Annotated in this window: 57 protein-coding genes and 2 tRNA genes (2 of these 59 cut by a window edge); 30 read left to right on the top strand and 29 right to left on the bottom strand. The window is 67.0% G+C overall.

Annotated elements, in window-relative coordinates; translation table 11 throughout:
- The 3 genes from U1839_RS07870 to U1839_RS07860 form a co-directional block, all read left to right on the top strand.
- Nucleotides 1–33, top strand: a tRNA-Thr gene (locus U1839_RS07870); it begins 42 nt to the left of the window's first position.
- 180 nt (nt 34–213) lie between these two features.
- Nucleotides 214–1,032, top strand: a complete 819-nt coding sequence (locus U1839_RS07865) for a glycoside hydrolase family 16 protein (RefSeq protein ID WP_332803099.1) — start codon at nt 214–216, stop codon at nt 1,030–1,032.
- A gap of 232 nt (nt 1,033–1,264) precedes the next feature.
- Nucleotides 1,265–2,086, top strand: coding sequence for an alpha/beta fold hydrolase (locus tag U1839_RS07860; protein WP_332803098.1), 822 nt, complete (start codon nt 1,265–1,267; stop codon nt 2,084–2,086).
- 24 nt (nt 2,087–2,110) lie between these two features.
- On the opposite strand, the gene U1839_RS07855 is transcribed toward U1839_RS07860, so the two are convergent.
- The 4 genes from U1839_RS07855 to U1839_RS07840 all read right to left on the bottom strand — a co-directional run bounded on the left by U1839_RS07855 (nt 2,111) and on the right by U1839_RS07840 (nt 5,223).
- The gene (locus U1839_RS07855; RefSeq protein WP_332803097.1) at nt 2,111–2,914 is read right to left on the bottom strand and encodes a universal stress protein; all 804 of its coding nucleotides are present in this window, start codon (nt 2,912–2,914) and stop codon (nt 2,111–2,113) included.
- 37 nt (nt 2,915–2,951) lie between these two features.
- Entirely contained in the window at nt 2,952–3,761 is an 810-nt protein-coding gene (locus U1839_RS07850) for a universal stress protein (protein ID WP_332803151.1), read from the bottom strand.
- A gap of 45 nt (nt 3,762–3,806) precedes the next feature.
- Nucleotides 3,807–4,457 (bottom strand): BON domain-containing protein, encoded by a 651-nt coding sequence (locus U1839_RS07845; RefSeq protein ID WP_332803096.1) that lies wholly within the window; start codon nt 4,455–4,457, stop codon nt 3,807–3,809.
- Nucleotides 4,458–4,551: 94 nt separating this feature from the next.
- A complete protein-coding gene (locus U1839_RS07840) occupies nt 4,552–5,223 on the bottom strand; it encodes an NAD(P)H-dependent oxidoreductase (protein ID WP_332803095.1) in 672 nt (223 codons plus the stop codon).
- A gap of 172 nt (nt 5,224–5,395) precedes the next feature.
- Here U1839_RS07840 and hemN point away from each other — a divergent pair, with 172 nt between their 5' ends.
- Nucleotides 5,396–6,739, top strand: coding sequence for an oxygen-independent coproporphyrinogen III oxidase (gene hemN, locus U1839_RS07835; RefSeq protein ID WP_332803094.1), 1,344 nt, complete (start codon nt 5,396–5,398; stop codon nt 6,737–6,739).
- Between the two features lie 184 nt (nt 6,740–6,923).
- Here the strand turns inward: hemN and U1839_RS07830 are convergent, their stop codons facing one another.
- Nucleotides 6,924–7,583 (bottom strand): OmpW/AlkL family protein, encoded by a 660-nt coding sequence (locus U1839_RS07830; protein ID WP_332803150.1) that lies wholly within the window; start codon nt 7,581–7,583, stop codon nt 6,924–6,926.
- Nucleotides 7,584–7,747: 164 nt separating this feature from the next.
- Between U1839_RS07830 and U1839_RS07825 the strand changes: the two genes are divergently transcribed.
- From U1839_RS07825 to U1839_RS07800, 6 genes are all read left to right on the top strand, one after another.
- A complete protein-coding gene (locus tag U1839_RS07825) occupies nt 7,748–9,214 on the top strand; it encodes a PAS domain S-box protein (RefSeq protein ID WP_332803149.1) in 1,467 nt (488 codons plus the stop codon).
- Nucleotides 9,214–9,837, top strand: coding sequence for a response regulator FixJ (gene fixJ / locus U1839_RS07820; protein WP_332803093.1), 624 nt, complete (start codon nt 9,214–9,216; stop codon nt 9,835–9,837). The genes U1839_RS07825 and fixJ overlap by 1 nt, the downstream gene beginning before the upstream one ends.
- 61 nt (nt 9,838–9,898) lie before the next feature.
- Complete coding sequence (locus U1839_RS07815; RefSeq protein WP_332803092.1) at nt 9,899–10,285, top strand: response regulator; 387 nt, start codon at nt 9,899–9,901, stop codon at nt 10,283–10,285.
- A 95-nt stretch (nt 10,286–10,380) separates the two neighbouring features.
- Complete coding sequence (gene polA / locus U1839_RS07810; RefSeq protein WP_332803091.1) at nt 10,381–13,164, top strand: DNA polymerase I; 2,784 nt, start codon at nt 10,381–10,383, stop codon at nt 13,162–13,164.
- Entirely contained in the window at nt 13,161–14,006 is an 846-nt protein-coding gene (locus U1839_RS07805; protein ID WP_332803090.1) for a hypothetical protein, read from the top strand. The genes polA and U1839_RS07805 overlap by 4 nt, the downstream gene beginning before the upstream one ends.
- Before the next feature lie 13 nt (nt 14,007–14,019).
- Nucleotides 14,020–15,540, top strand: coding sequence for a lipopolysaccharide biosynthesis protein (locus U1839_RS07800; protein WP_332803089.1), 1,521 nt, complete (start codon nt 14,020–14,022; stop codon nt 15,538–15,540).
- A gap of 173 nt (nt 15,541–15,713) precedes the next feature.
- Here U1839_RS07800 and purH read toward each other — a convergent pair whose 3' ends face one another.
- The 4 genes from purH to U1839_RS07780 all read right to left on the bottom strand — a co-directional run bounded on the left by purH (nt 15,714) and on the right by U1839_RS07780 (nt 21,134).
- Entirely contained in the window at nt 15,714–17,279 is a 1,566-nt protein-coding gene (gene purH / locus U1839_RS07795; RefSeq protein WP_332803088.1) for a bifunctional phosphoribosylaminoimidazolecarboxamide formyltransferase/IMP cyclohydrolase, read from the bottom strand.
- Between the two features lie 99 nt (nt 17,280–17,378).
- Nucleotides 17,379–19,058 carry a heparinase II/III family protein gene (locus tag U1839_RS07790; protein ID WP_332803148.1) on the bottom strand — a complete coding sequence of 560 codons (1,680 nt, stop codon included), beginning with the start codon at nt 19,056–19,058 and terminating at the stop codon, nt 17,379–17,381.
- Nucleotides 19,059–19,111: 53 nt separating this feature from the next.
- Nucleotides 19,112–19,774, bottom strand: a complete 663-nt coding sequence (gene rpe, locus U1839_RS07785) for a ribulose-phosphate 3-epimerase (protein WP_332803087.1) — start codon at nt 19,772–19,774, stop codon at nt 19,112–19,114.
- Between the two features lie 40 nt (nt 19,775–19,814).
- Nucleotides 19,815–21,134 (bottom strand): RsmB/NOP family class I SAM-dependent RNA methyltransferase, encoded by a 1,320-nt coding sequence (locus U1839_RS07780; protein WP_332803086.1) that lies wholly within the window; start codon nt 21,132–21,134, stop codon nt 19,815–19,817.
- Here U1839_RS07780 and U1839_RS07775 point away from each other — a divergent pair.
- On the top strand, nt 21,133–21,294 hold the full coding sequence (locus U1839_RS07775; protein ID WP_332803085.1) for a DUF1674 domain-containing protein: 162 nt from the start codon (nt 21,133–21,135) through the stop codon (nt 21,292–21,294). The two genes, U1839_RS07780 and U1839_RS07775, sit on opposite strands and share 2 nt — an antisense overlap.
- A 5-nt stretch (nt 21,295–21,299) precedes the next feature.
- Here U1839_RS07775 and U1839_RS07770 read toward each other — a convergent pair whose 3' ends face one another.
- From U1839_RS07770 to tsaD, 3 genes are read right to left on the bottom strand one after another with little or no spacing between them, the layout of a single operon-like run.
- A complete protein-coding gene (locus tag U1839_RS07770) occupies nt 21,300–21,830 on the bottom strand; it encodes a DUF1697 domain-containing protein (RefSeq protein ID WP_332803084.1) in 531 nt (176 codons plus the stop codon).
- On the bottom strand, nt 21,830–22,807 hold the full coding sequence (locus U1839_RS07765; protein WP_332803083.1) for an NAD(P)H-dependent glycerol-3-phosphate dehydrogenase: 978 nt from the start codon (nt 22,805–22,807) through the stop codon (nt 21,830–21,832). Before U1839_RS07765 ends, U1839_RS07770 begins: the two co-directional genes overlap by 1 nt.
- Nucleotides 22,804–23,838 (bottom strand): tRNA (adenosine(37)-N6)-threonylcarbamoyltransferase complex transferase subunit TsaD, encoded by a 1,035-nt coding sequence (tsaD, locus tag U1839_RS07760; protein WP_332803082.1) that lies wholly within the window; start codon nt 23,836–23,838, stop codon nt 22,804–22,806. Before tsaD ends, U1839_RS07765 begins: the two co-directional genes overlap by 4 nt.
- 84 nt (nt 23,839–23,922) lie before the next feature.
- Here tsaD and hemC point away from each other — a divergent pair, with 84 nt between their 5' ends.
- From hemC to U1839_RS07745, 3 genes are read left to right on the top strand one after another with little or no spacing between them, the layout of a single operon-like run.
- Nucleotides 23,923–24,831: a hydroxymethylbilane synthase gene (hemC, locus tag U1839_RS07755; RefSeq protein ID WP_332803081.1), complete on the top strand. Its 909-nt coding sequence runs from the start codon at nt 23,923–23,925 to the stop codon at nt 24,829–24,831.
- Nucleotides 24,828–25,502 carry a uroporphyrinogen-III synthase gene (locus U1839_RS07750; protein WP_332803080.1) on the top strand — a complete coding sequence of 225 codons (675 nt, stop codon included), beginning with the start codon at nt 24,828–24,830 and terminating at the stop codon, nt 25,500–25,502. Before hemC ends, U1839_RS07750 begins: the two co-directional genes overlap by 4 nt.
- A 31-nt stretch (nt 25,503–25,533) precedes the next feature.
- Nucleotides 25,534–26,421, top strand: a complete 888-nt coding sequence (locus tag U1839_RS07745; RefSeq protein WP_332803079.1) for a hypothetical protein — start codon at nt 25,534–25,536, stop codon at nt 26,419–26,421.
- On the opposite strand, the gene U1839_RS07740 is transcribed toward U1839_RS07745, so the two are convergent.
- Nucleotides 26,418–27,218, bottom strand: coding sequence for a DUF72 domain-containing protein (locus tag U1839_RS07740; protein WP_332803078.1), 801 nt, complete (start codon nt 27,216–27,218; stop codon nt 26,418–26,420). The genes U1839_RS07745 and U1839_RS07740 overlap by 4 nt on opposite strands.
- Nucleotides 27,219–27,317: 99 nt before the next feature.
- A tRNA-Gly gene (locus U1839_RS07735) sits at nt 27,318–27,392 on the bottom strand.
- A 186-nt stretch (nt 27,393–27,578) separates the two neighbouring features.
- Here U1839_RS07735 and U1839_RS07730 point away from each other — a divergent pair.
- Genes U1839_RS07730 through U1839_RS07715 form a run of 4 tightly spaced genes read left to right on the top strand, consistent with a single transcriptional unit; the run spans nt 27,579 to nt 29,681 of the window.
- Nucleotides 27,579–28,475 (top strand): tetratricopeptide repeat protein, encoded by an 897-nt coding sequence (locus tag U1839_RS07730; protein WP_332803147.1) that lies wholly within the window; start codon nt 27,579–27,581, stop codon nt 28,473–28,475.
- Nucleotides 28,472–29,101 (top strand): LON peptidase substrate-binding domain-containing protein, encoded by a 630-nt coding sequence (locus U1839_RS07725; RefSeq protein ID WP_332803077.1) that lies wholly within the window; start codon nt 28,472–28,474, stop codon nt 29,099–29,101. Before U1839_RS07730 ends, U1839_RS07725 begins: the two co-directional genes overlap by 4 nt.
- On the top strand, nt 29,098–29,298 hold the full coding sequence (locus U1839_RS07720; RefSeq protein WP_332803076.1) for a hypothetical protein: 201 nt from the start codon (nt 29,098–29,100) through the stop codon (nt 29,296–29,298). Before U1839_RS07725 ends, U1839_RS07720 begins: the two co-directional genes overlap by 4 nt.
- Entirely contained in the window at nt 29,295–29,681 is a 387-nt protein-coding gene (locus U1839_RS07715) for a hypothetical protein (RefSeq protein ID WP_332803075.1), read from the top strand. The genes U1839_RS07720 and U1839_RS07715 overlap by 4 nt, the downstream gene beginning before the upstream one ends.
- Here the strand turns inward: U1839_RS07715 and U1839_RS07710 are convergent.
- A complete protein-coding gene (locus tag U1839_RS07710) occupies nt 29,678–30,895 on the bottom strand; it encodes a UbiH/UbiF/VisC/COQ6 family ubiquinone biosynthesis hydroxylase (protein WP_332803074.1) in 1,218 nt (405 codons plus the stop codon). The two genes, U1839_RS07715 and U1839_RS07710, sit on opposite strands and share 4 nt — an antisense overlap.
- Before the next feature lie 168 nt (nt 30,896–31,063).
- Here U1839_RS07710 and U1839_RS07705 point away from each other — a divergent pair, with 168 nt between their 5' ends.
- The 4 genes from U1839_RS07705 to ribA all read left to right on the top strand — a co-directional run bounded on the left by U1839_RS07705 (nt 31,064) and on the right by ribA (nt 36,137).
- Complete coding sequence (locus U1839_RS07705) at nt 31,064–33,364, top strand: DNA translocase FtsK (protein WP_332803073.1); 2,301 nt, start codon at nt 31,064–31,066, stop codon at nt 33,362–33,364.
- A 68-nt stretch (nt 33,365–33,432) separates the two neighbouring features.
- Nucleotides 33,433–34,050, top strand: a complete 618-nt coding sequence (locus tag U1839_RS07700) for a LolA family protein (protein WP_332803072.1) — start codon at nt 33,433–33,435, stop codon at nt 34,048–34,050.
- A 213-nt stretch (nt 34,051–34,263) separates the two neighbouring features.
- Nucleotides 34,264–35,070 carry an exodeoxyribonuclease III gene (locus U1839_RS07695; protein ID WP_332803071.1) on the top strand — a complete coding sequence of 269 codons (807 nt, stop codon included), beginning with the start codon at nt 34,264–34,266 and terminating at the stop codon, nt 35,068–35,070.
- Nucleotides 35,067–36,137, top strand: coding sequence for a GTP cyclohydrolase II (gene ribA / locus U1839_RS07690; RefSeq protein ID WP_332803070.1), 1,071 nt, complete (start codon nt 35,067–35,069; stop codon nt 36,135–36,137). The genes U1839_RS07695 and ribA overlap by 4 nt, the downstream gene beginning before the upstream one ends.
- A 275-nt stretch (nt 36,138–36,412) precedes the next feature.
- On the opposite strand, the gene U1839_RS07685 is transcribed toward ribA, so the two are convergent.
- Both U1839_RS07685 and U1839_RS07680 read right to left on the bottom strand, forming a co-directional pair.
- Nucleotides 36,413–37,084 carry an HAD family hydrolase gene (locus tag U1839_RS07685; protein ID WP_332803069.1) on the bottom strand — a complete coding sequence of 224 codons (672 nt, stop codon included), beginning with the start codon at nt 37,082–37,084 and terminating at the stop codon, nt 36,413–36,415.
- Complete coding sequence (locus tag U1839_RS07680) at nt 37,081–37,749, bottom strand: YggS family pyridoxal phosphate-dependent enzyme (RefSeq protein WP_332803068.1); 669 nt, start codon at nt 37,747–37,749, stop codon at nt 37,081–37,083. Before U1839_RS07680 ends, U1839_RS07685 begins: the two co-directional genes overlap by 4 nt.
- Before the next feature lie 40 nt (nt 37,750–37,789).
- On the opposite strand from U1839_RS07680, the gene U1839_RS07675 reads away from it, so the two are divergent.
- Nucleotides 37,790–38,344: a thiamine phosphate synthase gene (locus tag U1839_RS07675; protein WP_332803067.1), complete on the top strand. Its 555-nt coding sequence runs from the start codon at nt 37,790–37,792 to the stop codon at nt 38,342–38,344.
- Here U1839_RS07675 and U1839_RS07670 read toward each other — a convergent pair.
- Nucleotides 38,317–39,075, bottom strand: coding sequence for a hypothetical protein (locus U1839_RS07670; RefSeq protein WP_332803066.1), 759 nt, complete (start codon nt 39,073–39,075; stop codon nt 38,317–38,319). The genes U1839_RS07675 and U1839_RS07670 overlap by 28 nt on opposite strands.
- Nucleotides 39,076–39,249: 174 nt before the next feature.
- Between U1839_RS07670 and U1839_RS07665 the strand changes: the two genes are divergently transcribed.
- The 4 genes from U1839_RS07665 to holA are packed head-to-tail and all read left to right on the top strand — an operon-like array spanning nt 39,250 to nt 43,706.
- Nucleotides 39,250–39,681, top strand: a complete 432-nt coding sequence (locus tag U1839_RS07665; RefSeq protein ID WP_332803065.1) for a DUF3576 domain-containing protein — start codon at nt 39,250–39,252, stop codon at nt 39,679–39,681.
- A 13-nt stretch (nt 39,682–39,694) separates the two neighbouring features.
- Nucleotides 39,695–42,190, top strand: coding sequence for a leucine--tRNA ligase (leuS, locus tag U1839_RS07660; RefSeq protein WP_332803064.1), 2,496 nt, complete (start codon nt 39,695–39,697; stop codon nt 42,188–42,190).
- Nucleotides 42,187–42,696, top strand: coding sequence for an LPS assembly lipoprotein LptE (gene lptE / locus U1839_RS07655; RefSeq protein ID WP_332803063.1), 510 nt, complete (start codon nt 42,187–42,189; stop codon nt 42,694–42,696). The genes leuS and lptE overlap by 4 nt, the downstream gene beginning before the upstream one ends.
- Nucleotides 42,693–43,706: a DNA polymerase III subunit delta gene (gene holA / locus U1839_RS07650; protein WP_332803062.1), complete on the top strand. Its 1,014-nt coding sequence runs from the start codon at nt 42,693–42,695 to the stop codon at nt 43,704–43,706. The genes lptE and holA overlap by 4 nt, the downstream gene beginning before the upstream one ends.
- A 144-nt stretch (nt 43,707–43,850) precedes the next feature.
- On the opposite strand, the gene U1839_RS07645 is transcribed toward holA, so the two are convergent.
- From U1839_RS07645 to U1839_RS07620, 6 genes are all read right to left on the bottom strand, one after another.
- On the bottom strand, nt 43,851–44,672 hold the full coding sequence (locus U1839_RS07645; RefSeq protein ID WP_332803146.1) for a ParB/RepB/Spo0J family partition protein: 822 nt from the start codon (nt 44,670–44,672) through the stop codon (nt 43,851–43,853).
- An 80-nt stretch (nt 44,673–44,752) separates the two neighbouring features.
- Nucleotides 44,753–45,541, bottom strand: a complete 789-nt coding sequence (locus tag U1839_RS07640; protein WP_281127847.1) for a ParA family protein — start codon at nt 45,539–45,541, stop codon at nt 44,753–44,755.
- Nucleotides 45,538–46,152, bottom strand: a complete 615-nt coding sequence (locus U1839_RS07635) for a 16S rRNA (guanine(527)-N(7))-methyltransferase RsmG (RefSeq protein ID WP_332803061.1) — start codon at nt 46,150–46,152, stop codon at nt 45,538–45,540. The genes U1839_RS07640 and U1839_RS07635 overlap by 4 nt, the downstream gene beginning before the upstream one ends.
- Complete coding sequence (mnmG, locus tag U1839_RS07630; RefSeq protein WP_332803060.1) at nt 46,149–47,984, bottom strand: tRNA uridine-5-carboxymethylaminomethyl(34) synthesis enzyme MnmG; 1,836 nt, start codon at nt 47,982–47,984, stop codon at nt 46,149–46,151. Before mnmG ends, U1839_RS07635 begins: the two co-directional genes overlap by 4 nt.
- A gap of 57 nt (nt 47,985–48,041) precedes the next feature.
- Nucleotides 48,042–49,319, bottom strand: coding sequence for a tRNA uridine-5-carboxymethylaminomethyl(34) synthesis GTPase MnmE (gene mnmE / locus U1839_RS07625; protein ID WP_332803059.1), 1,278 nt, complete (start codon nt 49,317–49,319; stop codon nt 48,042–48,044).
- 2 nt (nt 49,320–49,321) lie between these two features.
- Nucleotides 49,322–49,546, bottom strand: a complete 225-nt coding sequence (locus U1839_RS07620; RefSeq protein ID WP_281127851.1) for a DUF6489 family protein — start codon at nt 49,544–49,546, stop codon at nt 49,322–49,324.
- 49 nt (nt 49,547–49,595) lie between these two features.
- Between U1839_RS07620 and U1839_RS07615 the strand changes: the two genes are divergently transcribed.
- Nucleotides 49,596–50,078 carry a methylated-DNA--[protein]-cysteine S-methyltransferase gene (locus tag U1839_RS07615; RefSeq protein ID WP_443030584.1) on the top strand — a complete coding sequence of 161 codons (483 nt, stop codon included), beginning with the start codon at nt 49,596–49,598 and terminating at the stop codon, nt 50,076–50,078.
- Nucleotides 50,075–50,776 (top strand): dienelactone hydrolase family protein, encoded by a 702-nt coding sequence (locus U1839_RS07610; protein WP_332803057.1) that lies wholly within the window; start codon nt 50,075–50,077, stop codon nt 50,774–50,776. Before U1839_RS07615 ends, U1839_RS07610 begins: the two co-directional genes overlap by 4 nt.
- Nucleotides 50,777–50,792: 16 nt before the next feature.
- On the opposite strand, the gene U1839_RS07605 is transcribed toward U1839_RS07610, so the two are convergent.
- The 5 genes from U1839_RS07605 to hemE form a co-directional block, all read right to left on the bottom strand.
- The gene (locus U1839_RS07605; protein WP_332803056.1) at nt 50,793–51,437 is read right to left on the bottom strand and encodes a YjbE family putative metal transport protein; all 645 of its coding nucleotides are present in this window, start codon (nt 51,435–51,437) and stop codon (nt 50,793–50,795) included.
- Nucleotides 51,425–51,727 carry an antibiotic biosynthesis monooxygenase family protein gene (locus tag U1839_RS07600; RefSeq protein WP_332803055.1) on the bottom strand — a complete coding sequence of 101 codons (303 nt, stop codon included), beginning with the start codon at nt 51,725–51,727 and terminating at the stop codon, nt 51,425–51,427. Before U1839_RS07600 ends, U1839_RS07605 begins: the two co-directional genes overlap by 13 nt.
- A 3-nt stretch (nt 51,728–51,730) precedes the next feature.
- The gene (gene rho / locus U1839_RS07595; protein WP_332803054.1) at nt 51,731–52,987 is read right to left on the bottom strand and encodes a transcription termination factor Rho; all 1,257 of its coding nucleotides are present in this window, start codon (nt 52,985–52,987) and stop codon (nt 51,731–51,733) included.
- Nucleotides 52,988–53,140: 153 nt separating this feature from the next.
- A complete protein-coding gene (locus U1839_RS07590) occupies nt 53,141–53,596 on the bottom strand; it encodes a CopD family protein (protein ID WP_332803053.1) in 456 nt (151 codons plus the stop codon).
- Nucleotides 53,596–54,621, bottom strand: coding sequence for a uroporphyrinogen decarboxylase (hemE, locus tag U1839_RS07585; RefSeq protein ID WP_332803052.1), 1,026 nt, complete (start codon nt 54,619–54,621; stop codon nt 53,596–53,598). The genes U1839_RS07590 and hemE overlap by 1 nt, the downstream gene beginning before the upstream one ends.
- A gap of 291 nt (nt 54,622–54,912) precedes the next feature.
- Here hemE and U1839_RS07580 point away from each other — a divergent pair, with 291 nt between their 5' ends.
- Nucleotides 54,913–55,393 carry the 5' portion of a pyruvate, water dikinase regulatory protein gene (locus U1839_RS07580; RefSeq protein WP_443030583.1) on the top strand. 332 nt of this gene lie beyond the right edge of the window, so the window shows 481 of its 813 coding nt (coding positions 1–481); it begins with the start codon at nt 54,913–54,915; its stop codon lies beyond the right edge, outside the window.

The raw sequence follows: 55,393 nt of genomic DNA, 5'->3' as shown, positions 1-55,393 counted from the left end.
AGGTCGTGAGTTCAATCCTCACCGGCAGCACCATTTTTTCAATTTGTTGCCGGGCGTGGCTGGCGTCCGCCAGCCCGCTTTCGCCACGGGCGGGACGAACGCGCCGGCCCCTGGCAAGATCACGATCGCCCAACGGGTTGACGATGCGGGCGCCGCTGCCCGATCGGACCCTGCGCTTGTTCGCTCGAAGATTGCCATGAAGGGGAATCCCGCATGATCCTGCTGCTGCTCGCCGCGCAGGCCGTGACGCTCGGTGCGACCAATTACGGAGTCGATGTGCCGATGCCCGCTCCGCAGGGCGCGCCCAGCTTCGCCGACGAGTTTGATGGCAAGACGGTCGACCACGACAAGTGGCGATTCGATGTCGGGCGCAACGCCGAAGGCTGGTATAATAACGAGCGGCAATATTATGCGAACGACCGCGCGGAGAACACACGGATCGAGGACGGGGTGCTGGTCATCGAGGCACGACGCGAGCAACTCTCCAGGGCGCGCTTCCCGGATTGGGGCGGCCAGTCCTATTCCTCCGCCAAGCTCGTTTCGACGCAAACGCTCGGCTACGGCTATTATGAGGTCCGCGCGAAGCTGCCCTGCGGGCGTGGCAGCTGGCCGGCGATCTGGTTGCTGCCGTCGGACGGCCCCTGGCCGGACGCGGGCGAGATCGACATCATGGAGATGGTCGGCTGGGATCCCAATGTCGTGCACGCGACGCTGCACAGCGCCGCGTTCAACCACGTCAAGGGCACCCAGCGCGGTGCCCAGACGCAGGTTCCGACGGCGTGCGCCGCCTATCACCGCTATCAGCTCGACTGGCGCCCCGAAGCGATCATGATCGGCGTGGACGGCCGCGCGTTCATGCGCGTTGCCAACGATCAGCCGGGCGGCAAGGCAGCGTGGCCCTTCACCAAACCCTATGCGTTGATCCTCAATCTGGCGGTGGGCGGTGACTGGGGCGGGCAGAAGGGCATTGACGACACGGCATTCCCGCAGCGCATGGCGGTCGATTACGTACGCTACTGGCGCGCGCGTTGACACCGGCTCCACTCGGGCGGCAGGTCCGGCTGCGGCTCGCTGCCCGACGGCGATATCGCGTTTGCGCTGGATATCATCCCCGACATTCCTCGTTGGCCCGCAATCTTTGACCCGAAGTCGATCGGCCGCACGACGACATTCACCTGGGCGCAGCGCCGCAAGCAAGGTCGCGCGAACCGCTCACCCGTAAATTCGGGGATGACGCCGCGAAATCGCTGTCGCATGGGGCGCCATGATCTGCGTCGGCGACATCAACCTCCATTGTTACGATGACGGCCCGCGCGACGGGCCGCTCACCATCCTGATCCACGGCTTCCCCGAATCGGGGCGGGCGTGGCGCAAGATCATGCGGCAGCTTGGCGAGCGCGGGCACCGCGTGGTCGCACCCGACATGCGCGGTTATGGCGACAGCGACGCCCCGCTCGGCATCGCCGCCTATGCGCTCGACATACTGGTGGGCGACGTCGTCGGGCTGGCGGATGCGCTCGGCGCCGAAACCTTCATGCTGGTCGGGCATGACTGGGGCGGGATCATCGCCTGGGCGGTCGCCGCGCGGCACCCGGAACGCCTCAAGCGGCTCGTCATTCTCAACGCGCCGCATCTCGACACCGTGGCAAGCGAGCTTCGCCGGCATCCGCGCCAGATCCTGCGCAGCCTCTATGTCGGGTTCTTCCAGCTGCCGCGGCTGCCCGAGCGCTTGCTGGCGCAGTTCCGCTTCCGCGCGCTACGCCGTTCCCTGTCGCGCACGTCGCGGCCGGGGACCTTTGCCGCTGCGGACCTCGACGCCTATGTCGCGGAATGGCGCCAGCCCGGCCGCCTGACGGCGATGATCAACTATTACCGGGCATTGCGGATTCCGCATGCGCCGCTCGGGCGGATCACGGTGCCGACGCTGATCCTGTGGGGCATGAAGGACGGGTTCCTCGGCGCTCACCTCGCCGACGCCGCCGCCGCGATGTGCGACGATGCCCGCATCGTGCCCTTTGCCGCGTGCACCCATTGGGTGGCGCATGAGGAACCGCGCCGCATCGTCGCCGAGATCGCGCGCGCCTGACAACAGCCGGGCGAAGGGCAGCGGTCAGTGCGCCATCAGGACCGGGATCGGGCAATCGCCCAGCATCGTCCGCGTCACGCCACCGAACAGCGCCTCGACGAAGCGCTGGTGGCTGAAGCCGCCCATCACGAGATAGTCGAACGAGCCGCTCGCGACCTGCGTCGCGATCGCCGCCGACGCGCCGGACGGCCCCGGCTTGAGGCGCAGGATCTCGGGATGGACGTCGTGCCGCGCGAGGTAGCTTGCGGCCTCCTCCGCCGGCGCGGCGATGCTCCCGTCATCGACCTCGAGCACCGTCACCTGGTCGGCCAGCTGGAGCAGTGGCACCGCGGCGTGCAACGCGGCGGCCGCGGCGGGCGAGCCATCCCAAGCGACCAGCGCGCGCCCGAAGACGAAGCGCTGCGCGTCGGGCGGGACCGCCAGGACCGGCTTGCCCGACGCGACGATCAGTTCGCCGGCAATGCCGCGCATATCAGGCAGCGGAAAATCGTCGAGTCGGCGGCTGACGACGATGACATCGGCCAGCGCCGCGACGTCGCCGATACAGGCGGCGAGGTCACCCGTCGCGTCGATCCAGTCCCATGGCACGTCGTCACGCGACAGCCGGGCGGTGAGCCGCGTGCGATTGTCGCGCTCCAGCGCGATGGCGTCCGCCGTCATCTCGGCGACCACGCTGATGCCGACATAATCATTGGCCATCGCAACGGGTGGCACGACGACGTCGAGGCAGGTCAGATGCCCTTCCAAGGCGCGGGCCAGGTCGAGCGCGACCTGAAAGCGGGCCTCCTGCCCGCTGTCTTCGTGGCATAACAGCAGCACGTTTTTCATCGCAGGTCTCCGAATGAGCGGTGGATGGCACGAAGCGTCATCGTGGATGGGCGAGCAGCAGCGGCACCGGGCTATGGCGCAGCATGTCGCGCGTGGTGCCGCCGAACAGCGCCTCGCGGACCGGATGCCGGCCGTAACCGCCCATCACGACATAGTCCGCAGCGAGCGATCGTGCGGCGTCGATCAGCGCCGCGCCGACGCCCTTGCGGTCGCCCGGCTGGTGACGAATGACCGGGTGAACACCGTGACGCCCGCAATAGCTCGCCGCGCGCGCCGCTGGCAGATCCGACTGGCACGCCGCGATCGTCAACAGGGTAACCTGGCGCGCCAGACGGAGCAGCGGCATCGCGGCGCGCAGCGCCGCCGCTGCGCCGGGCGAGCCGTCCCACGCGACCAGCGCATGGCCCGCCGCGGTGAAACCGGGGCTTCGCTCGTCGACCGCCAGAACGGGACAGCGCGCGCGCAGCAACAGATCACCGGTCAGGTGATACATGTCGGGGAAGGTCTCGTTGCCGAGATCGCGATTGACGATGATGAGATCGGCAAGCCGCGCGGCGACGACCACCTGGTCGGCGAGATCGCCGGTGACGTCGACCCAGTCGAACGCGATATCGGCGTCGCGCAGGCGCGGCAGCATCGTGGCGCGATTATGCTGCTCGGTCCGCTCCTCGTCGGCGAGCAGCAGCGCGCTGCCGCCGGACGAGACATAGTCGGTCACCAGTTCGGGCACGATCGCGACGTCGAGACAGGTGAGATGCGCGTCGAGCGCCCGCGTCACGTCGAGCGCCGCAGCGAGCCGCGCCGCCTGACCGCGATCATGATGCATGACTACCAGAAGATCCTTCATCACCGTCACGCCTCCATCACCGGCATCAGTGGTCCGCGCCGCCCGTCACGCGACGACGAGGTTGTCCTTTACCGCCGTCACGCCGGGGGCATTCCACGTCGCCCCTTCGGCGACCTGCCGTTCGCGCCACGAGTTGACATGGCCATCAAGCGTGACCGTCCCGTCCCGCGTCGTGACGATGATCTGGTTGGCATCGAAATCGGCATGGCGCTTGAACGCGGTGACGATGCGATCACGCACATCGGCGGCGGCGGGGACGTGATGAATTTCGATCAGGTTGGTCAGCCCCTGCACGCCGTGAATCCGCGTCGCCGCCTTGCGCGCCGCCTCGCGCTGGAAATTCCATTCGACCGTCCCGCTGAGCGTCACCCAGCCGCGCTCGACCTTGATCTGGATCCGTTCGGTCGGCACGCTGACGTCCCAGGCGATGATATCCTGGACGCGTCGCGCAATCTCGCTGTCGGCGACCTTGGCATCGCCGGGATAATGGACCTGCAATTCCTGCGCGATGGCGATGACGCCTGCGACGCGGCGCGCGGCCTTTTCCGCCTCGATCTTCTGCAGGAAGCTGGGCACGATGCCGGACAGTTCGACGACGCCTTCCTTGACGGCGACACCGATGCGGCTGGAATCGACGCGCGGATCCCATTCGAGTTCGGCTATCACGTCGTGCTGAATCTGCAGGTCGGTCTTCATGGCGCTCTTCCCATCCCGATGACGCGAAGCGTGACACCCCGCGCTGCCCCGAACATCGCCCCGACACCGCCCGGCGGCCTATCCGCAATGATCCCTAGGTAGACATGCGTAGCGGTGCCTTGGCGGCGTGGCGTGCGACCGCGCCGGCCGCCTCGAGGCGCCGCGAAGCGTCGAGCAGCCGGGCACATGTCGCCCGCGCGGTTTCGCGGACGCGCTCGAGCTGCGCCTCGGCATAGGCCGCGCTCAGCCCCTCGACGATCGAGTCGATATGAACATGCTCGGTGCCGGCGAGACCGAAGACCGTCGCCAGATAACGGTCGAACGCCTCGCGCAGCGCGATCGACTGGCCGACCTCCGCCAGCCACGTCTCGCTCGACGCCGAGGTCGAGAAGCTCAGCATGTGCCGCCCGGCGAGGAAGCGATCATCGGCGCGCAGATGCTCGCGATTGGGTTTGAAGCCAGCGCCGAGCACGCGATCGACATAGCCCTTGATCATCGCCGGCGGCAGCCCGAACCAGATCGGATAGACGAACACCAGCGCGTCGCAGTGCCGGATCTCGGTCAGGTCGTAGAGCACGGCGAGCTCGGGCGGCTCGGGAATGGTTTCGAGGATCGGATCGAAGCGCAGCGCATAGAGGTCGCGCAGCACCGGCACCTGGCCGCAGGCGTGGACCGTGTCGCAATAGGCCTTGGCAATCTGGTGGTTGAAGCTGCCGGCATGCGGGTGCGCGAGCACCACGAGATGGCGGATCGGGTCGATCGACATGAGCGTTCTCCAGAACGCGGCGGGCGGTCCGAGCCAGGCGGCGCCGCGCCGCTGCTTATGGGCTAGGCGGGCGCCGCGGAGCGGGGAATGCGGGAAAACCCGTATTCCGTCGCGGCGTCGCAGACGGCAGATTCGATCGACGGCGCCGCGCATAAGGCGGCGGGAGGATGCGATGCACGTCTATCATGCCGATCTCGCGACGCAGGCGGTGCCGCGCTACACCAGCTATCCGACGGCGGCGGCGTTCGACGACCGCGTCGGCGCGCTTGCCCAGGCCGGGGCGCTGGCGGCGATCCCGCTCGACATGCCGGTCTCGCTTTACGTCCACATTCCCTATTGCCGCGAAATCTGCTGGTATTGCGGCTGCAACACCGGCGCGATCGGCAAGGCGGAAAGACTGCAACAATATCTCGCCGCGCTGCGCGCCGAGATCGCCACCGTCGCGCAGCGCATGCGCGGCAAGGTGGTCGCGCTGCATTTCGGCGGCGGCAGCCCCAATGCGCTGTCACCCGACGACTTCGTCGCGCTGGTCGCCGAGTTGCGCCGTGCCTTCGCGATCGACGACGACGCCGAATGTGCGGTCGAGCTCGACCCACGCCATGTCGATGCCGATTATGCCGCTGCACTGGCGCGTGCCGGCGTCACCCGCGCAAGCCTGGGCGTGCAGACGCTGGCGATCCGGGTGCAGGCGGCGATCGGGCGAATCCAGCCGCGGCGGATGATCGCCAATGCCTTCGCCGCGTTGCGTGACGCCGGGATCGCGCGGGTCAATGCCGACCTGATGTATGGCCTGCCGGGCCAGACGCTCGACGACATCGCCGCGACGATCGCAACGATCACGCCGCTCCAGCCCGACCGCGTCGCGATGTTCGGCTATGCCCATGCGCCGCAGATGTTCCCGCGCCAGCGTCGCATCGCGCAGGACGATCTGCCCGATGCCGAGGCACGTTTCTGGCAAAGCGCGCTGGCCTATGACCTGCTGTGCGAAGCGGGTTATGCCGCGATCGGCTTCGACCATTTCGCCAGGCCCGACGATTCGCTGGCGATCGCGGCTGCCACAGGGCGGCTGCGGCGCAACTTCCAGGGCTTTACCGACGAACCGGCCGACGCGATCATCGGCCTCGGCGCCTCGGCGATCAGCCAGTTCGACGGGCTGCTGGTGCAGAATGAGAAGCATGTCGGCAGTTGGCGGTTGCGCGTGTCGAACGGTCTGCTCGCCGGGAGTCGCGGCGTCGTGCGCAATCACGATGACCGGCTGCGCGGCGAGATCATCGAACGCTTGCTGTGCGATGGACAGGTCGATGTCGCGGCGATCGCCGCGCGGCACGGCCTAAGCGCCGCGCCGTTGGGCGAGGCGCGACCTGCCTTGCTGGCGCTGGCGGCACGCGGGCTGATCGAACTGCGTGACTGGACGGTGCGGATACTGCCCGAGGGCCGGCCCTATGCCCGGTTGGCGGCGGCCGCCTTCGATACGCGCCGGGCCAGTGCCAGGGGACAGTTCAGCCAGGCGGTATAGAAACGCAAAAGAACCGCGCACCGGATAGCGGGTGCGCGGTTCTGCGAGATATTGGTGGCCACATCGCTTCTAGCCGAAGATCGCCCGCCATCTTCGATGACGCCTACGTATTTACCCGTAGCGCGACCGGACTCCCCGCCCCCTATGACGCGGGCGGGGAGTGCCGATGCATCGACGCCTTGCGTTACAGTCTGATACCGAGACCGATACCCGCGACGATCGGGTTGAGGCGCACACGCACGGTGTTGACGGCAGCGCCCGTGTTCAGCCGCGCGGTCGTCCGGATCGAGATGTATTTGACATCGAGATTGACGAACACCTTCTTCGAAATATCGACATCGATGCCGGTCTGCAGCGCATAACCGAAGCTGTCGTTGAGATGGACGTTGGTCGCGCCGATCGCGGTGACAAGTTCCGAGCTCGCCTTGGACGAATAGAAGATGGTGTAATTCGCGCCCGCGCCGACATAGGGACGGACATGCGATTGCGGCGCGAAATGATATTGCAGCGTCAGCGTCGGCGGCAGCACCCAGGTGCTGGCCAGCTTGCCGACCCCGGCGAGCGTGCTGCGTCCCGTGACGTTGTGCTTGGTCGTCGCCAGAATCAGCTCGGCACCGATATGGTCGGTCGCCATCCAGGTGAAATCGACCTCGGGCGCGAAGCTGTTGTCGACGCCGACCGAACTGCCGGGAAAGCTCGGGGTCACCGCGCCGGAACTCTCGTTCGGCGCGACGATGATCGCCCGCGCACGGACCAGCACGTCGCCAGCCTTGATCTGGGCTGCCGCCGGGGTCGCCGCAACCACGGCCATTGCCGCGCCGGCCAACATCACTTCGAAACGCATCATCTTTTCCTCCTGCTGTTGGCGCAGCGAGTAGGCGGGTCGAGTCCAGGCTACTTTGATGATGCGCAAAGCAGGCGCTACGTAGATGCGCGTATCGGCCATGGCGCCGGCGGGGAGACGATGACGGCGTGACGGAAATCCAGGACACGACGCGAGATGCCGCGATGGCGCTGCTCGACCGGACATTCGCTGATCGCGCGATGTGCCTGCTCGACGATGCCGGGGTTATCACCCACTGGAGCCAGGGAGCCGCGACGATGACCGGCTGGAGCGCGCCCGAGATGGTCGGCGCGCGGATCGACCAGCTCTACCCGGCGGGTGACAGGCGCGACGGTGCCCCCGCGCGCGATCTGGCTGCGGCGCGCGCCACGGGAACGTGGCGGCAGGAGGTGTGGCGTGTACGCCGCGACGGCACCGAGTTCTGCGCCGATGCCACGCTGACCGCGCTGACCGAAAGCGACGGCACCGCGCGTGGTTTCGGGCATCTGCTGCACGACATCACCGACCGCATGGCAACGGAAAAGGCGCTGGAGCGGAGCGAACGGCATTTGCGCTCGATCCTCGCCACCGTGCCCGATGCGATGATCGTGGTCGACGAAAGTGGCGTGATCATCTCGTTCAGCGCGGCGGCGGAGCGCCTGTTCGGCCTCACCGAAGCCGATGTGGCGGGGCGCAATGTCAGTATCCTGATGCCGGTTTCGGACAGTGCGCGGCACAATGACTATATCAGTCGGTACCTCGCGACCGGCGAACGGCGCATCATCGGCATCGGCCGGATCGTCGTCGGGCGACGCGGCGACGGCAGCGAATTCCCGATGGAATTGTCGATCGGCGAGGCGATGAGCGACGGGCAGCGCATCTTCACCGGCTTCATCCGCGACCTGACCGAGCAGCAGCACGCCGAATTCCAGCTCAAGGAACTTCAGTCGGAGCTGATTCACGTCTCCCGCCTCAGCGCGATGGGCACGATGGCCTCGACGCTGGCGCATGAGCTCAACCAGCCGCTGACGGCGATCGCCAATTATCTCGAGGCCGGGCGCGACATGATCGACGACGGCGATGCCGAGATGCTGCCGACGGTGCGCGAGGCGATCGACCTCGCCGCTACCGAGGCGCTGCGTGCCGGCGCGATCGTCCGGCGATTGCGCTCCTTTGTGGCGCGCGGCGATGTCGACAAGCGCGTCGAAGGCCTTGCACCGCTGGTCGAGGATGCAAGCCGGCTCGCGCTGATCGGCGCGCGCGAGCGCGGCGTGCGCGCCTTTTACGCGCTCGACCCGGCAGCACGCACGGTGCTCGCCGATCGCGTCCAGATCCAGCAGGTCATCGTCAACCTCGTGCGCAACGCGATCGAGGCGATGAGCGACAGCCCCGCGCGCGACGTGACCATCGCGACCGAAGTGCTGCCCGACGACATGGTCCGGATCGCGGTGAGCGACACGGGACCGGGAATAAGCCCCGATGTCGCGGTGCATCTTTTCGAGGCCTTCGCAACGACTAAGGATAGTGGTATGGGTCTGGGACTCTCGATCTGTCGAACGATCGTCGAGGCACATGGCGGCCGCATCTGGGCCGAGGCGAGCGCTACAGGGGGGACGATCATGCAATTCACCTTGCCGTCGGGAGAAGCATGATGAGTGCGGAACGCCGGGTCATTCATCTGGTCGACGATGACGAGTCGGTGCGCCGTTCGGCCGGCTTCCTGTTGCGGACCTCGGGCTTCGTGGTGCGACCGCATGCCTCGGGCGTCGCCTTCCTGAAAGAGGCGAAGGCCGCCCCGACCGGGTGCATTCTGCTCGACGTGCGCATGCCCGAAATGGATGGGCTGGAGGTGCAGCGCGAGCTCAACGCGCGCGGGATCGCCATGCCGGTGATCGTGCTGACCGGGCATGGCGATGTCGGCATTGCGGTGCAGGCGATGAAGGCGGGCGCAGTCGATTTCATCGAAAAGCCGTTCGACAAGGCCACGCTGATGGCGGCGATCGACGCGGCCTTTGCGCGGATCGAGAATGCCGACGCGCAGGCCGCGTCGGAACATGCCGCGAGCGTGCGCATCGCCGGGCTGACGCCGCGCGAACGCGACGTGCTGCAGGGGCTGGTACGCGGCCATCCCAACAAGACGATCGCCTTCGACCTCGGCATCTCGCCGCGCACGGTCGAGGTCCACCGCGCCAATCTGATGGAAAAGCTCGGCGTCCACAGCCTTTCCGAAGCGCTGCGCATCGCCTTTGCCGCCGGCCTGGAACAGCGGGATTGAGGGTTTTTACGTAACGACGAGGGCCTCCGGCCGGCACTAGCGTGCGCGCGGGAGACAATGAATGACGCAGGCCGAGACGAAAGAAGAGATAGCGCCGGTCAAGCGGACGATCCTGTTGGTCGATGACGACGACGCGGTACGGCGTTCGTTGCAATTGCTGCTGCACTGGCGCGGTTATGAGGTGCGCTCGTTCGCTGCGGCCGGGACGATCATCGCCGACACCAAGCTCGACGATGCCGATGTGTTGATCGCCGACTACCGCTTGCCCGACGGCGACGGCTTCGGCGTGCTGCGCGCGCTCCGGCGCAATGGCTGGCGCGGCAAGGCGATCATGATCACCGCGCACGCCAGCGACGTTTGCCGCGATGCCGCGGCGTCCGCCGGCTTCGACGCGGTACTCGCCAAGCCGCTACGCCAGCACGAACTCGTCGCCGCGCTCGACCAATAAGCCAACCGGACCGATAACCCCGGTCTAGAGAGGAATTTTTGGTCGGGGACGACCAAGGCTTGGGGCAAAGGCTCCACGCTGCTATCCCCCGCGCGATGCCCCATCTCTATCTCGTCGACGGCTCCGGCTATATCTTCCGCGCCTATCATCAGCTCCCCCCGCTGACGAATCGGCACGGCACGCCGGCGGGCGCAGTCTATGGCTATACCGCGATGCTGTGGAAGCTCGCCGACGCGCTCGACAAGGCGGAGGGGCCGACCCACCTCGCCGTGGTGCTCGACAAGGGGTCGCACACTTTTCGCAACGATCTCTATGACAAGTACAAGGCGCAGCGGCCGCCGCCGCCAGAGGATCTGATCCCGCAATTCCCGCTGATTCGCGAGGCGACGCGCGCTTTCTCGCTGCCGTGCATCGAGGAAGAGGGATTCGAGGCCGACGACATCATCGCCACCTATACCTGCCGCGCGGTCGCGGCCGGGTGGGACGTGACCATCGTCAGTTCCGACAAGGACCTGATGCAGCTCATCCAGCCGGGCGTCGACATGCTCGACACGATGAAGAACGAGCGGCGCGGCCCGGAATATGTCGAGACGAAGTTCGGCGTGCGCCCCGACCAGTTGGGCGACGTGCTCGCGCTGATGGGCGATGCGGTCGACAACATACCCGGCGTGCCCGGTATCGGCGCCAAGACGGCGGCCAAGCTGATCGTCGAATATGACAATCTCGACGCCGTGCTGGCCGCCGCGCCGGGCATGAAGCCGAGCAAGATGCGCGACAATCTGATCGAGCATGAGGAAATGGCGCGACTCTCGCGCAAGCTCGTCGCGCTGCACACCGACACCGCGGTGCCGCACACGCTCGACGAGCTCAAGCTCGACGGCATCCCGGTCGAGCCGCTGCGCGCCTTTCTCGAGGATCAGGGGTTCAAGACGTTGCTGTCGCGCATGGCGGCGCATGCGCCGGGCCGCGACCAGGCCGATCCGGTCGCCGCCGCGGCGGCGACGGCGGCGCCCGCGACGCCGGATTTCGTGTCGCTGCCCGCGATCGACTGCAACGCCTATGAGACCGTGACCTCGATCGAGCGGCTGGAGGCGTGGATAGCCGAAAGCCATGCCAGCGGCACGATCGCCATCGACACCGAGACCGACTCGCTCGACAGCATGGCGGCCAATCTGGTCGGCATCTGCCTCGCCACCGCGCCGGGCCGGGCCTGCTACATCCCGATCGCGCACAAGAGCAGCGACGACATGTTCGGCGAGGTGCCGCCGCAACTGCCGCGCGCCGAGGTGGTACGACTGCTCAAGCCGTTGCTGATCGATCCGAGCGTGCTCAAGATCGGCCACAACATCAAATATGACATCAACGTGCTGATCCGCCACGGCCTGTCCGTCGCGCCGATCGACGACACGATGGTGATGAGCTTCGATCTCGACGCCGGCCAGTCGCTCAGCGGTCACGGCATGGACGAGGTGGCGCACGCCACGCTCGAACACAGCTGCATCAGCTTCAAGGACGTGACCGGCACCGGCAAGAAGGCGATCAGTTTCGCGCAGGTGCCGCTCGACCAGGCGACGCGCTATGGCGGCGAGGACGCCGACGTCACCTGGCGGCTGTGGACACGCTTCAAGCCGCGGCTCGCTTATGAAGGCGCGACGCGGGTGTACGAAATGGTCGACCGCCCGATCATCCCGGTCGTCGCCGCCATGGAGCGCGCCGGCATCAAGGTCGATCGCGACCAGCTCTCGCGTCTTTCGGGCCAGTTCGCGCAGGAAATGGCGCGGCTCGAAGCGGATATCCAGGCCGAAGCAGGCCAGCCTTTCCAGATCGGGTCGACCCAGCAACTCGGCGCGATCCTGTTCGACAAGATGGGGCTGAAGGGCGGCAAGAAGGGCAAGTCCGGCGCGTATTCGACCGACGTCACCGTGCTCGAGAAGATGAAGGCGGAAGGCGTGGCGATCGCCGGGCTGGTGCTCGAATGGCGGCAATTGTCGAAGCTCAAATCGACCTATACCGATGCGCTGCAACAGCAGATCGATCGCGACACCGGCCGCGTCCACACCAGCTATTCGCTGACCGGCGCGCAGACCGGACGGCTGTCCTCGACCGATCCCAACCTGCAGAACATTCCGATCCGCACCGAGATCGGGCGGCAGATCCGCGACGCCTTCATCGCGGAACCCGGCAACGTCATCCTCGCCGCCGACTATTCGCAGATCGAGCTGCGGCTGGCGGCGCACATGGCCGACGTGCCCGCCCTGCGCGACGCCTTTCTGCGCGGCGAGGACATTCATGCCGCGACCGCCAAGGAATTGTTCGGCGAGGTCAATCGCGACACGCGCGGGCGCGCCAAGACGATCAACTTCGCGATTCTCTACGGCATCTCACGCTGGGGCCTCGCCGCGCGGCTGGAGATCGACGCCGACGAGGCGCAGGCGATGATCTCGCGCTATTTCGACCGTTTCCCCGGCATCTCGGCCTATATCAACGAGACGCTCGAGGGTGTGCGGCAAAAGGGTTATACCCAGACGCTGTTCGGCCGGAAGACGTGGTTTCCGCAGATCCGGGCGTCGGTGCAGCACATCCGCCAGGGCGCCGAGCGCGCCGCGATCAACGCACCGATCCAGGGCACCAGCGCCGACATCATCAAGCGCGCGATGGCGCGGATGGGGCCGGCGCTCGTCGAGGCCGGGCTGCCCAACGTGCGGATGCTGTTGCAGGTGCATGACGAACTGGTGTTCGAACTGCCCGAGGGCGATGTTGCGGCGGCGAAACCGGTGATCGAACGCGTCATGGCGCAAGCGGCCGCGCCGGCGGTGACGCTGAGCGTGCCGCTGGCGATCGAGATCGGCACCGGCGCGAGCTGGGGCGCCGCGCATTGACCCGCTGGTTCGCGGCCGCGCTGGCGCTTGTGCCACTCGCGGCATCCGCATCGCCTGCCGACCGAAACAGCATGACGCTCGCTGTAGCGCGTAGGCTGTCGCCACAGCAGCTGGCCGAACGACTATTGGGTGCGGTCGGAACTGCTGGAAACTATAGCGAAGCAACGGTGTCCGGCGACGGCGGTATAATGATCCACATGCCGGGGCTCAACCACATCGACCTCTATAAGCCTCCGACATCGGCTGGCTTTAGGGGGCTGTGTCAGGTCGATAGCGTTCATGTCAGTTTCTCGACGTCGCGCTATAATGCCCCCGGTGATCCACCTCATCATGTCACCGATTTCTGGAAGTCTACGGCTTTCGCAATGTTGGCACCGACCGATAAGCGCATCGATGCCGCGGACTGGGATCGCGAGGAACGAGATTGCGCGCAATTGGCGCCCGTCGTCGGTCGAACCGACCCGATGTTTTTCGCGGTCGCGGGTGACAAAGCGGTGGATGCCTATTTTGCGATGCGCGCCCTGGCGAAAGCAAAGATCGCCGCAGGCGCGGCAAATCGGCAGCCCGGCTGTCGGATTTCGGGCCCCGATTGGGGCGCGTGCAAGGATGCCGCCGCGACGCTTCGCGGAATTCCGATTGACCGGATCCACTATGTCGCGGTCAGCCGTTGCGTCGATGGCGCGGGCTGGTGTGTCACGGCTCACTGGATGAAATCGTTTAGCGAGAACGAAAGGCAGGAAGTCGAATTCACCATTCGCACCGATGCCACGAAGGTTGATCCGCCAACAGACTTCACCGTGACTTCCGTCGACATCAACGCGGGGACGACAGTTGACAATTGATTCGTCGGCTTCGTTGCCGAGAAGCCCTTCCAGCGATGCTGCCGAGCAGGACATTGCCGCGCTGGCCAAGGGCGGGCGGACCAATGTCAGCGGGTTCGCGCTGCGGTTGATCGCGCGCCTGCCCTTCCTGTTCATCGCCGGGCGGATCTACGGCCCGGATCTCGTTGGGCGTTTCGCGTTGGCGGTGGTGGTGGTCGAGCTGGCCGCGCTGCTGGCGACGCTGGGGCTCAAGCGCGGGCTGGCGCAGGCGCTTTCGGCGGACGACCGCCCGGCAGCACATGTCGTATGGGATGCGCTGATCGTCACGTTGCTGGCCGCGCTGGTCGCCAGCGGCGTACTGCTGCTGTTGCCGCAGATCATGTATCCCAACAGCAGTATCTCGGGCGCCGAGCCGTGGCTCGCGACGATCGTGTTCGCGGGCGCGATGTCCGATGTCAGCCTCGCCGCGCTCGCCTATCGCCGCAACGTCAAGGCGACGGTGACCGCACGCGCGGTGATCGAGCCATGGACGATCAGCATCGGCGCGTGGGTGTTCTCCTACTTCTCGCTGCATGACGGCCTGATCCTGGCGTACATGGCGTCGATGTTCGCCGCGCTGGTTGCGTCGATCGTGCCGTTCGTGCGGAGTTTCGGTCTGCCGCACGGGTGGCGACCGCATCCCGGTCGTCTTGCCGCGCTGGCCCGGCGCAACGTGCCGCTGGCCGGCGCCGACGCGATCGAATGGGCGACGCGCAATGTTGATCGCTTCATCCTCGGCGTGATGTTCGAGCCCAAGGTCGTCGGCATCTATTATATGGCGCAGCAAGTCGCTTCGTTGCCGGGCAAGCTCAAGACCAGCTTCGACCCGATCCTCGGTCCGGTCATCACCGAAAGCCTGGCGCGGGGCGACAAGGTGGCGATCGCGCAACAGGTGCGGCAGGTCGCCTTCTGGATCATCGCGGCGCAGGCTTGCCTAGCGCTGATGGGATCGATTCCGGGTGAAGCGGTGATGGGGCTGGTCGGCCCGCAATTCGTCGCCGGCACCGCCGCGCTGGGCTTCTTGTTGACCGCCGAAGTGCTCGCCTCGACCGGGGCGGTGTGCGAATCGGCGCTGGTCTATATCGCGCGACACCTCAACCTGACGATCTCGGTCGTGATGCTGATCATCCAGGTCGCGCTGAGCTTTGCCCTGATCCTGGTGATGCGGATGATCAGCTGGCCGACCAATTACCAGGCGGCGGGCCCCGCGCTGGCGTTGCTGTTGTCGGTGGCGCTGTCGTCGCTGGTCAAGGGCAGCCTGTTGTCGCGGCTGCTCAAGGCGCGCGTCTCACCGCTGCGCTGGCAGCTGTTATGGGCAGTGCTGATCACCATCTTGGTGGGGTCCGCCTTCACCCTGCTGCCGCACCGCTTCGAATGGGTGCAACTGGTGATCGGGCTGCCGACGATTTTCGCGGTCTACTGGTTCGTGCTGTGGCGCTGGGCGTTCGGCCCCGAGGACCGGGCGCTGTTCTCCACCTTCCCCAAGGCGTCGGAAGCGACCCTTCCGGCGGAATAGATTGGGTTCGCGCGGAGGCGCGGAGACGCGGAGGTGTCGCGCCCGGGGCACCCGTCTCCCATGAGCGAAACCTTCCCGCTTCGCTGCAGCCGACGATGATATGCGCTTTCGCGGGCAACCTCACGGCAGACGCAACACCTCCGCGTCTCCGCGCCTCCGCGTGAACCAAAAAATCAGTGGCGGAAGTGCCGCATCCCGGTGAAGACCATCGCCAGCCCCGCATCGTCCGCCGCCGCAATGACATCGTCGTCGCGAATCGAGCCGCCCGGCTGGATCACAGCCGTGGCACCGGCCTCGACCGCCGCCAGCAAGCCATCGGCGAAGGGGAAGAAGGCATCCGAAGCGACCGCCGAGCCGATCGTGCGCGGTGTCGTCCAGCCGGCCTTGTCGGCGGCGTCACGTGCCTTCCACGCTGCGATGCGCGCGGATTCGAGCCGGTTCATCTGCCCCGCGCCGATGCCCGCCGTGGCACCATCCTTGGCATAGACGATGGCGTTCGACTTGACGTGCTTGGCGACCGTCCAGGCGAAGCGGCAATCCGCCAGCTCCTGCGCGGTCGGCTGGCGCTTGGTCACGACCTTGAGCTCAGGATTGCTCCCATTGTCGCGCGTCTGCACCAGCCAGCCGCCGGCAATCGTCTTGGCCGTGAGGCCGGGTCGCGCCGGATCGGGCAGTGCGCCCGTCAGCAACAGCCGGAGATTCTTCTTGGCGGCGAACAGCGCGATCGCCTCCTCGTCGGCGTCGGGCGCGACCACCACTTCGGTGAAGATACCGGTAATCGCCCGCGCGGTCGCCGCGTCGAGCCGGCGGTTGAGCGCGATGATGCCGCCGAACGCCGACACGGTGTCGCAGGCGAACGCCTCGGCATAGGCCTCCTCCAGCGTCGTCGCGGTGGCGACGCCGCACGGATTGGCATGCTTGACGATGACGCAGCTCGGCGCGGCGTCGCGGAACTCGGCGACCAGCTCGAGCGCGGCGTCGGCATCGTTGTAATTATTGTAGCTGAGTTCCTTGCCCTGCACCTGGCGCGCCTGGCCGATGCCGCGGACGTGCGGGCCGGCCGGCGTGTAGAAGGCGGCGGCCTGATGCGGATTTTCGCCATAGCGCAATGTCGTGCCGAGCTTGAGCGTCAGCGGAAGCGTCTCGGGGAAGCGCTCGCCCTGGTCGGCAAAGGCGAACCAGCTGGCGATCATCGAATCATAGGCAGCGGTGGCGGCAAAGGCCTTGGCGGCGAGCAGCTTGCGGTCGGCGAGCGTGGTGCTGCCATCGGCGACCAGCGCATAATCGGCCGGGTCGGTGACGATCGCGACGAAAGCGTGGTTCTTGGCGGCCGAGCGGACCATCGACGGGCCGCCGATATCGATATTCTCGATCACCTCGTCGCGCGCGGCACCCTTCGCGACGGTCGCCTCGAACGGGTAGAGGTTGACCACCACCAGATCGATCGCGCCGATCTCATGCTCGGCCATCGATGCGACATGGGCGGGGTCGTCACGCACCGCGAGCAGGCCGCCATGGACCTTGGGGTGAAGCGTCTTGACGCGCCCATCCATCATTTCGGGAAAGCCGGTCAGCTCGCTGATGTCCTTCACCGCGAGGCCGGCGTCGCGCAGCGCCCTGGCAGTGCCGCCGGTCGAGACGAGTTCGACGCCGTTGCCGGCAAGCGCGCGACCGAGGTCGACGATGCCAGTCTTGTCGGACACCGACAGGAGGGCGCGGCGGATCGTGATGTCGGTCATTGGGGGCTCCCGGGATGGCGCTTGTTGTCGCATCGTGAAAAGCTGAAAACCGGTTCCCACTCTTCAGCACGATGCTTTATTCGGCGCCCCCTTGGCCTGTCAGGTCGCGCGCTTCAAGGCCCAGCTGACGCTCGCACCACCCGCTGGCGATTCACCGGTCACGACGAGCTGGCTGGTGGATATCGGGCGACCCTCGCCGTCGATCCACAGACTCTCCTCGATCGCCAGCGCACCGCCGCGACAGCGAAACTGCCACACCATGTTGCCTGGCAGGCGCAGCAGCGCCGCCTGCCCATCGGCGGTCGGCGTGACGCCGACGCCCGCACCGAGGTGAAAGCGGATGGCAAAGGGCGTGGCGCCGAGCTTGCGCCGCTTCGAGGCGGGCAAAAGCGAATCCTCGCCACGCAGTTCGCGCCCATCACTGGCCATGACGAGCTGGCGGCGATGGAGAAAGCCGTAACGCCGGGCATAGCCGTCATGGCTCGCCTCGAGCCGACTCGAGGTCTCGCTTTCCTGGCGGGTCAGCTCGACCTCGCCGACGCCACGCCCGAGCGTGCCGTCGGCATGGATCGCGGTTGAGTTCGAATCGCCGACGATCAGCGTCGAATGCGCGGCGGTCGTGCGCAGCCCGTCGGCGAGCGTCGTCGGGATCTGCGCGAACGCCGCGCGGGCGCCACCGCAATTGACCACCAGCCGGTGCGGGCCGTCGGACATTTCGAACGCCAGGGTGGAGGCGCATCCGCCCTCGACCAGTCGTGCGACCGGCGGCGGCGCGGCATCGACGATGACCACGGCCTCACCGGCGGCGAGGCGTTGATAGCCCCAGTCGCGCGCCTGGCGCAGCGGGCGGGTCCGGACGCCGGTCGCATCGACGACCTGCGCGACGAAGGCTGCGGTCAGCGGGCCACCGCCCTGCCAGCTCGACAAGGCACCATCGCCGAGCGTGACGCCGAGCAGCGCCGGGACCAGGCGCGCCAGCGTTTCGCCGATGATCGCGGGGGGCTCGAGCCGCCGCGCGACATAGGTTTCGCGCAGCATCGTCAGGAGCATGATGATGTCGAGCTGGGCGACGGGCGAGCGCGCGACGCTGCCGCCATCCTCGAACACCGAGGCGGCGACCGCCTTGGCAAGCGCGGCCTCGGTCGCACCGCGGCGCGCGTCGCCGCCCGGGATCAGCAGCCCGGCGGCAACGACGCCGCATATTGCGGCAATGCGCGGCACGCCGGGCGCCATCTTGTCGGCACCGCGATCGATGTGCCGCGCGCCGCGCGCCAGCGTGTTGAGCACGCGCGAACGATAGACCAGGTCGGTGCTCGACAGGATCAGCGGCGCATGCGCGGTCCACAACAGGATGCGCCGCCCCCACAAATCGGCCCGCCACGCCGGTTCGCTGACGGTATCGGCATGCGCATCGAGCCAGCGGCGCATGAGCTGCTCGGCGATCGGCGTCGCCTGCGCGCGCGTCGTGACCGTCGACAGGTCGCGCAGCCACGAAAAGCCCTGCACATAATCGGAAAAGGCGCGGTTGGTCTCGCGCTTGCCGAGGTCGAGCGCCTCGATCGGGCGCTGCTCGCCGCGAAAGCTGAGCATCCCGTCGAGCATGGCGCGACCACGCGCGACATCGCCGGCGAAGGGATCGTCGGGCACGGCGATGAGCTTGAGCGGATGCCGCCCCTTGAGACGCAAACCGTGGATCGGGGTACGCCAGGTCAGGCGGTGGAAGCGCTCGGCAATGCGCTCGGCGAGGGACAAGCCCTTGTCCCCGCCGAGCCGTACCATCCGCTTGCCTTCGTCGATGCCGTCGGGACCGGCATTGTCGTCATCTGGCCCCGTCACGCGCCGCGCAGGGCCGCGATGTTGCGCGCATAACCCGCCGGTCCGTCACGGAACACGGCCGTGCCCGCGACGAGCGCATCGGCACCGGCATTGAGGGCAAGGCGCGACGTGACGGGATCGATGCCGCCATCGACCTCAAGATCGACCGTCAGACCGGCCTTGTCGATCATCTTGCGGATGCTCTCGATCTTGCGGGCCGAACTGGGGATGAAGCCCTGGCCGCCAAAGCCGGGATTGACGCTCATCACCAGCACGAGATCGACCTCTTCGAGCAGATAGTCGAGCGCCTTGGCCGGCGTCTGCGGGGTGAGCACGACGCCGGCGCGCTTGCCGAGCTTGCGGATGAACTGCAGGCTGCGGTGGGTGTGCGGGCCGGCCTCGACATGGATGCTGATGATGTCGGCGCCCGCTTCGGCGAAGGATTCGAGATACGGGTCGACCGGCGCGATCATCAGATGGACGTCGAGCGGCTTGCTGGTGTGCGGGCGGATTGCCTTCACCACGGCCGGGCCGATCGTGATGTTGGGGACGAAATGGCCATCCATGACGTCGACATGTATCCAGTCGGCGGCGGCGGCGTCGATCGCGCGGACTTCCTCGCCCAGTTTGGCGAAATCGGCCGACAGGATCGAAGGTGCGATACGGACAGGGTGCTGCATGCCGCCCTGTAGCACGGCCACCCCGGCTATCAAGCCGGTGCTAGCCGCGCCGGCGCAGCCGCGCGATGAAGAATCCGTCGCAATCGTCGGGCACGATCATGCCCGGCAGCGTACGGACCTGTCCCTGCGCATCCGGGACGATACCGGCAGGAAGCTCGTCGGCGCGCACCGGGTCGATCGCATAGTCGCTGCGCGCGGCGAGCAGCGCGGCGACCTGCGCTTCGCCCTCGGCCGGCTCCAGCGAACATGTGGCATAGACGAGCAGGCCGCCAGGTTTCACCCAATCGGCTGCCCGGGCGAGCAGCTTTGCCTGCAGCGCGGCCATCTCGGCGATCCGCGACGGGAGGACACAGTGGATGACGTCGGGATGGCGGCGGAAGATGCCCGTCGCGGTGCACGGCGCGTCGAGCAACACGGCATCGGCCGGCGCCTTCGGTTTCCACGTCAGCAGGTCGGCGGCGATCACCTCGGCCGAAAGACCGGTGCGTTCGAGATTTTCGGAAAGTCGCGCCAGACGACTTTCCGAGGCGTCGATCGCGGTCACCGACCAGCCGGCGCTGGCGAGCTGCATCGTCTTGCCGCCGGGTGCGGCGCACAGGTCGAGCGCCGTACCCGTGCCGCGACCGAGCAGCCGCGCGGGAAGCGACGCGGCGATATCCTGCACCCACCAGCGTCCTTCGCCGAAGCCGGGCAGTTCGGTCACGCCGCCGGCGTCGCGACGGACATGGCCGGGGAGCAGCGAGACGCCGTCGAGTTCGGCGACCATCGCGTCGGTTTCGGCCGGATCGAGCAAGGTCAAGTCGAGCGGCGGCGGGTTGGTGATGGCCTCGGCAGCCGCAGCGACCATCGCATCACCCCAGGCGGCGCGCCAGCGTTCGGCGACCATCACCGGCAGCGTGGCCACTGCGGGCAGCTTGGCCTCGCCGCGCATCAGCGTGCCGAACACGCCATGGACGAGCTTGCGCGGGCCGCCATCGACCAGCGGCAGCGCGGTGGTGATCGCGGCATGCGGCGGCGTCGCCAGCACCAGCACCTGGGCCAGCGCGATGCGCAGCGCGAAACGCGCCTTGGCATCGTCGGGCAGGTTCTGCTTCGTGGCAGAATCGATCAATGCGTCGAGATCGGGCAGGCGGCGCAGCGTCGCGGCGGCGATGGCATGGGCGAGCGCGCGATCATCGGGGCGATCGATCCCGGCGGTCGCGCGGTTGAGCGCGGCTTCGAGCGGCAGCCCCTGGCGCAGCACGGCGTCGAGCAGTTTGAGCGCGGCACGGCGCGCGGCAAGGCCCGGCGCATCGTCGCGGGATTGATCGCGCCGCCGCTGAAGCGCAGAGAGCGCCTGACCATATCGGAGATCAGCCATGGGTCGTCGTCCCGCACATGTTAAGCCGCCCGCCTATCTCTCGAAAAATCCGCCACTGCCCAGGCCCGCGCCCGTGAAGAACGCAGACGGCGATCCGCTCGGCGAGGATCCGACGCGCTATGGCGACTGGACGCTGAAAGGCATCGCCGTCGATTTCTGATGAACTCATGCGGTCAGTTCGACAAGCTTGAGCACCGTATTCCAGTTGCGCGCCGTGGCGAGCTTGGGGAACTTCGCCCGCGCCATCGCCTGGGGCAGCTTCGAATGGCCGATATCCTCGGGATAATCGACGAACAATTCGCGACCCAGCACGCTGAGTCGCTCGGGGCCATCATGGACCAGCGCGTCGAGCAGCGCGGCGGGCACGGGGTCGCGGTGAAAATGGACCAGCAGGTGGTTTGGGTGTGCGGCGGCGGCATCGGCGAACGGGTTCGCCTGCACGATCGCGGCGAGTTCGGCATGGCTGCGCAACAACCAGGCGGTGTCGAGTCCAAGCTTAGCCTTCGCGGCCCGCTCGAGCTCCGCCTCGAGCGTCGCGGCGTCGGTTTCGTCCGCATCGAACACCGCATTGCCCGACGCCAGCAGCGTCTTGACGTCGCCATGACCGAGATCGGCGAGAAAGGTCCGCAGATCGGCCATCGGCAGCTTGCGGTTGCCGCCGACATTGACGCCCTTGAGCAAAGCGGCCCAGCGCATCAGCCGTGCTCGCGGGCGAGCGGGCGCGACAACAATGCGCCGACCACGTCGCGCACATCGGCACCGTCGAGCAACGCACACACCGCCTCGGTCACCGGCATGTCGATGCCCGCCGCCTGCGCCGCCTCGCGCAACACCGGCGCGGTGAACGCACCCTCGGCGACGGTGCGGCGATCGGCGAGCAGGTCGCGTGCGGCGCCGCCCTGGCCCAGCCCGACGCCGAGCGAGAAGTTGCGCGAACTGGTCGACGAGCAGGTCAGCACGAGATCGCCCAGCCCCGACAGGCCCGCCAGCGTCTCGGCGCGGGCGCCGCGCGCCAGGCCGAAGCGCGTCATCTCGGCAAAGCCCCGCGCGATCAACGCGGCGCGGGCATTCTGGCCGAGCCCGGCGCCCTCGACCACGCCGCAGGCGATGGCGAGCACATTCTTAACCGCGCCGCCGATCTCGGCGCCGATCACATCGGTCGAGAAATAGGGCCGGAAAGCGGGAAAGGCGAGCCGATCCGCCAGTGCCGTACCGATCGCCTCGTCGGCACAGGCGAGCGTGATCGCGGTCGGCAGGCCGGCGGCGACCTCATGCGCGAAGGTCGGGCCGGACAGCACGGCAATCGGCGCGGCCGGCTGGACCGCTGCGGCAACCTCGCTGACCAAAAGGCGCGTCCCGGCCTCGATACCCTTGGCGCACAGCACCAATGGTGTGTCGCCGACCAGCGTATCGCCCAGCACCGCACGGACATGCTGGGCAGGCACCACGACCAGCAGCGCGTCACATGACGCCAGGTCGCCCAGCGCCCCCGTCGCCTCCACTGCTGGCGACAGGGCGACTCCGGCGAGAAACAGCGGATTCTCATGGTCCGCGTTGATCGCCGCGACGACCTCGGGCTCGCGCGCCCATAGCATGACAGGATCGCCACGCTGCGCCGCGACCTGCGCCAGTGCGGTGCCCCAGGCGCCGCCGCCGATGACGCCGATCCTCATGCCTTCACCCCGGCGCCGCGCACCGCCTCGGCACCCGGATCGAGCGGCCATCGCGGCCGCGCCGGGAAATCGAGCGGATCGGTCAGACCGGCGGCAAAACGCTCGGCACCGGCCCAGCCGATCATCGCGGCATTGTCGGTGCACAGCCATAAGGGTGGGGCGACGAAGCGCAGGTCATGGGCTCGGGCAAGCTCCTGCAGCGCCGCGCGCACCGCCGTGTTCGCGGCGACCCCACCGGCAACGACCAGCGCGGTGATGCCGGACGCCGAGGCGAGCTGGCGTTTGGTGCGATCGAGCAGGCAATCAACCACTGCCTGCTGGAACGACGCGGCAATGTCCTCGGCGCGGTAGCGACCGGTGTCGCGCGCGCGCAGCACCGCGCTCTTCAGCCCGGCAAAGGAGAAATGCGGTTCGGCCGTACCGAGCAACGGACGCGGCAGCGGGACGGCGCACGAATCGCCGAGCATGGCAGCGCGCTCGACCGCCGGACCGCCGGGAAAGCCCAGACCGAGCAGCTTGGCGGTCTTGTCGAACGCTTCGCCCGCGGCGTCGTCGATCGTCGTGGCGAGCCGGCGATAATCGTCGACGCCGCGCACTTCGAGCAGCTGGCAGTGCCCGCCCGAGACGAGCAGCAGCAGATAGGGAAAGGCAAGGTCGGGATCGGCGAGCCGCGGGCTGAGCGCATGGCCTTCGAGATGATTGACCGCAATCAGCGGCTTGCCGGCGGCGTGCGCCAGCGCCTTGCCGGTGACCAGACCGACCATGACTCCACCGATCAGCCCCGGCCCGGCGGTCGCCGCAATGGCATCGACATCGGCGAGCGTAACGCCGGCATCGGCCAGCGCGCACTCGACCAGCGGGATCAGCGCATCGACATGCGCGCGCGCAGCGATTTCGGGCACGACGCCGCCGAACGGGCGATGCGCCGCCTCCTGGCCCGCGAGGCGGTGGGCCAGCACCTGTCGATCCGAGGTGACCAGTGCCGCCGCAGTTTCATCACAGGAGGATTCGATGCCGAGGATCAATGCCATTGCGTGGCATCTAGGGATTCGCGCGCCGCTTGTCGAAGGGCGGTTCTCGGTTACTAATGGCACCAAGCAACACGGAGAGCAGGCTTGAGCGCAAATATCCGCATCGGCACGCGGGGTTCACCGCTGGCGCTGGTCCAGGCGAACATGGTCAAGGACCTGCTTGCCACGGCGCATGGCCTGACCGGCGAGATCGTCATCATCAAAACGACGGGCGACAAGGTGCAGGATCGCGCGCTCGCCGAGATCGGCGGCAAGGCGCTGTGGACCAAGGAACTCGACCGGGCGCTGCTCGATGGCGAGATCGATTGCGCGGTCCATTCGATGAAGGATGTCGAGACGGTGCGCCCGGCGGCGATCGTCATCGCGGCGATGCTGCCGCGCGCCGATGTGCGCGACCGGTTGATCGGTGCCGAGAGTATCGCCACGCTGCCGCAGGACGCGGTGGTCGGCACCAGTTCGCCGCGCCGCGCCGCGCAGCTGCGCCGGCTTCGCCCCGACGTGAAGCCGGTACTGTTCCGCGGCAATGTCGACACCAGGCTGGCCAAGCTGGCGGCGGGCGACGTCGATGCGACCCTGCTGGCCGCAGCCGGCCTCGACCGACTCGGTCGCGCGGAGATCGGGGTGGCGATCGCCAGCGACGTCATGTTGCCGGCCCCCGCACAGGGCGCGGTCGGCATCGAGGCGCGCGCCGACGACAGCCGGATGCGCGACTGGCTCGGCGCCATCGACGATGGTCCGACGCATCGCTGCGTGCTGCTCGAACGCGCGCTGCTCGCCGCGCTGGTGGCGGATTGCCACTCGCCGGTCGCGGCGCTGGCGCGCGAGGAGGGCGACCGGGTGACGATCCGCGCCGAATTGCTCGCCGAGGATGGCAGCGACCATGTCGCGGGAGAGCGCGGCGGCGCGATCGGCGACCCCGGCATCGCCGAAGCGCTCGCGGCCGATCTGCTGGCGCGCGCCGCGCCCGACATCCGGCGACTGTTCGCGGCGTGACCCGACGAATCGCGGTGCTGCGGCCCGAGCCGGGCAATGCGGCCACCGTGGCACGCGTCGAGGCGAGCGGGGCGCAGGCGATCAGGCTGCCGCTGTTCGTCGTGCGTCCGCTCGACTGGACCGTGCCCGATACCGACGATTTCGATGCCATTTTGCTGACCAGCGCCAACGCCCTGCGCCATGGCGGGTCGGGTCTCGCCCATCTGACGCGACTGCCGGCCTTCACCGTGGGCGACAAAACCGCGGCGGCGGCGCGCACGACCGGCTTTGACGTCAGGGCGTCGGGCGCGGCGGACGCCTCGGCGATCGTCGCGGCGGCCCATGCCCAGGGCTATCGACGACTGCTCCATCTTGGTGGGCGCGACCGCGCCAGCGCGGTTGGCGGGCCGATCGATACCGCCATCGCTGTCTATGCCAGCGAAGCGCGCGAGATCGATCATACCGAACTTGCCCCGCTGGCGGGTACGATTGCGCTGCTTCATTCCGCCCGCGCGGCGCGGCGCCTCGGTGCGTTGATCGATTCGGCGGGGATGGCGCGCGGCGATATCGCGCTCGCCGCGATCAGTGCCGCGGTCGCCGAGGCAGCCGGGTTCGGCTGGTCTGCCGTCACGACCGCCGCACTGCCGCGCGACGAGGCACTCATCGCGGCCGCGCGTGCGCTGATCGATTGACCGGCTCGCCGGGCGCGGGGATAAGGCGAGCATGGATCTCGACCAACCGAGCCCACCGCTCGCCGCAACGCCAGCGCCCAAAGCAGCGCAACCGAGCTTTTCGATGCCGGTCGCGGCGCCAGGGCGTCGCATGCCGTGGCTGCTGGTCAGCATTGCCTTTGCCGCCGGTCTTTTGGCGATGGCGGTGGCGTTTCATTATTACGATCGCTGGGCGCATCCGGTCGAACCGAACGTGGTGACTGGCGCCACCCAGCCCGGCGCCGCGGCGTCGACAACGGTCAATCCGCTCGCCGCGGCCCCTACCGGCGCGACGATCGACGCGCTGACCCTGCGCGAGACTCAGTTGGCGGAGCGACTGGCCGTGATCGAAGCGCGCACGGCGGCAGTCGATGGCGTGTCGCGCGCCGCCGCGGGCAATGCCGCGCGCGCCGAGGCGCTGCTGCTGACCCTCAGCACCCGCCGGACGCTCGATCGCGGCCAGCCGCTCGGCTACCTGGAGGAGCAGTTGCGCGTGCGCTTCGGCGCCCGTCAACCGGCCGCCATTGGCGCGATCCTTCAGGCGGCGAAATCACCGGTAACGCTCGAGGACTTGCGCGCGAGCCTGGATGGCGTCGCGCCGCTGCTGACCAGCGCCGCCGCGAGCGAGGGCTGGCTCGCCAGCTTTCGCCGTGAAATGGGCGGCCTGATCGTCATTCGCCACGCCGGAACGCCGACGACGATGCCCAATGACCGACTCGCGCGCGCGCGCCGGGCGCTCGATGCCGGGCAAGTCGAGGCGGCGCTGGCCGAGGTGACGCAGATGCCGGGCGCGACGAGCGCAGACGCATGGGTCACGGCCGCACGCCGTTACGTCGGCGCGCGCCAGGCGCTCGATCTACTCGAGAGCGTTGCCCTGCAAGGCGATGCGTCGCGCAGCTAGCGCCCGACGCGGTCGATCAGCACCATCGCGCCGGCCGGCGCGCGGACCTTGGCGCCATTGATGAAGAAGACAAAGGTCTCGCGCTGACGGTTCGCCGGCGAGGCGCCATCCACATAAGGCAGACCTTCGGGCGCGCCGCCGCCCGCCCAAAGCTTCGCCGCCGCCGCCCAGCGATCGAGGTCGGCAGGGGTGTAGCCGGCGGGCTCGCCCTCGACGGCATTTTCGAGTCGCGCATAGACGAAGTCGCCGGTGACATCCGCGATCGCCGGATAGTCGGCCGAATCGGCATAGACGATCGCCACCCCCGCGGCGCGGCAGAGCGCGACGAATTCCGGCACGGCGAAGCTCTCGTGCCGGACCTGGACGGCATGGCGCAGCACAACGCCGTCATGGCTGGTCGGGAGCAGTTTGAGAAAGGCGCCGAAATCGGCGGCGTCGAATTTCTTGGTCGCCATGAATTGCCACAGGATCGGCCCCAGCCGATCGCCAAGCTCAACGATCCCTTGGCCGACGAACCGCGCCACCGATTCGCCCGCCTCGGCCAGCACCTTGCGATTGGTGCAGAAGCGCGATGCCTTCAGCGTAAAGACGAAGCCGTCAGGCACCGCCGCAGCCCAGCGGGCAAAGGTCGCCGGTTTGAAGCCGGAATAATATGTGCCGTTGACCTCGATCGCGGTCAGTTTCGAGGCGGCATATTCCAGCTCGCGCTTCTGCGGCCATTTCTCGGGAAAGAAGGTCCCGCGCCAGGGCTCATAGGTCCAGCCGCCAATGCCGATGCGAATCGCTGATGTCGTCATGAGGAGAGAATAGCGCGCGCCGGAAGCTTCGTCTCCAACGGCCGTCGGCCGGGCCGCCATCCCTTCATGTTTTAGCATCGCTAAATACCGGATGGCGGCTGGAGCGGGCGAAGGGATTCGAACCCTCGACCCCAACCTTGGCAAGGTTGTGCTCTACCCCTGAGCTACGCCCGCTCTGGCGCCGTGGCCCGGAAACGTACCGGGCGGGGTAAGGGGGCGGCCTCTAGCATCGCCCCCCGGGGGCTGCAAGCCGTTATCGTGCGCTTTGTCGCCGATGCCAAAAAGCCTTGGCTTGGCGGCCCGAGCGACCACATAAGGCGATATACACGCGCAAAGGAATGACTGTTGGCTACCCTGGGAATGACCACCGCCGAACGCGAAGCCGTCGAGACCTTCCGTCGCGACGTGGTCGAGCCGTCGATGACCAGCCTCGTGCTGATCGATTTCTGGGCGGAATGGTGCGGGCCGTGCAAGGCGCTGACCCCGGTGCTGGAAAAGGTCGCGGCCGATTATGCCGACAAGGGCGTGGTCCTGGCGAAGGTCGATACCGACAAGAACCAGTTCATCGCCGCGCAGTTCCAGATCAAGTCGATCCCGACGGTCTACGCGATGTTCCAGGGCCAGCTCGTCGCCGACCTGACGACCGCGCGGACCGAGACGCAGCTCAAGACGATGCTCGACCAGATCCTGCGTCAGCTGCCGATCGAGAGCGAGGCGGCTAACGCCGAGGCCGAGCTCGAGCCGCTGATCGCGATGGGCGAACAGGTGCTCGGCGAAGGCGATGCCGAACGCGCGCTGGGTATCTTCCAGCAGCTCGCCGAAATGGCGCCGACGCACCCGGCGGTCGAATCAGGGTTGGTGCGCGCGCTGGTCGCGACCGGGCGACTCGACGAAGCCGACGCGGCGCTCGCCGCGCTGCCCGAGGAATCTGCCAAGGCACCCGCGATCGAGCGGGCCCGCGCCGCGCTGGCGCTGGCGCGCGATGCAAAGCCGGTCGACGACCTGTCGGGCCTCGCCGCCGAGGTCGCCGCACATCCCGACGATCACGCCAGGCGTTTCGAACTGGCCGGCGGCCAGATGGCGGCCGGCGACCGCGATGCCGCGGCCGATTCGCTACTCGCGATCATCGCCGCCGACCGCGACTGGAACGAGGGTGCCGCGCGCACCCAGTTGCTCAAGCTGTTCGAGGTGGTCGGGCTGGAGGATCCGTGGGTTTCGGCACAGCGCCGCAAGCTCTCGGCGATCCTGTTCGGATGACGACCATCGCGAAGACCACGCGCCTGTCGGTCTTCCCGCTGGCCGGCGCGCTGCTCTTCCCCGGCATGCACCTGCCGCTGCACATCTTCGAGCCGCGCTATCGCGCGCTGGTCAGCGATGCGATGGCGCGCGACCGCCGAATCGGCATGATCCAGCCGCGCCCCGGCCCGGCCAGCGACCGGCCGGCGCTGTTCGACATCGGCTGCGTTGGCAAGATCGCCGAGGTCGAGGCGCTCGACGACGGACGCTACAATCTGATCCTGCAGGGCCTGTCACTGTTCCGCGTCGTGCGCGAGCTCGATGTCACCACGACCTTCCGCCAGGTCGAAGCCGAACTGCTCGCGCAGGACGCCGATCCGACGCTGTCGCTGTCGCGCCGTGCCGCGCTGGAGATGGAATCACGCCGCTTCGCCGATGCCCAGGGCTATGCCGTCGACTGGGAGGCCGTCACGCGACTCGACGACGAGGCGCTGGTCAACGGCATCGCCCAGATCGCGCCATTCGACGTCGCCGCCAAGCAGGCTTTGCTCGAAGCCGGCGAGATCGAGGAGCGCGCCGAGCTGATCATCCAGCTGATGCAGTTCTTCGGCCGCCACGACGGCGACGATTCGGTGACGTTGCAGTGAGCAAGGGTGCCGCGGCGAAGCGCAAAGGTCGCGCTGGTGGCGCAGCGATGATGGTCTGGATGTTCTTCGCCAACCTGTTCGACCCGAAAAAGGTCGCGGCGATCGAGCATATCGACACGCAGCGACGCATCGGACCGGACGCGCTGCGCATTGCCGCGACCCCGGCCGCGCCGCCGGCGGAGAAGCCGTTCCGGTGAGTGCAGCTGACGATCTCAGCGGCGGCTGGGACGGTATCTACAATTACCCGCGCGTGATGCGTCCCACGCCGTTCACCGCAACATTGCGCGATTCTGCGGGATTGCTCGTCGGCGAAACAAGCGAACCGGGTGATCACGGGAGCATGCGGCATGCGCTTCTCGACGGATCACGCGAGGGCAACGCCATACGCTTCATCAAGACATATGATGACACGGCGGGCGGCTATAGGTCGGTATCCTATAGCGGCACGGTCAACGGCGAAGGGACCGAGATCAGCGGACGATGGGACATTCCGGGCGTGTGGTCCGGCACCTTCATCATGGTGCGCCACGTCGGCGAGGAGGAGGTCGCCGAGACCCGCGTCGTAGAGACCGTCCGCTAGATCGTCAGCCCCTGCAGCAGCCGCGGCACGTCGCCGCTTTCGCCGCGCGCTTCGGCGATGAAGCGCTGCTTGAGCGGCGGGAGCTTCTCGACCGCTGACAGCCCGAAGCGGCGCACTGCGTTGGCTGTGCGGCCGGGGATGCCGAACAGGCGGGTCAGGCCATCGGTCGCCGCGGCGACCATGAAGGTGTCGAGGCTGCGCCAGCGCTCGTAGCGCGCCAGCAGCTGCGCATCGCCAAGGTCGAGGCCGAGCCGTTTGCCATCGACCAGCACCTCGACCAACGTCGCCACGTCGCGGAAACCGACATTGACCCCCTGCCCGGCGATCGGGTGGATGCCGTGCGCCGCGTCGCCGACCAGCGCGAGGCGTTCGGCGGTGATAGTCGCGGCATGGTGGAAACCGAGCGGATAGCTCGAGCGTGGGCCCAATGGCCCGAGTTCGCCGAGAAAGCCGCCCATGCGCTTGCTCGCCTCGGCAAGCAGCCCGCGTTCTGACAGCTTGAGCATGCCGTCGGCCTGGTTGCGCCTGACCGACCAGACGATCGCCGAGCGATGGCCCTGCTCGTCGTCGTTGAGCGGCAGGATCGCGAACGGACCCTGCGGGTAGAAGATCTCGAACGCGACGTTCTCATGGGCATGTTCATGGTGCAGCGAGGTGACGATCGCGGCATGATCATAAGTCCAGCGCGCGACGCGCAAGCCGGCCGCGTCGCGCGTCGGCGAGTTGCGTCCTTCCGCCGCGATGAGCAGCGAGGCGCGCACCACCGCCCCGCTATCGAGCGTCGCGACGACACCGTGCGGTCCGCGATCGACCGCAACGGCGCGAGTCTTCATGCGCAGGTCCACATGCGGCGCGGCATGCGCGGCGGCGTGGAGCGCGCCACGCAGATAGCGGTTCTCGAACATGTGCCCGAGTGCGCCCTCGCCCGCCTCGGGCACGAAATCGAGCTTGCCGGGCTCCAACCCGTCGCTGACGCGGATGCCCTGGATCGGGCAGCCGCGATCGCGAATCCGGTCGATCACCCCGATCGCATCGAGCATGCGCCACGGCGCACTGGCGATTGCCGAGGCACGCCCGTCGAAACCGGCCGCGAGAATCACCTCGGGGTCGGCGATATCGATGACGATCGACGTCAGGCCATGGGCGTCGAGCGCCACGGCGAGCGCGCTCCCGACCAAACCGCCACCGAGAATGAGCACATCTGCCTGATCCATGCTGTCGTCCTAAGGGCTTTTGGCGCGTGGCGGAAGCTGCACCTTTCGACCGCACTTCCCGACCGCGCTCGCTCGGCGATTGCGTGCGACAAGCGGCGGCTGCTTGACGTCGGACTCGCGAAGGACGATGATTCCACGGTACAGACAGCGAACATCGAAGGACAGGATATGGCGAGCCGCGCGCGGCCGGCATTGTGGCGCGAGACGGTGAAAGCCGGAGCAGCGCGCAGCGGAGCGTTGATCATCGCGGTAGCGATGCTGACGGCCTGCGCGCTGATGGCGATCGCGCTCGCAACCTATCATTCCGGCGACCCCTCGTTCGACACCGCGGCGGGCGGCCCGGCGCTCAACTGGCTGGGCACGCCCGGCGCGTGGTTTGCCGATTTCGCCTTCATGGCGCTCGGCCTGCCGGTCGCGCTGCTGCTGCCGATCGTCGCGATCGTCGCGACGCGCATCTGGCGCGGCGTGTACGTCGGGCGGTGGCAGCTGATGCTGTTCCTCGCCCTTATCGGCGCAGCCTTGATGGCGACGACCTTCGCCTTGTTTTCGAGCGGCACCGTCCTCGCGCTGCCGGCGGGTTGGGGCGGACTGGTCGGCATGGCCGGCGCCTGGGCACTGCATGCCGCAATCTACCTGATCGGCAACCCGCAGGCGATCCTGTGGACCGCGCGCGGCGTGGCGTTGCTGACCGGCATCGCCGGCGTCGCGATCTGGGCGTGGAGCGTGACGATCGACGGCGGGCTGCCGCGCTGGCGCCCGGCGCTGCCGCGTCCGTCGCGCGCCAACCGGCCCGAGGCGGAGCAGGACGTGCTGCCGCCCGAGCCGCAGCGCAAGGCGCAGCCCGTGCCGCGCGCCGTCGCGATGCCCGATGCGCGGCCCGGCCCGGTGATCGCCGAGCGCAACCTGTCGCCCTCGGTGGCCAAGCCCAAGGCCACGCAGACCTCTTTCGACCTTGGCGACAACAGCCAGCTGCCACCGCTCAACCTGCTCAAGCCAGGCCCGCCCTCGACCGGCGCGAGCATCGACAAGGCCGCGCTGGAACGCAATGCGCGGCTGCTCGAATCGGTGCTCGACGACTTCCACGTCAAGGGATCGATCATCAACGTGCGGCCCGGCCCGGTGGTGACGATGTACGAACTGGAACCCGCCGCCGGCATCAAGGCGAGTCGCGTCGTGTCGCTGTCCGACGACATCGCGCGCAACATGTCGGCGGTGTCGGCGCGCGTCGCGACGATCCCCGGGCGGACGGTGATCGGCATCGAGCTGCCCAATGCGCGGCGCGAGATGGTCAATTTGCACGAGTTGATCGGATCGCAATCCTTCGATGACCAGAGCGCCTCGCTGCCGCTGGTGCTGGGCAAGAACATCGCCGGCGACCCGGTCATCTCCGATCTCGCGCCGATGCCGCATCTGCTGATCGCGGGCACGACCGGCTCGGGCAAGTCGGTCGGCCTTAACTGCATGATCCTGTCGCTGCTCTACCGGCTCAAGCCCGATCAGTGCAAAATGATCATGATCGACCCGAAAATGCTCGAGCTGAGCATGTACGAGGACATCCCGCATCTGCTCGCGCCGGTCGTCACCGACCCGGCCAAGGCGGTGCGCGCGCTCAAATGGGCGGTCGAGCAGATGGAGGATCGCTACCGCCAGATGTCGTCGGTCGGTGTGCGCAGCCTCGCGAGCTTCAACGAGAAGGTCCGCGCGGCGCGCGCCAAGGGCCAGCCGATGGGCCGCAAGGTCCAGACCGGCTACCACCCCAGCAGCGGGCAGCCGGTCTATGAGGAGGAGCAGCTCGACTATCAGCCGCTGCCGCAGATCGTCATCGTCGTCGACGAGCTGGCCGACCTGATGATGACCGCCGGCAAGGAGGTCGAGTTCCTCATCCAGCGCCTCGCGCAGAAAGCGCGCGCGGCGGGCATCCACCTCATCCTGGCGACGCAGCGACCGTCGGTCGACGTCATCACCGGCGTGATCAAGGCCAATCTGCCGACGCGGATCAGCTTCCACGTCACCTCGAAGATCGATTCGCGCACCATCCTCGGCGAGCAGGGTGCCGAACAGCTGCTCGGCAAGGGCGACATGCTCTACATGCCCGGCGGCAAGGGCGTGGTGCGCGTCCACGGCCCGTTCGTCAGCGACGACGAGGTGCGCGCGGTCGCCGATCACTGGCGGGCGCAGGGCCAGCCCGACTATATCCAATCGGTCACCGAGGAGCCCGAGGACAGTTTCGCGCTCGACGGCGCGCCGACCGGTGAGGATTCGGCCGAGGACCAGCAATATCGCGCCGCGATCCAGCTCGTCGTCGAGAGCCAGAAGGCCTCGACCTCGTGGCTGCAGCGCCAGCTGCGCGTCGGCTACAACAGCGCGGCGCGGCTGATCGAGCGCATGGAGAAGGACGGGATCGTCGGTCGACCCGATCATGTGGGCCGTCGCGAAGTACTGCGCGATCGCGACGGGAACCCGCTATAGCGCAGGCGGTTCAGGGCGGGTTCAATCCCCGACCGGCAGGGCCGGCGTTCTGAATTCGGGAGAATATCGTGTTTCCTCGCTTCCTTTCTGCGCTGGCGTTGCTCGCCGCGCCGGCCGCCATCGCCGCGCCGGCGCCGGTGTCGGGCGACCTCGCGCTTGTCCAGCAGCACCTCCAGTCGGTCGAGACGATGACCGCCGCGTTCAGCCAGACCGATCGCGCCGGCAAGGTGCTGACCGGTACGCTGACGCTGAAAAAGCCCGGCAAGATCCGCTTCCAGTATCAGCAGGGCGTGCCGATCCTGATCGTCGGCGACGGCAAGGCCCTGACCTTCATCGATTACTCGGTGAAGCAGGTGCAGCGCTGGCCGATCGGCAATTCGCCGCTCGGCATCCTGCTCGATCCGTCGCGCGACATCAGCAAGGTGGCGCGCGTCGTGCCCGGCGGTGACGCGCGGATCGTGTCGATCGATGCCGCCGACCCGCGCCATCCCGAATATGGCCGCATCAACATGATCTTCGTGCGCGACGCATCCGCGCCGTCGGGCCTGATGCTGCAAGGCTGGATCACGCTCGATTCGCAGAACAACCGCACGACCGTCCGGTTGTCGAACCAGCGCTTCAACGGGCCGGTGAGCGACGGAGCGTTCCGCTTCAACGATCCACGGCCCAATTCGCACAAGAATTGATTCCCCGTTCATACAGGCGACAGGTTCGCCCGCGTAAAAGCGGAACTGCGGATGGAGCCCGCCGGGATTTTCCCCCTGTTGCCCGGCAAAGCTCCTTCCCGCCTGCGTGACGAACGCTAGGTCGGCCCTCGCTCCATGCCCCCGGAGCGAGGGCCTTTCCATGTCCGAAGCGCCGGGCTGGCATATGACGACCGGCGTGGCTACATCGCCGCCATGCCGGCATTGGGAACCAAGACGCTGAAGATCGTTTCGTGGAACATCAACTCGGTGCGCTTCCGGATCGAGATCGTCGCGCGCTTCCTGCGCGAGGTGCAGCCCGACATCCTGTGCCTGCAGGAAACCAAGGTGATCGACGGCGATTTCCCGGCCGAACCGTTCCGCGCGCTCGGCTATCCGCACATCGTGCTGCACGGCCAGCGCATGCATCACGGCGTGGCGATCATCAGCCGCGTGCCGATCGTCGAGGACGATCGCTTCGATTGGCAAGCCAATCGCGAGGCGCGCCATGTCGGCGTACGACTCCCCAACGGAATGCGGCTCGAGAATGTCTATGTGCCCGCCGGCGGCGACGTACCCGACCGCGAGGTGAACCCGAAATTCGGCCAGAAGCTCGATTTCGTCGAACGCATGACGCGTTGGTCCGAATCGCTCGACGTGCCGACGATGCTGGTCGGCGACTTCAACATCGCGCCGCTCGAATCCGACGTTTGGAGCCACAAGCAGTTGCTCGGGGTGGTCAGCCACACGCCGATCGAGGTGGCGGCGCTCGACGGCCTGAAGGCATCGAACAGCTGGGTCGATCTCGGCCGTCACTTCGTTCCCGCGCCGCAGCGGCTGTTCACCTGGTGGAGCTACCGCGCGACGGATCGACTCGCCTCGGATCGGGGACGGCGCCTCGATCATATGTGGGCGACCGCCGATGTCGCGGCCACGGCCGTGGGGCACACGGTGTTCGAGGATTGCCGCGACTGGCTCAAGCCGTCGGACCATGTCCCGATCATGACCGAGCTCGCGCTGTGACCATAGCCGGCGACGCGCACAAGACCGCGCTGGCGATCGACGCACTGCGCCGCGGCTGGCCAGTCGCGATCGCCGGCGGCGATGGCACGCTGGCGCTGTTGCCGATCGAGACCGCCGATCCGGTGCGACTCGCGGCGTTCGACGCGACCTGCGACGCGCCGGTGCTGATCTCCGCCGGGCGCGCCGCGACCTTGAAGCTCGCCAATCAGCGCGACGCCACGACACCCGATGCGCCGGTGCTGATCGAGCGCACCGACTGGCTCGATTTCGCCACGGCGACGGCGCTGTCCGATCCGCAATTCGATCTCGGGACGCCGATGAAGGGGCCGTTCCACGCCATCCACCTCGACGCGTGCGAGGCGGGCACCGCCGCGCTGCGGCTGGCGCGACTCGCCGGGATGCTGCCGGCTTTCTTTGCCCAACCGGGCAGCGACGCCGCGCTGGTGCTGACCCCGGCAGATATCGACGAGCATGAGGATGCCGTAAGGCTGAGCATCGCGACGCGCGCGCATCTGCCGGTCGATGGCGCCGAGGATGCCGAGATCGTCGCCTTCCGCACGCCGGAGATGCCCGGCGAGCATGTCGCGCTGCTGATCGGAGCGCCCAATGGCCAGCCGCCGCTGGTCCGGCTGCATAGCGAGTGCCTGACGGGCGATGTGCTCGGCAGCCTGAAATGCGATTGCGGGCCGCAGCTCCACGCCGCGATCCACGCGATCGAGGCGAGCGGCTGGGGCATCCTTCTCTACCTGCGCCAGGAGGGGCGCGGCATCGGGCTGGTCAACAAACTGCGCGCCTATGCGCTGCAGGACCAGGGCTTCGACACCGTCGACGCCAATACGCGACTCGGTTTCGCGGTCGATTCGCGCAATTTCGCGGTGGCGGCGCGGATGCTGAGCCTGCTCGGCCAGCACAAGGTACGCCTGCTGACCAACAATCCGCAAAAGGTCGCGCAGCTCGAAGCCGCGGGCATCAGCGTGGTCGAGCGGGTACCGCACATCCTGCCGGCCAACCCGCATAATGAGCGCTATCTCGCGACCAAGCGCGACCGCACCGGTCACCAGTTCTAACGGATATCGGCTGTCGCGTGACCGGGATGCTGGATCATGGCGTCGGGACGGCGGGACACTCCCTGTTAGCTCGCTGTTTTCTCCCTGATCGCGCGCCACGGGGCGCTTCAGGCTCCCTGATGTCGCGCGGTAACAGCGAAGGGCGCTCCCTGTTATTCGATTGACCACTCGCTGTTACCTCCCTGTTTCTCCCTGTTACGGGCAGAAATTTCGTCACGCGCGGCGGGACGGTGCCGGCGTCGGGAGGATGATGGCAGGCGCCGGGGTCGGTTGAATCACGCGGTGCGAGAAAGCAACGCGGCGACCTCGTCGAAGCTGGTCGCGATATCGTGCACGCCGATGGCGCGCAGGCGATCGGCATGGTCGGGCGCGCAATGGCTGCCGCCGACGAAGCCGATGACGTGGCCGCCCGAAGCGACGGCGCCCGTCGCACCGACGGGCGAATCCTCGATGATCGCGGCGCGCCTGATATCGACACCGATCGCCTGCGCGGCATGGATATAAAGGTCGGGCGCCGGCTTGCCGCGTTCGACATGCTCGCGGCCGGAGAAGATCATGTCGCCGAACGCCTCACGAATCCCGAGATGCTCGAGGTGGCGTTCGATCCATTCGGTCGAACTCGACGAAGCGATCGCGCGCGGCAGCGACGGTGGCAACGCCAGCACAAACGCCACCGCGCCGGCAACCGGATCCAGCCCCTCGGCGAGCGCGCGGCGATCCTCGGCATGGCGTTCGGCATGGAAATCGTCGGGGATGGCGCGGCCGATCCAGCGCTCGATCGCGGCGAGAAAGTCGTGCCCTGCCAGACCCATGAATTGCGCCATCGATTCCTCCGGCGTGGTCGGGTGGCCCCTTGACGTCAGATAGGCGGCGATCTGCCGATTGCCGGCATATTCGCTCTCCAGCAGGACGCCGTCGAAATCGAAGATCAGCCCGTCGAACCTCATGCGCGCGCCCCGAACAGCGCCGTGCCGACGCGGACATGCGTTGCACCTAGCGTCACCGCCGTCTCATAATCGCCCGACATACCCATGCTGAGGCCCGTGAGGCCATGGTCGCGCGCCAGCCTGGCGAGCAGCGCAAACCATGGCGCTGCTTCGAGATCGGCCGGTGGGACGGTCATCAGCCCCGCCACGGGAAGATCGGCCGTCCGTGTCGCTTCCAGCAGCGCCGGCAAATCATCGACCGAGCAACCGCCCTTTTGCGGCTCGTCGGCGAGGTTGACCTGGACGAAGCAGGCCGGACGCCGGCCGGTGCGGTCCATCGCCCGCGCCAGCGCGGTGACGAGGCTGGGACGGTCGACCGAATGAATGGCGTCGAACAGCGCCACGGCTTCCTCAGCCTTGTTCGACTGAAGCTGGCCGACGAGATGCAGCGCGATGTCGCCATGCGCCTCGCGCAAAGCGGGCCATTTGCCCTGCGCCTCCTGCACGCGATTCTCACCGAACACGCGCTGCCCGGCGGCAATCAGTGGCTCGATCGCGTCGGCGTCGTGCATCTTGGAGATGGCGATCAGCGTCGTGCCACCAGCTGGCCGACGCGCGAGACGTTCGGCTTTGACGATATTGTCGTGGACGGCGGCAAGGCGCTTGCGGGGGTCGTCGGCGGGCATGGGCGGCGCTATAGGCAGCGTCGTGCCCCGCCGCCAGCCCATGCGCCGTGTCGACGCGATCCCGACGATCTGGTTGATGACCGATGAGCGCCTTGGCGAATCGCTATGGCGCGCCTTGGCGACGTTGTCGCGCGGCGCGGGCATTATCTTTCGGCACCATGCGACCGACACCCAAACCCGTCGCGCCTTGTTTGCGCGGGTTCGCGCGATTGCGCGTCGGCGCGGGCTGGTGTTGATCCGCGCCGGGGCGACCCGGCTGGCGGGCGAACAGGGCGTCCATAATGCCAGGGGCCAGGGATTGCGCAGCGCCTCGGTTCATTCGCTGCGCGAGGCCCTTGCCGCGCGGCGACACGGCGCCGATCTGGTCTTCGTTTCGCCGCTGCACGCGACGCGCTCGCATCCGGGCGCAGCGTCGCTTGGGGTGATGCGGGCGGCGGTGATCGCGCGCCACGTCGCACTGCCGGCGATCGCGCTCGGCGGCATGGACGCGCGCCGCTTCAGGCGGCTACGCGGCCTGGGCTTTCATGGCTGGGCGGGAATCGACGCGTGGGCGGTGCCGAATCAACGTCAGAAGTGGAATGCGGTCCCGACATAGACCGACTTGCTGTCGCGACGATCGTCGGACAGCTTCTGCAGACGGTCACGCTCGCTCTTGTAGCGGACGCCCGCCGTCACATCGAGACTGTGCGTCAACCGGTACGAGCCGGCGAGATCGACCGAATAAACCGGCCCCTGCTCGATCAGACGCGGCGTGCCCGTGAGCGGCCGATCGGCCCCTGCGCGCAGCTGACCGCTGAAGCGCTTCCCGGCATAGCTGACGCCGACATCGACCGCTTCACGGCTGCCGGGCGCACCGGCGAGATCGATCTTGGTCACGTCACCCGACAGCGCGAAGCGACGGAAGCCGACAGCGACACCCAGGCTATAGGCGACGGGCGCGAGGCTGACCGTCGAAGCTTCCGTGGACGCAGCCGCGGTGCGGTCCGCCGCCACCAGCGGCCGCGACGAACGCGAACGCACGGCAAGCGTCACCGCGCGATTGCTCACGCGGCGCGAATCGGACGGTGTGAAAGTGAAGCCGCCGGTATCGAGCCCACCCCGTGCATAAATCGCCGCCAGACGCGGATCCGCGGCGGCAGGGGTAAAGGTGCCGAAACCATGGAAGGGTACGGGCGATTCGATCTTCACCGAACGGGCCGCAGTCTTTTCCGGTGCGCCGATCGCGGGTGCTACGGCAATGCCGGCGGCGACGAACACCCCCAACGCAATTCCCGACAACAACCGACCTGAACGCACTTCCTCGACCCCTTGCTGGTGTCTGCTCACACCTATGTCATAGGGCGATTATCACGATTCAACGTGCGCTTGCCACCAAGAAGACTCATTTTTCGGCATGTGTTGCATCAGGCACACATCTTCGCCCATGACCGCCGCGCTTGCGGCGCGCGCGGGACGATCTATAGAGGCTCGACACTCATGAAAACCACCAGGAAGCCGCCGATGAACCGCCTGTTGCGCACCGCGATCGTGGTTTCGCTCATTCCCCTCGCCGCCTGCGCCCATCACCGTGGCAATGCGGGCGCCGATCTCGCCGCGTCGAAGGTCACCACGATCGGCGTGAATTCCTATCTGTGGCGCGCCAGCCTCGACACTTTGGGCTTCATGCCGCTGGTGCAGACCGACTCGAACGGCGGCGTGATCGTCACCGACTGGTATGTGAATCCCTCGGCGCCGACCGAGCGCCTCAAGGTGACGGTGACGATCCTCGACCAGGATCTGCGCGCCGATGCGCTGCGCGTCGCGGCGCTGCGCGAAGTCAACCAGGGCGGCCAGTGGGTCGCGGCACCGGTCCAGGCGGCAACGGTGCAGAAGCTGGAAGACATCATCCTGACCAAGGCGCGCGACCTGCGCCGCGCCGCCGTCAGCAACTAGAGAATTTCCCCTCATGGCGTCACGCTTCAATGCGCTGAAGGCTGACGCGGCATGGCAGGCGGTGTGGGACGAGCGCCGCACCTTTGCCGCGCGCGACGATTCCCCCAAGCCGCGCTGTTATGTCCTCGAAATGTTTCCGTACCCCTCGGGGCGGATCCATATGGGACATGTCCGCAACTATACCATGGGCGATGTGCTGGCGCGTTATCGCCGGATGACCGGGCATGAAGTGCTCCATCCGATGGGGTGGGACGCGTTCGGCATGCCGGCCGAGAATGCCGCGATGGAAAAGGGCGTCCACCCCGGCGGCTGGACCCGTGCCAACATCGCGACGATGAAGGCGCAGCTCAAGCGGCTCGGCTTCGCGCTCGACTGGACACGCGAGCTGGCGACCTGCGAGCCCGAATATTATGGGCACGAACAGGCGCTGTTCCTCGAACTGTTCAAGCACGGGCTCGTCTATCGCAAGGAAAGCTCGGTCAACTGGGACCCGGTCGACATGACCGTGCTGGCCAACGAACAGGTGATCGACGGGCGCGGCTGGCGCTCGGGCGCGCTGGTCGAGCGGCGCAAGCTGAGCCAGTGGTTCCTCAAGATCACCGATTTCGCCGAGGAGCTGCTCGCAGGGCTGGATGGGCTCGAGCACTGGCCCGACAAGGTCAAGCTGATGCAGGAAAACTGGATCGGCAAGAGCCAGGGCCTGACTTTCCGCTTCGCGCTGTCGGATGGTGATGACGTCACCGTGTTCACGACGCGGCCGGACACGATTTTCGGTGCGAGCTTCGTCGCCGTCGCCGCCGACCATCCAATCGCGCAGGCGCTGGCCGCCGAAAAGCCCGAGGTCGCCGCCTTTATCGAGCGGTGCCGCCAGGGCGGGACGACCGCGGCGGAGATCGAAACGCAGGAGAAGCTGGGCTTCGACACCGGCGTCACCGCGACGCACCCCTTTGATTCGTCTATCCAATTGCCGGTCTACATCGCCAATTTCGTGCTGATGGACTATGGCACCGGCGCGGTGTTCGGCGTGCCGGCGCACGACCAGCGCGACCTCGACTTTGCGCGCAAATACGACCTGCCGGTGCGGCGCGTGGTGTCCGATGGCGACCATGTCGACCCGCTGTTCAGCGGCGACGAGGCCTATACCGGCCCGGGCACGCTGGTGAACTCGCATTTTCTCGACGGCATGGACATCGAGGATGCCAAACGCACCGTGATCCGCCGCGCCGAGGACGATGGCTGGGGCACCGGATCGACCGTGTTCCGGCTGCGCGATTGGGGCGTGTCGCGCCAGCGTTACTGGGGCACGCCGATCCCGATCATCCATTGCGACGCGTGCGGCGCCGTGCCGGTGCCACGCGACCAGTTGCCGGTGGTGCTACCCGAGGATGTCAGCTTCGACATTCCCGGCAACCCGCTCGACCGGCATCCGACGTGGAAGAACGTCCCCTGCCCGAGCTGCGGCGGCGCGGCGCGGCGCGAGACCGACACGCTCGACACCTTCGTCGATTCATCGTGGTATTTCATACGCTTCGCCAGCCAGCCCGGTAACGCACCGTTCGACCGGGCGGTTGCCGAAAAATGGCTGCCGGTGCAGCAATATATCGGCGGCGTCGAGCATGCGATCCTGCATCTGCTCTATGCGCGCTTCTGGACGCGTGCGCTCAGGCATATCGGCATGATCGACATATCCGAGCCGTTCGCCGGGCTGTTCACCCAGGGCATGGTGACGCACGAAACGTACAAGTCGGCGGAAGGCGCATGGCTGTCGACCGAGGCGGTGCGGGACGGCAAGGAAATCGCGACGGGCAAGCCGGTGACGGTCGGCCGCGTCGAGAAGATGTCCAAGTCGAAGAAGAACACGGTCGATCCCGAGCCGATCGTCGACCAATATGGCGCGGACGCGACACGCTGGTTCATGCTCTCCGACAGTCCGCCCGAGCGCGACCTGCCGTGGAGCGAGGCCGGAATCGAAGGTTCGTGGCGTTTCATCCAGCGGCTGTGGCGGCTGTTCGACGGCATCGAAGAGGGACTGGGCCAGGACATCGCGCTCGAGCGCAAGGTTCATCAGACGATCGCCGGTATTGCGATCGATATCGAGGCGCTGTCGTTCAACAAGGCGGTCGCCAAGCTGTTCGAGCTGGTCAACGCAATCGAGCGCGCCGGCCCGTCGGCATCGCGCAGCGCCGCGATCCGTACGCTGATGCTGCTGGTTGCGCCGATGGCACCACATCTCGCCGAAGAGGCCTGGGCGGCGAACGGCGGCGCAGGCCTGATCGCCGATGCCGCCTGGCCAGCGGTCGACCCGGCATTGCTGGTCGAGGACGAGGTGACGATCGCGATCCAGGTCAACGGCAAGCTGCGTGACACGCTGGTGATGGCCAAGGGCCTGCCGCGCGACGAGATCGAGGCGGCGGCGCTGGCGTCCGACAAGGTCGTGCGTATTCTCGAGGGCAGGACGCCACGCAAGGTGATCGTCGTGCCCGACCGGCTGGTGAATCTGGTGGCATGAAACGTCTCATCACCTCGCTCGCCGCACCCATGATGCTGGCGCTCTCGCTGAGCGGTTGCGGCCTGCGCCCGCTCTATGCCGGCGGTTCGGCCGGCCCGGTCGCTTCGACGCTCGCGCATGTCGAGGTCGCCCCGATCGAGGGCAAGGCCGGCTGGTTGGTGGCCAATGCGCTGCGCGACCGCCTGTCGGCGAGCGGCACGCCGCAATACCGGCTCGAGATCAAGCTCGACGACCAGATTTCCGGGCTCGGCGTCAGCCGCGACAACAGTGTGACGCGTGAGCGCCGCACATTACGTGCGCGCTATCAGCTGATCGACCTCGCGCATGGCACGACGCTGCTCGATGCCACGGCGGGATCGGATTCGGGCATCGACGTCGTCGGCTCCGAATATGCCACGATCGCGGCGGAAAACACCGCGCTCGAGCGGCTCTCCGGCATCGTCGCCGACCAGATCGTCTCGCGCCTCGCACTCTATGCGGACCGGACGCCGCCCGCTGCGCGGTGAAGGCCAACGCCAACCAGATCCGCGCGGCAATCGACGCGGCCAACCCCGACATCCGGCTTTACCTGCTGCACGGGCCCGACGAATCAGGTGCGCAGGAATATGCCGCGCGCCTCGCACGCGTGATGGGGCCCGATGCGGAGCGCGTCGATCTCGAACCCGCGACGCTGCGCAGTGACCCGGCACGGCTTGCCGACGAGGCAGCGTCGCTGTCGCTATTCGGTGGCAAGCGCCACATCCGCATCACGGGTGTCGGCGAAGAAAGCCTCGAGGCGATCGACCTGCTTCTCGCCGCAGAGCGGTCGGGCAATCCGGTGGTGGCGATCGCCCCCAACCTCAAGAGCAGCGCGCGCGTCGTGAAACTGGCGCTGGCGTCGCCGCACGCCATGGCGCTCGCCTGCTATCTGCCCGAGGGCGGCGACGCCGAGCGGCTCGTCACCGCGATCGCGCGCGAGCATGGCTTGCGCACGACCGGCGACAGCGCCGCGCGCATCGCGCATGCCAGCGCCGGCGACCGCGCGGTGATGACGCGCGAGATCGAGAAGCTTGCGCTTTACCTCGACGCGGCACCCGAGCGCCCGCGCCCGCTCGACGACGAGGCGGTCGACTTGCTCGGTGCCGATCTTGGCGACAGCGAGATGGGTCGCGCGATCGACGCGGCGATCGATGGCCAGCCCGACGCGCTGGCCAACGAGATGGCGCGGCTCGATGAAGCCGGGATGTCACCCATCCCGGTGCTGAGACAGCTCGTGCGCCGGCTGATGACATTGGCCGAGCTTCGCGGCGAGATCGATGCCGGCGCGAATCCAACGCATGTCATTGAAAAGGTGTTTTTTCGTGAGCGCCCGGCAATGGGGCGTGCGCTGCGTGTCTGGCAGGGTCCGCGCATCGTCGATGCGATCAACCGCGCGCGCGAGGCCGAGCGGGCGATCATGGCATCGGGCAATGCCGGTACCGTGCTGGCGCATGCCGCGATCCTGACGATCGCACGAATGGCCGCCCGTCAGCGTTGATGCGCCGCGCGTGAGCACTGTAACATCTGCCCGAATCCCCACCCCGTTCGTTTCGAGCGAAGTCGAGAAACCTGGCGGATCGCTTGTTGCCGTTTCTCGACTTCGCTCGAAACGAACGGGCTAATAAGGTAGTGTCTTCCCGCGCTAGATCCGCTCGCCGCTGAGCCGCTGGCAAATCATGTCGAGCTGGTCGAGCGTCGAATAACTCAAGGTCAGCGTGCCGCCCTTCGGGCCATGACTGATCCGCACCGCCAGCCCGAGCAGGTCGCCAAGCTGATGCTCAAGCGCGGCCAGATCGGCATCCCGCCCCCCGTCACCGCCACGGCGTCGCGGATCGGGCTTGGCGTTGCGCGCCAGCCGCTCGGTATCGCGCACCGACAGCCCGCGCGACACGACCTGGTCGGCGAGCTGCTCAACCTCGGGTGCGCCGATCAGAGCGCGAGCATGCCCCATGGTCAGGGCCCCCTCGCTGACCTTTTCCTGCACCGATTTGGGTAGTTCGAGCAGACGAAGCAGGTTGGCGATGTGGCTGCGCGATTTGTGGACGAGCTTGCCGAGCGCTTCCTGCGTGTGGCCGAAATCCTCGATCAGGCGGTGATAGGCTTCAGCCTCTTCGATCGCGTTGAGATCCTGGCGCTGGATATTCTCAACCAGCGCGACTTCGAGCGTCGCCGCATCGTCGAAATCACGCACGATGACGGGAACCTCGTGAAGCCGCGCACGCTGCGCCGCGCGCCAGCGGCGTTCGCCGGCGACGATCTGATAGCCCTTGCCATGCGGCCGAACGACGATCGGCTGGATCATGCCGCGCGCGGCGATCGATGCGGCCAGCTCATCGAGCGCAGCATCGTTGAAATGGCGGCGTGGCTGGCCAGGATGCGGCGTCAGCGAGCCGACCGGCAATGTGCGCACGCCGGGCGACATCTCGGCGCCACCGATCGGTTCTTCACGGGCAACATCGCCCATCAGCGCGGTGAGGCCACGGCCAAGGCCGGAGCGAGGCTTGGGTCGGGGCAGCGGCGTGGTGTCGGGCGTCGTCGGTTCGGTCATGCGGCCTTCGCAGGTTCCTTGGGCCGTGCCAGCCGGCCGATCAGCTCGCGGGCGAGCGCGATATAGGCTTCGGAACCGGAGCAGCGATAATCGTAGATCAGGGCTGGCACGCCGTGACTCGGTGCTTCCGACAGGCGGACATTGCGGGGGATGACGGTATCGAACACCACGCGGCCGAGCACGGCGCGCACATCGGCAGAAACCTGCTCGGTCAGGCGATTGCGACGATCATGCATCGTCAGCGCGACGCCGAGGATGGAGAGACCTGGGTTGAAGCGTTCGCGGATCAGCTCGACGGTACTGAGCAACTGGCTAAGCCCCTCGAGCGCGAAGAACTCGCACTGCAGCGGAACGAGCAGCGAGTTGGAGGCGACCATCGCGTTGAGCGTCAACAGGCCGAGCGATGGCGGGCAATCGATCAGCACGATATCCCACGCGTCCTCGATCTGGGCGAGCGCCTTCTGGAGCCGATGGGTTCGTTCTTCGAAGGCGACCAGCTCGATCTCAGCGCCCGACAGATCGACCGTCGCCGGCACGATCGAAAGCTTGGGGACGCAGGTCGGCAGGACCGCTTCGGCAATCGGTACATCGCCGACCAGCACGTCATAGCTCGATTTGGTGCGCTGGGCGCGCGAGATGCCCAGCCCGGTCGAGGCATTGCCTTGCGGATCGAGGTCGATCAACAACGTCCGCTGCCCGGTCGCGGCAAGCGCCGTACCGAGATTGATCGCCGTCGTCGTCTTGCCGACGCCGCCCTTCTGATTCGCTACCGCGATGACATTCATCGACGCGTTACCTCTTTGGCGATGACGATCAGCGATTCCGGATCGGTGACGCTGCGTTCCACGTGAAACGCACCATGCCATGACTGTTGCGCGCTGGCTATCTCTTCACGCGCGCTGCGGCCCTTTGGCAGCAGCCACAGCGTGTTCCACGTGGAACAATGCGCTGCGGCGGCGAGAAGGTCTGTCAGCGCTGCCACAGCCCGCGCCGAAATGACCGCCGCCTGTGCCTCGACCCGCTCGATCTTCGCCTTAACGACCTGCGTCCGCTCTGCTACGCCGAGGGTGGAGCAGCAGTGGCTCAAGAAGTCGGCGCGGCGCTTGCGCGGCTCGACGAGAAGGACCGGCCGGTCGGTCAGCGCGGCAACGACGAGTCCGGGGAAACCTGCGCCCGTGCCAATGTCGAGCCACAGCCCCGGGTAAGCCGCGCCCAGCGCAAGCAACTGCGCTGAATCGACGATATGTCGCGACCAGAGTCCGTCGAGCGTCGACGGCGCGATCAGGTTCTGGACTACCGCCTCTTCGCGCACGAGGGATGCCAAAAGTGTCATCGCGGTGACGCCCCCCTCACCGAATCGTTCGGCGATCCACGCCTTGGCCTCGTCCTCGGTCATGCCGCGCGCCGTTTCACGTGGAACAGAATGGCGGTCAGCGCCGCGGGGGTGAGGCCGCGAATTCGTGATGCCGCCCCGAGTGTCGATGGCGCGGCGGCGCGCAGGCGCTCGACCATCTCGCTCGACAGACCCGGAATCGCCGAGAAGTCGAGCGTCGCGGGCAGTGCGAAGGCGTCATTGATCCGTAGGCCGGTGATCTCGGCATCCTGACGTTCCAGGTAGGGCGCGTAGCGTGCGTCCTCGACCACCTCGGCGAGCAACGCGCTATCCTCCTCGGCGGCAAACTCACCAAGAAGTTGGGCGGTGACCCCGGCTATCCGCAACCATTCCGCGCCGCTCCGGCGCTCGCTCAGACCAACACCGATCGCGCCGCGCTCCGCGAGGTCGCGTCCAAGGACCGGCCGATCCAGCAGTGCCGTGAGGTGATCGCGCTGCGCCGTGCGCGATGCCAGCCGATCGAGGCGCGCCTTGTCGAGGCAACCCGCTTTGGCCGCCAACGGACTGAGGCGCGTCTCGGCATTGTCGGCACGAAGCCGGAGGCGATATTCAGCGCGCGCGGTGAGCATGCGATAGGGCTCGGTGATACCCTGCAACACGAGATCGTCGATCATCACGCCGAGATAGCTGCTCGCGCGGTCGAGGATGACCGGCGGCAGTTGCAGCGCGGCGGCAGCGGCATTGAGGCCGGCGAGCAACCCCTGCCCCGCCGCTTCCTCATAGCCCGTGGTGCCGTTGATCTGGCCGCAGCAATAGAGCCCTCGCATCGCGCGCACCTCGAGCGTCGGGTCGAGCGCGCGCGGATCGATATGATCATATTCGACGGCATAGCCGGGAATGGCGATCTCGGTCGCTTCGAGCCCCGGAATCGAGCGGATCATTGCCGCCTGGACATCGCTCGGCAGCGAGGTCGAGATGCCATTGGGATAGATCAGCGCGTCGTCGAGGCCTTCGGGCTCGAGGAAGATCTGGTGGCCGTCGCGGTCGCCGAAGCGGTGAATCTTGTCCTCGATCGATGGGCAATAACGTGGCCCCTGCCCCTTGATGTCGCCGCCGAACAGCGGCGAGCGATCGAGCGAGGCACGGATGATGGCATGCGTTGCCTCGGTCGTGCGGGTGATGGCGCAGAACAGCTGCGGCAACACGCGGCCTGGGCTGAGCGGCGACATGGTCCATGCGTCGCGGTCGCTGGGCTGTTCGTCGAGCCGCGCCCAGTCGATCGTGCGGCCATCGAGGCGTGGCGGCGTGCCGGTCTTGAGCCGTGCCATCGGCAGTGCGGCTTCGTAAAGTTGCCGTGCGAGGGCGGTCGCGGCGCGCTCGCCGATACGGCCGCCGAGCTCGCGCTCCTCGCCGCGAAACATGCGGCCGCCGAGGAAGGTCCCCGTCGCCAGTACGACGGCGCGCGCATCGATCGTGCGTCCATCTGCCAGTACGACACCGGCGACCCTGCGATCGACGATGCTGAGTGCGGCGACTTCCCCCGCAACGATATCGAGGCCGGGCTGTTCCGACAGCATCGTCTGGATCGCCAGCGCATAGCGCTTGCGGTCGGCTTGGACGCGTGGCCCCTGCACTGCCGTGCCCTTGCTGCGGTTGAGCATGCGGTAATGGATGCCGGCGGCGTCGGTCGCGCGCGCGATCAGGCCGCCGAACGCGTCAACTTCGCGAACGAGGTGACCCTTGCCGACTCCACCGATCGCGGGGTTGCACGACATGGCGCCGATCTTCGCCGGATCGAAGCTGACCAGCGCGACGCGCGCGCCGACCCGCGCCGCTGCAGCGGCCGCTTCGGTTCCGGCGTGCCCACCACCGACCACGATGACGTCGTAGTTCATGGGCCTGCCGCTATGCGCGACGGTGCCCGCTGTCAAAACTGTTCCACGTGGAACGCTTCATTTGCCGATGCAGAAGCGCGCGAACAAGGTGTCGAGCATCGCCTCGACATCGCTGCGTCCGGTGAGGCGGTGCAAGGCGCGCATTGCCAGCCGAAGATGCTCGGCGAGCAGCAGGATGTCGGAAGCTCCCGCGATTTGATCGAGCCACTGCTGCGCCTCGGCGATCAGGCCACGCTGGCGCTGGTTCAACGCCACGCTGTCCGCCGGTGGCAGTAACGTCGCCGCTCGCTGCGCGATCATGGTCCATAACGCTGCCATCCCGGCGCCGCTTGCCGCCGACACGGCGAGATCGCGTCCGGTCGGCATGATGGTCCGGTCAGCAAGGTCGGCGCGACCGTGGAGCCAGATCGCGCCCATTGGCGGCGTCTCATCACCCATCCACAACAGGATGTCGGCGCCGCGGATCGCCTCCCCGGCGCGCTCTATGCCGATCTGTTCGATCGGATCATCGGTCGCCGGCGCGAGACCTGCGGTGTCGGTCACCACATAGGCAATGCCATCGCGCGCGACGGGCACTTCGATGCGGTCGCGCGTGGTGCCCGAGATCGGCGAGACGATCGCCGCCTCGCGCTCGGTCAGCGCGTTGAGCAAGGTCGACTTGCCGCAATTCGGCGGGCCGGCGATCACCACGTGCAAACCATCGCGCAGTCGTTCGATCGGCGGCGCTGTCAGCATCGTCGCCATTTCGGAAGCAAGCTCGGCGGCGCGATCGGCGACCGCCGTCACCTGCGCAATCGGCACATCATCTTCGTCGGAGAAATCGATCGCCGCCTCGACCGACGCGGCCAGTTGTACGACACCATCGGTCCAGGTCTCGGCGATCTGCCGCAGGCCCCCTTCCACCAGGGTAAGCGCGGCGCGGCGTTGCGTTTCCGTTTCGGCGGACAACAAGTCGCCCAACCCTTCCGCCTCGGTCAGGTCGATCCGGCCTGCCAGCAGCGCGCGCCGGGTAAATTCACCGGGTTCCGCCGGGCGCAATCCCGGCACTGCGCCAAGCGCGGCCTCAACCGCGCGAACCACTGCGCGACCGCCATGGAGATGCAGTTCGACGATGTCCTCGCCGGTCGCGCTGTTCGGACCGGGAAAGGCAAGCACCAGCGCGCGATCGAGGACATCGCCCCGCGCATCGCGCAGCGTGCGCAGCGCGGCGTTGCGTGGCGCGGGCATCGGTCCCGCAAGGGCTTCACCGGCGGCAAACGCCGCGCTGCCGCTGATGCGCATAACGGCGATCGCCGCGGGTGCCGCCCCGCTCGACACCGCGAAGATCGTGTCCAAGCCTATTTTCCGGATGATTCGAACATCTTGCGCCACATGCCGAAGCCTGCCTCGCTCATCGGCGCCCAGCTCTTCATCATATTCTCGACCAGTTCGGGCGGCGCGACACCGTCCATCGCACCCGTAATCGAGGCGATATATTTCTCATGCACCGGGGTGAGGTCGGGTAACCCCATGAAACGGCGCGCCTCTTCCGGGGTGCAATCCACTTCGACATTGATCTTCATCGCGCGTGTCTCCGCTTGAGCGGGCCTGCGCCGCTGCTAGACTGTGGGCATGTATGCGCGAGACGAGGCCCTGATCGCAACGCCCATTGGTGGCGTGCGTGTTATCGCCGATGGCGACCACATTGCGTCGATCAGGATCGAACCGGAAAACACCGTACACATCGCGCCCGGTACCCCGCTGCTGCACGAGGCAATCGAGCAGTTGCGACAATGGTTCGCTGGGAAGCGCGAGGATTTCGACCTGCCGCTGGCGCCCGCCGCGACGCCACGCGGGCAGGCACTGCGCGACGGCATGATCGGCATCGGCTATGGTGAGACGCTGAGCTACGGCGCGCTGTCGCGGCAACTCGGATCCAGCGCACGGGCAATGGGCCAGGCCTGCGCGCGCAACCCGTTTCCGATCCTCGTACCTTGCCACCGCGTACTCAACGCCGATGGCTCACTCGGCGCCTATTCCGGCGGCGACGGCCCTACCACCAAACAATGGCTGCTCGATCACGAGCAGCGCCACCGCTCAAGGAGTGCGCCATGACCGCGACCATCAGCATCGACACGCTCGATCACGTCGGGAGCTTCGATGCCTATCTCGCCGAGCCAACCGGTACGCCGCGCGCCGCCATCATCGTCATCCAGGAGATCTTCGGCGTGAATGCCGGCATGCGGTGGCGCTGCGACTTATGGGCCGAAGCCGGTTACCTCGCCTTCGCCCCTGACCTGTTCTGGCGGATCGAGCCGGGCGTCGAGCTCGATCCCGACATTCCCGACCAGTTCCAGCGCGCGCTCGCGCTGATGGGCCAGTTCGATCAGGACACGGGCGTGTCCGACATCGAGGCGACGATCCGCGCGGCGCGGCACAGGCTCGGCGATGGCGGCAAGGTCGGCGTGGTCGGTTATTGCCTGGGCGGTCGGCTCGCCTTCATGTGCGCCACGCGCACCGATGCCGATGCTAGTGTCGGCTATTATGGTGTCGGCATCGATGGGTTGCTCGGCGAGAAGCATGCCATTGCCCACCCCGTGCTGCTGCACGTGCCGCAGGAGGACCATTTTGTCGACAAGGCGGCGCAGCAGCGCATGCACGAAGGGTTGGACGACCATCCCAAGGTGACGCTGATCGATTATCCAGGGCTCGACCACGGCTTCGCTACTGAGTTCGGCCAGCGCCGCGACGAGGCAGGCGCAACTGCCGCCGACCAGCGCACGGCGACGTTTTTCGCGACCAATCTCGGTTAGACGATCTTGGTCGGGGTCAGGCCAGGAGGTGGCCGACCCCGATCTCATGATCGACCCAGCCATGATAAATCATCGAACCGGCGACGTAGAGGATCACGACGAGGCCGATATAGGCGATCCAGTGATAACGCTCGATGATCTGGGCGATGTAGTTGGCCGCAACCGCCATCAGAGTCACGGAAAGCGCCAAGCCGAACAGCAGCACCGCAGGATGCTCGCGCGCTGCGCCGGCGACGGCCAGGACATTGTCGAGGCTCATCGACAAATTAGTGACCGCGACCTGGAACGCCGCCTGGGCAAAAGTCTTGCGTGGCTTGCCCTCGATCTCCGGGGTAGTCGGGTCGTCGGTGACCGCCGCATGGCGCTTGCCGGCAATCTCGCGATAGAGCTTCCACGCTACCCATAGCAGCAACAGGCCGCCCGCCAGCAGCAGACCGACGACATGGAGCAGCTGCGTGGCGATCAGCGCAAAGCCGATCAGGCAGACCATCGCCATCAGCACGCCGAGCGCGAGGACCTTCTTGCGTTGATCGGCGGGAAGGCCAGCGGAAAGCGTGCCGAGTACCAGCGCATTGTCGCCGGAAAAGATCAGGTCGATCAGGATCACCTGGCCCAGCGCCGCCAGGCCAGCGGCGGTGAAGACGTCGCTCAGGTCGAACACGCGATATCCTCCGCGAAATAGCCGATCACCGGCATCGGATCGTAAAAGCCATGTAGCAAGGCCGACCACCGCGCATAGGCGGGCGATCGGCGGAAGCCATCACGATGATGCGCGACGCTATCCCATTCGACAAGCAGCAGATAATGGCCGTCTGGAGCGATTGGTCGGCGTAACGCGATCGAACGAAAACCCGGCGCCGCGGCAATCAGCGCCCTCGCTTCGGCGAATGCCGCTTCGAACCGCTCGCCCTCGCCTGCCCTGACGGGCAGCTCGGCGAGCTCCAGCACCATGGCCTACTGGTTCATCGAGTCGAAGAAGTCCTCGTTGGTCTTTGAATCCTTCATCTTGTCGAGCAGGAATTCCATCGCATCGATGGTGCCCATCTGCATGAGGATGCGGCGCAGCACCCACATCTTGGACAGCTTGGCCTTGTCGACCAGCAGCTCCTCCTTGCGCGTCCCCGATTTGCCGACGTCGAGCGCCGGGAAGATGCGCTTGTCGGCAACCTTGCGATCGAGGACGATCTCCGAGTTACCGGTGCCCTTGAATTCCTCGAAGATCACTTCGTCCATGCGGCTGCCGGTATCGATCAGCGCGGTGGCGATGATCGAGAGCGAGCCGCCTTCCTCGATATTGCGCGCCGCACCAAAGAAACGCTTCGGGCGCTGCAACGCATTGGCGTCGACACCACCGGTCAGCACCTTGCCCGAGCTCGGCACCACCGTGTTGTAGGCGCGACCAAGGCGGGTGATCGAATCGAGCAGGATCACGACGTCCTTCTTGTGCTCGACGAGGCGCTTGGCCTTTTCGATCACCATCTCGGCGACCTGCACGTGGCGCTGCGCGGGTTCGTCGAAGGTCGAGGAGATCACCTCGCCCTTCACCGAGCGCTGCATGTCGGTCACTTCCTCAGGCCGCTCGTCAATCAGCAGCACGATCAGGAAAACCTCTGGGTGATTGTCGGTGATCGCGCGGGCGATGTTCTGCAACAGCACGGTCTTGCCGACGCGCGGCGGCGCGACGATCAGCGCGCGCTGGCCCTTGCCCTGCGGGCTGATGATGTCGATGACGCGTGCCGACTTGTCCTTGACCGTCGGGTCCTGCGGATCGAGCGTCAGCTTCTCTTCGGGATAGAGCGGCGTGAGATTGTCGAAATTGACGCGGTGGCGCACGGCATCGGGATCGTCGAAATTGACGCTGGTGAGGCGCACGAGCGCGAAATAGCGTTCGCCGTCCTTCGGCCCGCGAATCTCGCCTTCGACCGTGTCGCCGGTCCGCAGCCCGAATTTACGCACCTGGTTGGGCGAAATGTAGATGTCGTCGGGGCCGGCGAGATAATTCGCCTCGGGGCTGCGCAGGAAACCGAAACCATCGGGCAAGACCTCGATCGTGCCGAGACCCATGATCTGCTCGCCATTCTCGGCCTGGACCTTGAGAATCGCGAACATCAGATCCTGCTTGCGCAGGGTCGATGCACCCTCGACGCCCAACTCCTCGGCCATGCTGACCAGCTCGGCCGGAGTCTTTTTCTTGAGGTCTTTGAGATGCATTTCGGGCGTTCCCGGGTGTGATGGTGGTGATGCTTTGCGTCTGTCGGCGGTGATTTCGCGACGATGCGGGAGGAAGGTAACGCAACAGGGCACGGGGCCGCGCATCGCGCTATAGCGGCGAGGTAGGTCGCCACCCGAACTTAGTCAAGCGCTTCAGAAGGGGCGGACGATGACCAGTATGATGACCAGCGTGACGAGGATCGCGGGAATCTCGTTGAGCATGCGCAGCTGCTTGCCCGTCAAGGCGGGCGGCTTACCCGCCGCAAGCTTCTTCGAATAACCCACCGCCCAGCCATGATAGCCGGTGAGAACGAGCACGAGCGCAAGCTTGGCGTGCAGCCAGCCAAGGCCAGCCTCGCCCGTGAGCAGGCCGAGATTGACCGCGAGCAACAGGCCGAACAACCATACCATCGTCATCGCCGGGGTCAGGATGATGCGACGGATCTTCGCCTCGCGATCGACCCACGCTTCAGCCTCGGGCGAACCCGGCACGACCTCCTGGTGATAGACCAGATAGCGCGGCAGCATGAAAAGCCCCGCCATCCAGAAGATCACGAAGATGACATGCCCTGCCTTGACCCAGGGATAGGCGTTGCCGAGAAAACCCATCACCCCTTCCTCACCCGTGCCAGCAACGCCTCGACATGGGCGATCGGTGTATCCTGCAGGATGCCATGGCCGAGGTTGAAGATATGCGGACGATCCGCAAAGGCCGCGATGACGCGGTCGATCGCCTGGTCGAGCGTTGTGCCGCCGGCAATCAGCGCGAGCGGATCGAGATTACCCTGCACCGGGATGCCGGCCGGCAGATTTGCCGCCGCCCATTCCGGATCGATCGTCTCGTCCAGTCCGATCGCATCGGCACCGGTCCCGCGCGCATAAGCGGGCAGTTTCTCGCCCGCCCCCTTGGGAAAGCCGATCACCGGCACGCCGGGATGGCGCGCGTGAATGGCGGCGACGATCGTCGCATTGGGCGCGATCACCCAACGCTCGAATTGCGCCGGCGACAGGCTCCCCGACCAGCTGTCGAACAGCTGCACCGCCTCGACACCGGCGAGGATCTGGCGCGAAAGATAGTCGATCGTGCAGGTCGTGATCGCCGCGATGATCTCTTCAAAGGCCAGCGGATCGGCATAGGCGAAGCGGCGCGTCTCGCCCTGATCCTTGCTGCCATGCCCTGCGACCATATAGGTCGCGACCGTCCAGGGGCTGCCGGCGAAACCGAGAAAGGTGGTCTGCGGTGGCAAGGCGGCAGCGACCCGCGCCACCGTCGCATAGACCGGCTCAAGCAGTGTCAGGTCGGGCTGGAGGCTCGCCAGGGCATGATCGACCAGCGGCGGGGCCAGCGCAGGGCCTTCGCCAACACCGAAGCTCAGTGACTGTCCCAGCGCATTGGGGACCATAAGGATGTCGGAGAACAGGATCGCGCCATCGAATCCGAAGCGGCGGATCGGTTGCAGCGTCACTTCGGCCGCCGCCTCGCTGTCATTGACCAGCGCGAGGAAGCCGCCCTTTTCGGCCCGCAAGGCGCGATATTCGGGGAGATACCGCCCCGCCTGCCGCATCAACCACACCGGCGGGATCGTCTGCCGTTCCCCTTTGAGTACCGCGAGAAGCGGCTTCGCGTTCGTCATCCGGATCGCTCTTCCTACTGAATCAAAGAAGAATATAAAAAGGTTGTTGGTGCTGTTGGTCCGTGGATTACGGGGTTTACGTGTTCATCCCGTAATTGCCAACAGAGCGCACCATGTGCCGTGGCGTGAGTCATCGAGTCGTCCCCGTCATCCACAGCCTGTGTACCGTTCGCGGCGCTGTGTGCGGGGGTGTGGATAGATCGTGGCTTTTCCCCCGCATCGCCTCGCTTGGCGACCCGCCGGAGTTGCGCTAGCGGATATCCCGATGTTGTCCACAGATCCGGCCTGCTGATGCGGTTGCACCTCCATCTCCTCTCGGATTCGACCGGTGAGACACTGGAGAACATCGCCAAGGCGGCGTTGGCGCAATATGACGACGTCGAAACGATCCGTCACTTCTGGCCAATGGTGCGCACCGAGGCGCATCTCGAACGCATTCTCGGCGAGATCGCGCAGAACCCCGGGCTGGTGATCTTTACCCTCGTGAACAGCCAGGCACGCGCCACGCTCGAGCAGCGCTGTCGCGCGCTCGGACTGCCGGCGGTGGCACCGCTCGACGGGGTCAACGACGCCTTGTCGGGTCTGCTCGGACAGCAGGCCAAGGCGCGGCCGGGGCGACAGCATATGCTCGATGCCGCCTATTTCGCGCGCGTCGATGCGATCCAGTTCACCATCGCGCATGACGACGGCATCGGCGCCGAGGATTGGGAGGAGGCGGACATCGTGCTCGCGGGCGTGTCGCGCTCCTCGAAGACGCCGACCTCGATCTATC

It is taken from the genome of Parasphingomonas halimpatiens (genome assembly GCF_036663795.1).
GTDB lineage: Bacteria > Pseudomonadota > Alphaproteobacteria > Sphingomonadales > Sphingomonadaceae > Sphingomonas.
The sequence above is the reverse complement of the archived record's forward strand: the minus strand, read 5'-3'. Positions and strand labels throughout refer to the sequence as shown.

Coding starts and splice junctions, on each gene's coding strand:
- U1839_RS07840 (WP_332803095.1), bottom strand. CDS start 5,223: ATGTCGATCGACCCGATCCGCCATCTCGTGGTGCTCGCGCACCCGCAT.
- U1839_RS07590 (WP_332803053.1), bottom strand. CDS start 53,596: ATGGGTTTTCTCGGCAACGCCTATCCCTGGGTCAAGGCAGGGCATGTC.
- U1839_RS07675 (WP_332803067.1), top strand. CDS start 37,790: ATGCGCCGTGTCGACGCGATCCCGACGATCTGGTTGATGACCGATGAG.
- U1839_RS07790 (WP_332803148.1), bottom strand. CDS start 19,058: ATGGTACGGCTCGGCGGGGACAAGGGCTTGTCCCTCGCCGAGCGCATT.
- leuS (WP_332803064.1), top strand. CDS start 39,695: ATGGCGTCACGCTTCAATGCGCTGAAGGCTGACGCGGCATGGCAGGCG.
- U1839_RS07665 (WP_332803065.1), top strand. CDS start 39,250: ATGAACCGCCTGTTGCGCACCGCGATCGTGGTTTCGCTCATTCCCCTC.
- purH (WP_332803088.1), bottom strand. CDS start 17,279: ATGACCGACATCACGATCCGCCGCGCCCTCCTGTCGGTGTCCGACAAG.
- mnmG (WP_332803060.1), bottom strand. CDS start 47,984: ATGAACTACGACGTCATCGTGGTCGGTGGTGGGCACGCCGGAACCGAA.
- U1839_RS07860 (WP_332803098.1), top strand. CDS start 1,265: ATGATCTGCGTCGGCGACATCAACCTCCATTGTTACGATGACGGCCCG.
- U1839_RS07600 (WP_332803055.1), bottom strand. CDS start 51,727: ATGGTGCTGGAGCTCGCCGAGCTGCCCGTCAGGGCAGGCGAGGGCGAG.
- tsaD (WP_332803082.1), bottom strand. CDS start 23,838: ATGGCATTGATCCTCGGCATCGAATCCTCCTGTGATGAAACTGCGGCG.
- U1839_RS07710 (WP_332803074.1), bottom strand. CDS start 30,895: ATGGATCAGGCAGATGTGCTCATTCTCGGTGGCGGTTTGGTCGGGAGC.
- U1839_RS07855 (WP_332803097.1), bottom strand. CDS start 2,914: ATGAAAAACGTGCTGCTGTTATGCCACGAAGACAGCGGGCAGGAGGCC.
- U1839_RS07640 (WP_281127847.1), bottom strand. CDS start 45,541: ATGAATGTCATCGCGGTAGCGAATCAGAAGGGCGGCGTCGGCAAGACG.
- U1839_RS07815 (WP_332803092.1), top strand. CDS start 9,899: ATGACGCAGGCCGAGACGAAAGAAGAGATAGCGCCGGTCAAGCGGACG.
- U1839_RS07615 (WP_443030584.1), top strand. CDS start 49,596: ATGTATGCGCGAGACGAGGCCCTGATCGCAACGCCCATTGGTGGCGTG.
- U1839_RS07695 (WP_332803071.1), top strand. CDS start 34,264: ATGCCGGCATTGGGAACCAAGACGCTGAAGATCGTTTCGTGGAACATC.
- fixJ (WP_332803093.1), top strand. CDS start 9,214: ATGAGTGCGGAACGCCGGGTCATTCATCTGGTCGACGATGACGAGTCG.
- U1839_RS07865 (WP_332803099.1), top strand. CDS start 214: ATGATCCTGCTGCTGCTCGCCGCGCAGGCCGTGACGCTCGGTGCGACC.
- U1839_RS07705 (WP_332803073.1), top strand. CDS start 31,064: ATGGCGAGCCGCGCGCGGCCGGCATTGTGGCGCGAGACGGTGAAAGCC.
- U1839_RS07825 (WP_332803149.1), top strand. CDS start 7,748: ATGGCGCTGCTCGACCGGACATTCGCTGATCGCGCGATGTGCCTGCTC.
- U1839_RS07725 (WP_332803077.1), top strand. CDS start 28,472: ATGACGACCATCGCGAAGACCACGCGCCTGTCGGTCTTCCCGCTGGCC.
- U1839_RS07775 (WP_332803085.1), top strand. CDS start 21,133: ATGGGTCGTCGTCCCGCACATGTTAAGCCGCCCGCCTATCTCTCGAAA.
- U1839_RS07765 (WP_332803083.1), bottom strand. CDS start 22,807: ATGAGGATCGGCGTCATCGGCGGCGGCGCCTGGGGCACCGCACTGGCG.
- rho (WP_332803054.1), bottom strand. CDS start 52,987: ATGCATCTCAAAGACCTCAAGAAAAAGACTCCGGCCGAGCTGGTCAGC.
- rpe (WP_332803087.1), bottom strand. CDS start 19,774: ATGCAGCACCCTGTCCGTATCGCACCTTCGATCCTGTCGGCCGATTTC.
- U1839_RS07845 (WP_332803096.1), bottom strand. CDS start 4,457: ATGAAGACCGACCTGCAGATTCAGCACGACGTGATAGCCGAACTCGAA.
- U1839_RS07620 (WP_281127851.1), bottom strand. CDS start 49,546: ATGAAGATCAATGTCGAAGTGGATTGCACCCCGGAAGAGGCGCGCCGT.
- U1839_RS07685 (WP_332803069.1), bottom strand. CDS start 37,084: ATGAGGTTCGACGGGCTGATCTTCGATTTCGACGGCGTCCTGCTGGAG.
- U1839_RS07610 (WP_332803057.1), top strand. CDS start 50,075: ATGACCGCGACCATCAGCATCGACACGCTCGATCACGTCGGGAGCTTC.
- U1839_RS07730 (WP_332803147.1), top strand. CDS start 27,579: ATGACCACCGCCGAACGCGAAGCCGTCGAGACCTTCCGTCGCGACGTG.
- U1839_RS07780 (WP_332803086.1), bottom strand. CDS start 21,134: ATGGCTGATCTCCGATATGGTCAGGCGCTCTCTGCGCTTCAGCGGCGG.
- U1839_RS07635 (WP_332803061.1), bottom strand. CDS start 46,152: ATGACCGAGGACGAGGCCAAGGCGTGGATCGCCGAACGATTCGGTGAG.
- U1839_RS07740 (WP_332803078.1), bottom strand. CDS start 27,218: ATGACGACATCAGCGATTCGCATCGGCATTGGCGGCTGGACCTATGAG.
- U1839_RS07850 (WP_332803151.1), bottom strand. CDS start 3,761: ATGAAGGATCTTCTGGTAGTCATGCATCATGATCGCGGTCAGGCGGCG.
- U1839_RS07770 (WP_332803084.1), bottom strand. CDS start 21,830: ATGCGCTGGGCCGCTTTGCTCAAGGGCGTCAATGTCGGCGGCAACCGC.
- U1839_RS07830 (WP_332803150.1), bottom strand. CDS start 7,583: ATGCGTTTCGAAGTGATGTTGGCCGGCGCGGCAATGGCCGTGGTTGCG.
- U1839_RS07680 (WP_332803068.1), bottom strand. CDS start 37,749: ATGCCCGCCGACGACCCCCGCAAGCGCCTTGCCGCCGTCCACGACAAT.
- lptE (WP_332803063.1), top strand. CDS start 42,187: ATGAAACGTCTCATCACCTCGCTCGCCGCACCCATGATGCTGGCGCTC.
- hemE (WP_332803052.1), bottom strand. CDS start 54,621: ATGACGAACGCGAAGCCGCTTCTCGCGGTACTCAAAGGGGAACGGCAG.
- U1839_RS07645 (WP_332803146.1), bottom strand. CDS start 44,672: ATGGGCGATGTTGCCCGTGAAGAACCGATCGGTGGCGCCGAGATGTCG.
- polA (WP_332803091.1), top strand. CDS start 10,381: ATGCCCCATCTCTATCTCGTCGACGGCTCCGGCTATATCTTCCGCGCC.
- U1839_RS07745 (WP_332803079.1), top strand. CDS start 25,534: ATGGATCTCGACCAACCGAGCCCACCGCTCGCCGCAACGCCAGCGCCC.
- hemN (WP_332803094.1), top strand. CDS start 5,396: ATGCACGTCTATCATGCCGATCTCGCGACGCAGGCGGTGCCGCGCTAC.